Source organism: Rhizobium sp. 62_C5_N11_2 (assembly GCF_051811185.1).
In the GTDB taxonomy this organism is placed as follows: Bacteria; Pseudomonadota; Alphaproteobacteria; order Rhizobiales; family Rhizobiaceae; genus Rhizobium; species Rhizobium leguminosarum.
Window position 1 is genome coordinate 677,189 of record NZ_JBPWPW010000001.1, and the last position, 55,008, is coordinate 732,196.

A 55,008-nucleotide genomic window follows, 5' to 3' on the forward strand; every position below is an offset into this window, starting at 1 on the left:
AGACGACGTCCTCGCTCTCGTCGAGGAAGATCGATTCCACGAGTTCGAAGGAGATTTCGCCTGGACGGATATGCAGGTCGGCGAGCGATTCCAGCAGGCTGCCGTCATGCAGCCGCCGGGCCGAAACATTGACCGAGACCTTGGGCACGGCAATGCCGCGCGCGGTCCAGCGCATCTTGTCGTGCAGCGCCGTTTCCAGCACGATCCGGTCGAGCATCTGCACGACATTGATCTCGTCGGCGATGCGCAGGAACTTGTCGGGCGTCAGCAGTCCCTTGGACGGATGCTTCCAGCGCACCAGCGCCTCGACGCCGGTCAGTTCCATCGTCCGGGCGCAGAATTGCGGCTGATACCAGGCGGTGAATTCGCCATTGTCGATGCCGGCGAGGATCTCGTCGGCCGTGCGCTTGGTGTTGATGATATCGGCCTGGAGATTGTGATTGAAGAATTCGAAGCGGTTGCGGCCCATGCTCTTGGCGCGGTAGAGCGCGATGTCGGCATTGATCAGCACCTTGCGCGCATCGACATGGATGCCGTTGGCGAGCGCAATGCCGATCGACACGCCGCAGCGGCAGGAAAAGCCCTGGAAATCGATCGGCTGGCGCATCTCCTCGATGATCCGCGTCGAAAGCTGCGCCATCTCCTTGTCGCCGACGTCGAGGGCGAGGATGACGAACTCGTCGCCGCCGATGCGGGCGACGATATCGCTGCCGCGGACATTCTTGGCGAGCACCTTCGAGGCGTGCACCAGCATCGCATCGCCGGCGGCATGGCCAAGCGTGTCGTTGATGTCCTTGAAGCGGTCGAGATCGATGTGCAGGATCGAGAATTTCTGCCGCTGCTGCCGGCCGTCATGGGTGAGATTTTCGAGTGCGATGTCGAGCTTGCGGCGGTTGGCGAGTGCGGTCAGCGGGTCGTGCAGCGAATTGTGCTCGATCCTGTTCTTGACAAGTTCGAGCTCGATATTCTTGGCGACCGCCTCGTCCTTGGCGGCCTTCAGCCGGATCGTCATCAGCACGTCTTCGGTGGCATCGAAGGCGATGCCCATGATCTTCATCTCGCCGGTCCCCGTCTGGTGGACCTTGCCGACCGAGCGCACATAGCGCACCGAGCCGTCGTCGACGATCACCCGGCAGACGAGGGTGTGCGTATCGCCGTTGCGCTTGAAGTGACGCGCGCTTTCGAGCGCCAGGCTCCGGTCCTCGGGGTGGATGCGGCTAAGCCAGATCTCCTCGGTCATGAAGCCGTTGCGCGGCGCAAGCCCGTAGAGCTCGTGCATCCGCTCGTTCCAGATCGATCCGCCGAGGCCGGGCCGCGCCTCCCATATGCCGCACTGATAGGAGTTGAGCGCCAGGTCGAGCCGGCTGGAAAGCTCGGCGAGCTGCCCCTCGCGGCTTGAGAGCTCTTCAAGCGCCAGCTCCAGCTCGGCATTCTTGACCTCGCTCATATCCTTGGCCTTGCGCAGCGTGTCGGTGGTCACCGCATCGGCGGTCACGTCCCAGACGATGCCGATCGTCTTGCTGACGCCACCGGCATCCGTATAGAAGGCGCCGACCGAGCGCAGGTGGCGGATGCCACCGTCGCCAAGCAGGATGCGGTACTGCGCCGTGCAGGCAGCGCCGGCAATGCTGCAGCTGAAGAAATGCACTTCGGCGGTTTCACGATCCTCGGGCAGGATCGACGCCAGCCATTCGTCGAGCGGCCGGCTTCCTTCTGCCGCCGCTTTGCCGTGCAGAGCCGCGGCGCGGGCGTCCCAGAGCAGGCTGCTCGAATGATCCTCCAGCTCCCAGATGCCGATATTGGAGGATTCCAGCGCCAGATTGAGCCGCTGCGACAGTTCCAGCAATTTCGCCTCGCGCCTCTCCAGCGCGGTAATATTGCGATTGCGCTCGCCGAGCAAAAGGGTCGCGAAGAAGATCGGCACGATGATGATGAAGCCGGCGGCAAGGATGATCAGACGCAACTCGGTGCGGTTTTCGGGTATCGCGTTCCAGCCGCTGTTCGGGACCGCGGAAAGCTCCCACTTGCCGCCGGCAAAGCCGATCTTCTGGCGCATCGGATGCTTGTCATCGATATCGGACGAACCGAAGAACGGCGGCGGCAGAGCCGCATTGGTCGCGGCCGCCGCGCCGATATCGCGGATGGCGATCGAAAGATGGTCGAGATGCGGATAGCGTTCCCGGTTCTCGCGGTCGCGTGCCGGCATCAGCCCGGTCGCCTGGTAGAACATCGTCTGGTCGATGGCGACCTCGACTGCCCCCCAGAGCCGCCGCTCGCCGTTCTCCCTGACGAAAACCGGGAAGAAGATGGCAAAGGCGTCGCGGCTATCAATGCTGATCGGGCCGTAGAAGCGCGCCGACTGGTCGCCGGCCGCGCTGGTCATCACCTGGCGGAAGAAGAGAGTTTCGCGCACGTCGCGGCCGATCCGCTCATTGCCGGATTGCGGCGGGTGGATGTCGCGGACGATGAAATCAGGGGCGACGGCGATATGAATGAAGGACGGGTTCTGGATCAGCAGCCAGTTGATCTGGCGCTCCATCTCCTCTCCGTTCGCCGCGCTGAGGGAGATCAGGTTCGTAAGGTCGCGGACGACGCTGAGGTCCAAATTGATCTCGGCCATGACCCGGGCGCGGATCAGATTCGTCTCGTTTTCGGTGCGGATATGAAGTTCGCGCACATAAGACGCAGTATTGGCCCGGTCGAGGCCGAAGCCGACCATGATGACGACGAGGGCGACAAGCGACGAAACCAGAAACGAAACGCGAGTATTCTTCAACACGCGCCGCAACTGCTTGCTGTCGCTGAGCCTGGATAGCAAAATGAAACTCCCCTGTTGGCGAGCAACTGTAGGACGCGCGGGTTAATTTACGATTGCCCGCCGGCGATGCCGAAAAATCGTGTGAAGGGAAAAACCGCGGGTTAACGCGGTATCTTGATTATATTTAAAATCCTATTCATCAATTGGGCGGGAAAAGCCATTCTTACGGGCAATTTTCGCCATATTCAGGAGCTTATCTGTGGCCAGTCATGTTCTCGTGCAGCGTCTTAAAAGGATTGTCGCCATGCGTTTCGTCGTCGCCACGCTTTTGGCAACAGCAAGCTTCCTGTCACCGATGAGCGGTTTTGCCGAGAGCGCCGATGTCGAGGCGACGATCAAAAAGGTCGACACAACAAACCTCGTGCTGACGCTCGATGACGGCAAGACCTATCAGGCGCCTGAGGAATTCAATTTCGACGGCCTCGAAGCCGGCGTGAAGGTGATCGTCTTCTATACCGAGGTCGACGGCAAACGCGTCATCAACGATCTCGACATCGTCAAATAGGCAGTTCTCTGGAGACCGATCAGGTGAGGTAAGCGCCGATCGCTGCAACCTCCCTGGACCGCACAGGCCAAACAGCTCGTTCGCATCCCAATCCGACCTGTTGAGCGCATCGCTGACTGGCACTGCCTAGAGCCAGACGATCGTCCGCTCCGAGGTTTCGATCCGGATGATTCGATCCTGCGGGATCGCGCCTTCCGCAGCAGTGCTTTTCGGCAGGTCGGCGATTGTCTGGAAAAGCGTGCGGATGACGCCGCCATGGGTGACGCAAACCGTCGGGCGATCGACGGAGTTCAGCCACGAGCCGGTCCGCCAGGAGAGAATTTCATAGCTTTCCGCATCATCGCCGGGCGGAATGAAATCCCATTTCGAGGCGTTGCGTTCTGCCACCCGCTCGCGCTGCGTCGCCTTCAGCTCCTTGATCGTCGAGCCCTCCCAGTCGCCGAAGGAAATTTCCACCAGCCTCGGATCGGTGCGATAGGCAAGCGGTGGCAGGCCCATGGCGGTGCGCATGATCTCCATGGTCGCGCGTGTGCGTCCGAGCGGGCTGGCGACGAAATCGAATTGGTCGATCGTGTCGCCGAGAATCCCGGCAAGCGCGATGCCGTTCTGCCGGGCCTGTTCCAGGCCCGTGGCATTCATCGGGATATCCTTCTGACCCTGCAGGCGGCGCTCGGCATTCCAGGCGGTCTGGCCGTGTCTGATCACGTAGATAAGCACGGTCTCAGCTCCGCTCGAAATGCTCTAGTCCTTGATGACGGAAATGTCGGGCGCGTCGACCGCCTTCATGCCGATGACATGATAGCCGCTGTCGGCATGGTGCACTTCGCCGGTGACGGAGCGCGACAGGTCCGACAGGAGATAGAGGCCGACATCGCCGACTTCCTCGATGGTGACGGTACGGCGCAGCGGCGCGTTATATTCGTTCCACTTCAGAATGTAGCGGAAATCGCCAATGCCTGAGGCGGCAAGCGTCTTGATCGGTCCGGCCGAGACGGCGTTGACGCGGATGTTCTGCGGCCCGAGGTCGACGGCGAGATACTTGACGCTCGCTTCGAGCGCGGCCTTGGCCACACCCATGACGTTATAGTTCGGCATCACCTTTTCGGCACCGTAATAGGTCAGCGTCAGCATGGCGCCGCCATCCGTCATCAGCTTCTCGGCGCGGCGTGCGACCGAAGTGAAGGAATAGACGGAGATCTGCATCGTCTTGGCGAAGTTGTCGGCCGAGGTGTCGACGTAGCGGCCGGTCAGCTCGTCCTTGTCGGAAAAGCCGATCGCATGCACGAGGAAATCGATCTTGCCCCACAGCTTTTCGACGTTCCCGAAAACCTCGTCGATGGTGGCTTCGTCGGCGACGTCACAGTGGCCGACCAGCGTCGCGCCGATTTCGGCGGCGAGCGGCTCGACACGCTTCTTCAGCGCATCGCCCTGATAGGTGAACGCGACTTCCCCACCCTGCGCATGAATGGCCTTGGCAATACCCCACGCAATCGAACGATTGTTGGCGACACCCATGATGACGCCGCGTTTGCCTGCCATGAGGCCGGATGCTTGAGCCATATTTCGCTCCCTAGGATTCTGATCGATCCTGCCTATGGCATAGGCCGTTAATCGGTTCAAGCTTGGCCGGGATCATCAACTGTTAGGGATCGTAATAAAGGGTGCGAATGTCATAAAAATTTCATAGGAACAGGCCTTCGCGCATGCTCCGCATGAGATCGGTGATTTTATCGTCGGGTTTTTCCCACAAGATAATGCGCAATTCGACGACGAGATCGCCTCTGCCGCCCTCTTCGCGGGGCAATCCCTGGCCGGGAATTCTAATCATCTTGTCCGAGCCGGACCATGCCGGGATGGTCACGTTCAGCGGCCCGCTCGGTCCCTCGATGCGGGCTTCGGTGCCGAGCACGGCATTTTCGATACTGAGCGGCAGCACGGCGTGCAGATCGAAACCGTCGACCGTGAAGCGCGGATCTGGCGCGATGCGAATGTTGATGACGGCGTCGCCGCGCTGCAGGCCCGGCAGTTTGAAGCCCTGTCCCTTGAGCCTGATCTCGTGACCGTCGGTCGTACCTGCCGGCAATGCGAAGCCGATTTCGCGGCCCTCCGGCAACGATGCAGTGATCCAGCCGCTCTTCAACACGTCGTCGATCGTCACCGTCGCCGTCGTCACCTCATCCGGTGCCTTTTCGAGGCTCGTATCCTTGGCGCCGGTGAAACGGCGCACCAGTGATGTCAGGATGCTGAGCGGCAGCGACAGGTTGGCGGCGGCATTTGCCGCAGCTTCGCCGGCTTCCTCGTCGCCCTTGCTGTCGGCCTCGGCGGCATCGCCGTCCATACGCTTGCCGGCGTCGCCCTGGGCGTTTTGTGTCTGCTGATTTTGGGCCTGCTGGTATTGCGTCTGCTGGGCGCGACCCTGCGCTTGGCCACTGGCAGCTGCGCGGGCCTGGGCGCCGAAAATGCGATCCACCATCTCGTCGGCGGCCTCAGCGGAACCTGCCTGTTGCCTGGAGCCGTCGGCGGCAGCCTTCTGGGCGGCGCGCGCCAATTCTTCCATCACGCGCTCGGCATTGGCCTGCGCCGCCTTGGCGCGCACGGCCGCCTCGCGGGCGGCCTGGCGCTGCTGCATGATCGTCTGTTCGTGTTTCTTGGCTTCGGCCATCCGCAGGGCATTGTCGAACAGGCTGCGCTTGCGCGGATCCTTCAGCGTTTCATAGGCGCGGCCGATCTCGGCGAACCGGGCCGTCGCTGTCGGATCGTCCTGATTGTGATCGGGATGGGCTGATTTGGCCATGTTGCGCCAAGCCGCCTTGATCTCGTCTACTGCCGCGTCGCGCTTGACGCCCAGAATTTTATAAGGATCGCGCATGTCAAAACCGCCGGTGTTGCGATGCGGCAAGCCTCGTCCTTGCCCGGCATCCCCGTCCAATAAAACGTGTGTGGCGCCACCTGCCACAAAGGCAGGAAGAACCACTCTCAACGCCGATCCTGCGGCGGAGTTGCTAATCACTTGTTATTTCTGTGCAGACATGTGGGGTGTTTCGCGGCGAATGGTTAGCTCTTTGCTAAGCATTGGGCAGAAAGCGGCCGCGCGTTAACCTGTTGGCGACGGCGCCGCGCGTCTTTTCGAACGCGCAAAGGGACGCTGTAATATTTTGAACTACCGTAGAGCCTTTCCGGGTTAGATTGAAGCATTCTGTTGGCTCAAACGGAGTCGGATGATCGACCGGTCGGCGCGCGTCGTAGCCAAGCCCTACGGCCAAGCCGGCCGGTCGATCAGCCGGCCCGTTTCAGCCAACCCTCCCGCAGATTTGCCGGGCAAATCTGCAAGACTTTAGAATCGCCGGACGCACCTATTGCTTCGCATGGCGAAGCAGTGCGGCCGGTGGGCCGGGCATCTTTCCGCCAGGATCAAAGGCGATCGGCTCGGACGTACCAGGAGGTATGCCCTTCGCCAATCGCCTTTGCCCTGACGAAAACCTGCTCCGGCAGAATGCTTCAATCTAACCCGGAAAGGCTCTAGGAGGATCAGCTCTCCGGCTGGAAACTCAGAAGCTGCCAGTTGCCGCCACCGACGAGGCAGGTCTTGCCGTAGAATTTGGCGATGCCGACATAGGAATGCCGGGTCGTGCGGAACTGGCGGCAGACCTGGCCGGACTCGTTGTTCTCGACGATCGTATCGATGACGCCGGCACTGCCCGTCGATGCATTTGCCCAGGGAAGCGGCTGGCCCTCGAGCCTTTGCACATCGGCCGAGGTGACGGCATTGCGCACGGTCATTTCGTCGGAAAGCGTGTCGGTGCTCGGCGGCGTCTGCGGCACGGTGCCGGTTGCCACCGACCGGTCGACCTTGGCGTCACTCAAGAAATCCATACCGCCGCCGACGCAGCCGGAAAGCGATAACATCGCGGTGCTGATGACGAAGAACGCGCGGCTGCGTCGCCGCAGGCCCTTTGTATGGCGAGATGACTTTGTTATGACTTCCACCCTGCATCCTGTCCAGTTATCAAAAGCTGGGCGAGTTTTGAATAATCCGGGGCATTTGAACCAATATGTCGGCAAACGAGTTAACAAGCGGTGACTTTACCGAAAGTGGCGAACCCTTCAAGCTCTTTGCCGAATGGCTGAAAGAAGCCGAGGCGTCCGAGCCCAACGACCCGAATGCGGTGGCGCTGGCAACGGTCGATGAGGATGGTCTTCCCAATGTCCGCATGGTTCTCCTGAAGGGATTCGACGACAACGGTTTCGTCTTCTACACCAATTTCGAGAGCCAGAAAGGCCGCGAAATTCTTGGACAGAAAAAGGCTGCCATGTGCTTTCACTGGAAAAGCCTGCGCCGCCAAGTGAGGCTGCGCGGCCCCGTCGAGATCGTCACCGATGCCGAAGCGGACGACTATTTCAAGACACGCGCGCGCGGCAGCCGCATTGGCGCCTGGGCCTCCAAACAATCCCGTCCGCTCGAAAGCCGATTCGCGCTGGAAAAGGCGGTGGCCGAATATACCGCCCGCTATGCTATCGGCGAGATTCCGCGCCCCGCCCACTGGTCGGGGTTCCGCATCCGGCCGACCTCGATCGAATTCTGGAAGGACCAGAAATTCCGCCTGCATGACCGGGTCGAATTCCGCCGGCCATCACCGGAAGGCGAATGGGACAAGGTGCGGATGTATCCGTAACGGGCTTATCGGCCCATCAGCTTCAGCGGGATGCCGGAGGCAAGCGCCGAGACATAGCGTCGCTTCTGGTAGAAGCCGTTGAGCGAAATGCGTGGGAGATAGCCGGTCAGCTTCGCTGCCGGCCGCCCGGGTTGCGTGGTAACCGCGAGGGTAAAGCCGAGATTGCGAGCGATGCGCGCCTCGCGGGCGGTCGCAGCGTCCGGCGTGCCATAGGGATAGGCGATCGTCTCGGGACGGATACCGGTCACCGCTTCGAGGTAATCGGCCGAAGCCTGCATTTCTATTCGTGCTTCGGCTTCCGGCAGCCGGGCCAGCGCGCGGTGGCTGATCGTATGGGCGCCGAGCGTTGCGAGCGGATGTGCCGCCAGCCATTGCAATTCGCCGGGTCCCATCACCAGTTCGCGGACGATATCCGTCGGCTCGATGCCGTTTTCCCGCGCCAGCAGATCGATGGCGGCGACGGCGCCCGCCTCGTCGGAGCGATGGATATAAGCGGCGAAGCGGTCGAAGGCATGCCATTGCTGCTGCGGGCTGTCGAGCGTGAGCCGCTCCATGCCGCGGCCGAAATCGAAACGGATTTCCGTCACTTGGCGCAAGAGGATCGCCAGCGTCTCCCACCAGATGCTGTGGGAGCCCTCGGCAAAACCCTTGGCGACGAATACCGTGAACGGCGCTTGATGCCGCTCGAATACCGGCAGCGCATGCTCCAGATTGTTGCTGTATCCGTCGTCGAGCGTGAAGGCAGCAAACGGCGCTCCACCCTCGGGCTCCGCCAGCAGCGCCGGCACCTCGCCGAGCGGGACGAAACGATAACCCTCCCGCCGCAGCCGCCGCAGCGCCGCATCGAGAAAACGGGGGGTGATTTCGAGATGCGCATTCGGCTCGAAGGCCTCTGGCACGTGCGGGCGGACATGATGCAGCGTGAAGACGACGCCGCGCCCGCGCGCTTCCCGCATCAGCCCGGCCGAGGCGAGCAGCCAGGAAACCTCGAGCCCGGCGCCGATCGCTGCGCGTTTTGCCAGTCGCTTGAATTGTCCCGTCATGCGGCGCCCGTCCCTTGCCTTTGCTGGAAACTAGCAAGTGCGACTTAAGCCTTGCTGAATCCTTGTTCGGAACAGGTCTTTGATTTCCTGTTAACCAAGGCAATGAAAAGACTAGAAAAATGATAGGCGTTGCCTCAAAGTCGCGCCAAACTTGCGGCTTCTGTCACATTACGGCACAAATGCCGGTCTGACCGGGAGCCCGCATCAAGGGCTGCGCATCAGGGGCCAGCGTATGAGGGGCCAGCGTATGAGGGGCCAGCGTATGAGGGGCCAGGGTATGAGGGGAAAGTGCATGAGAAAGCTTTTGGCGGCTGTTTTGACCGTAACGCTTGCCGTTTCGGCGCCTCTTGCGGCCCTTGCCGGCAATGCTTCGCTGATCCTCGATGCCCGCACAGGCAAGGTTCTCGCCGCCGAAAACGCCGATACGCTGAACCATCCGGCCTCGCTGACGAAGATGATGACGCTCTATCTCACCTTTGAGGCGTTGAAACGCGGCAAGATCGCCTGGGACACCCCGATCAGGATTTCGAAATACGCCGCCGCACGGCCGCCGACCAAGCTTGGTGTCAAGGCGGGTGGCACGATCACCGTGCGCGAGGCGGTCTATGGCATGATCGTCAAATCCGCCAATGATGCCGCCTCCGCCATGGGCGAAAAGCTCGCCGGCTCGGAAAGCGGATTTGCCCGGGTGATGACGGCCAAAGCCCGCCAGCTCGGCATGAGCCGCACCGTCTTCGTCAACGCATCCGGCCTGCCGGACGGCCGCCAGGTTACGACGGCGCGTGACATGTCGACGCTCGCTGTCGCATTGATGAAGAATTATCCGAACGAATACCGGCTGTTTTCGACGGCAAGCTTCAATTTCCGCGGCCGAACCGTGCGCGGCCACAACAATCTCATGTACCGCTACCAGGGCATGGACGGCATCAAGACGGGGTATACCAACGCTTCCGGCTTCAACCTCGTCAGTGCCGTCAGGGACGGCAACCGCCGCGTGGTCGGCGTCGTGCTCGGCGGCCGCACCGCCCGCAGCCGCGACGACAAGATGGCTGGTTTGCTCGACCGTTATCTCGGCCGTGCCTCGTCTTCCGGCGGCGCAAAGCTGGTGGCGAGCGTCGGCGCGAAGGAAACTGTCGAAGTCGCGTCCGCCGCTGACGCGTCCGATGTTCCGGTGCCGCTCAACGCACCACGCCCGGCCGACGATCTCGGAGCCAAGAGCCTGGCCTATGCCGATGACGCCGTCGTGCCCCTGGATCGTCCCGTCGCGATGGACGAGATCCTGAACGCCGGCAAGACGCCAAAGACAACAGCAGAGAAGGCCAATGGCGACTGGCAGATCCAGATCTCGGCCGCCCCTAGCGCCGATGCGGCGCGCGCGCTTCTCGCCCAGGCGAAGTCGGAAGCCGGTGCGCCGCTCGTTTCTGCCTCGCCCTATACCGAGGCGGTCGGGCAGGGTGCCAACAAGATCTATCGCGCCCGCTTCGTCGGCTTCGCCAGCAAGGATGCCGCCGTCTCGGCCTGCGATGCGCTGAAGCAGCGCTCCTATGACTGCATGCTGCTGCCGGATCGCGGCTGATCGTCGCCCGGCACTCTGGGCAATCCCGTTCTGGACAATTGTTGGGAATCAGCGTCTCCTCCATAAACAAAAGGAGAACGTCCATGCTACGCCGTCTCGCCGATCAATTCGAAACCTCATCCGCGGCCTATGCCGCAGCCAATGGCATCGAGCGTGACCCCGACTGGTTTCTCTTGAAGCTGCAGGAAGAGGTGGGTGAGCTCACCCAGGCCTGGAACCGCCTGACCGGCCGCGGACGCCGCAGGGACCGGACGCCGGAAGAACTCGACCGCGATCTCGCCGACGAAACCGCCGACCTGCTCGGCCACATCCTGCTCTTTGCCCGCCGCAACGATATCGATCTTGCCGCCGCCATCGAGCGGAAGTGGCGGTTCCAGCCGGCGCTGACGTCGAAGAGCTGATGCATGTTGCCCCACGTTTACGTGCGGCCGTCAGTCTTCCCAAAGCTTAAGTCAGCCGACCTTATAGCGGTAGAATTTGCTGTCCACCGCCATCAGCGGGAAGGAGCGGGGCAGGGCGCTCTTGGCAATCTCGGTAAAGCCGTTCTTCTCGTAGAAGCGATGCGCGGCGACGAACTTGTCGGTCGTGCCGAGGAAGATATCGGTGAGGCCGGCATCCCTGGCATGGGCAAACAGCCGATCGAGAAGCCGCGCCGCCACGCCATGCTCGCGGCCGCGAACCTCGGCGGCGACGAACATCTTGCGCAGCGCCGCCTGGTTGTTGCCGATATCCTTGAGCCCGACCGTGCCGACGATGGCGCCATCCTTGACGGCGACCCAGAACTGCCCCTTGCCGGACTGATAGAAATCCGGGATGACCCTGAGATCCGGCTGCGCATCCACGGTGATATCGATGCCGAATTCTTCGCGCTGGATCGGCAGGATCACCGAAAGCACGGCATCGGCGTCATCGGCGGTGAAGGTTCTGATTTCGACGTCCGCCATGACGGGTCCTTTCGCCTCAGGTCTGCGTGCCGCCGACCGTCACCTGATCCATGCGCAGATGCGGCTGGCCGACGCCGACGGGAACCCACTGGCCGGCCTTGCCGCAATTGCCGATGCCGGTATCGAGCTTCATGTCATTGCCGATCATCGACACCCGCTTCATCGCATCCGGACCGTTGCCGATCAGCATCGCGCCCTTGATCGGCGCGCCGACCTTGCCGTTCTCGATCAGATAGGCCTCGGTGCAGCCGAAGACGAACTTGCCGGAGGTGATATCCACCTGGCCGCCGCCGAAGGAGACGGCATAAATGCCCTTCTTCACCGAGGCGATGATTTCCTCGGGCGTCTTGTCACCGCCGAGCATATAGGTGTTGGTCATGCGCGGCATCGGCACATGGGAATAGCCCTGGCGGCGGCCGTTGCCGGTGGGCGCCATGCCCATCAGCCGGGCATTCTGCCGATCCTGCATATAGCCGACGAGCTTGCCGTTTTCGATCAGCACGTTATAGGCAGACGGCGTGCCCTCGTCGTCGATGGTGATCGAGCCGCGGCGATTGTCGATCGTGCCGTCATCGACGACGGTGACGCCGGGAGCGGCGACCATCTGGCCGAGAAGGCCGGCAAAAGCCGACGTCTTCTTGCGGTTGAAATCGCCTTCCAGCCCGTGACCAACAGCCTCGTGCAGCATCACGCCCGGCCAGCCGGAGCCGAGCACCACGTCCATCGTGCCCGCCGGCGCATCGATCGCCTCGAGATTGACGAGCGCCTGGCGCAGAGCCTCGTCGGCGCCGTATTGCCAGCTGCCTTCGGCAATGAAATCGCCGAAGCCGATGCGCCCGCCGCTGCCATAGGAGCCGCTCTCCTGCCGATCGCCTTCGCCGACCATGACCGAGATGTTGATGCGCGTCATCGGTCTGATGTCGCGGACGCGGTGTCCGTCGGCACGCAGGATATCGACGACCTGCCAGCTTGCGGCGACCGAGGCCGTCACCTGCCGCACCTTGTCATCCTTGCCCCTGAGATAGGCGTCGATGTCCTGCAGGACCTTGACCTTCTCCTCGAAGCTCGGCTGCCCGATCGGGTTCTCGTCGCTGTAGAATTTCTTGTTGGTGCCCTGGGGCGCTGCCGCATAGGAGCCGGAATAGCCGCGCGTCACCGCGCCGACGGCATCGGCCGCCCGCTTCAACGCCGCCACCGAGAGATCGCCGGCATGGGCATAGCCGACCGCTTCGCCGGCAACGGCGCGCAGGCCGAAACCCTGTTCGGTGTTGAAGCTGCCGCCCTTCAGCCGGCCATTGTCGAAGGTCAGCGCTTCCGCCTGCGCATGCTCGATGAACAGTTCGCCATCATCGGCGCCGGACAGAGCCTCGGCCACGTGCTTGCGCATCGTGGCTTCATCGGCATCGAAAAGCGTCAGGAGATCGGTGGTCATGGTATGGCTCCAAGCATGCGTTCAGGAGTGCACTTACTCCCTAGATAGGGCTCCACATAATAAGGAGTGAAGCCCCGCCGTCGAATTATTCTTTTTTAAAGGGATGGGAGCGGCAAAACGCGCCCTCCGTCATCCTCGGCTTGTGTCGAGGATCTGCTGCATATCAGCCGGCTGCAGATGCTCGGGACAGGCCCGAGCATGACGGAGTATAGGTTGAGCTTCTGGAGCAAGGACGGCGATGGGCGACGGAATAGGAGCGTAGCTGCACTCTACGCTCGACGCCGTCGGAGCCCGCATCACGGCAGGGCGTCGAAGCCTTCGGCGAAGCCCTTGAGGTCGACGGGGATGCCGATGCCTTCTTCCGGCGTCTGGAAGACGATGAAGGTTGCCTGGGCGCCGCTGCGGAAGGTCTTGAGCAACTCGTCCTCGAGCACGACCTCGGCGTAGCAGCCATCGGCAAAGCAGCGGACGAAATAGGCGCGGCCGATATCCTTGCCGTCGACATTGAGCCCGAGGCCGTTCGGCAGCAGCACGCCGAGCGGCGCGAGCACGCGCAGGATCTTCGACTTGCGGTCGGCCGTCTTCAAGACGACGACGGAAAGCCCGACCTCAGGCCGATCCTCGGCGATGACGTTCTGCATCAGCGCGCATTGTTCGGTCGCAGCCCCGGCCGGCTTGTCGCAGACGACAGACCATGCGCCATGATTGGACTTTACCGTGCCGGGCGCCGGCGGCTGCGTCTGGCCGGGCGTCACCTGTTCGACATTCGGTTTGGCGGCGCTCGGCTGCTGCGGCGCCGGAGCAGGGGTCGGCGCCGGCGCGGCAGCGGGGGGCTTGGCCTGTGACGGCGTGGGTTGCTGCTGTGCGAAAACGGGCGTCGTCGCTGCGGCCGCGATGCTGGCAGTCAGGAGAAGCGACTGCGCGAGGGAACGGAAACCCATGGAAACCTCTGGATATCGAATCATTGCGGCTATTGTTGAAGCTGCCCACCAAAAATGAAAAGCCCCACCCCGTGAAAACCGGGGGACTGCGGCGGAAATTGGACCTTTGCGAAATAATGTGTCGCGCTCGGATTGGCCGGAAAGCCGATTTTTCATATGCTGATGAAAAACTTGGGATGTTTTGCCGTTCTGACCTGCCTATGCTTTGAGCAAAAATGCCGCATAGACAATTGCTCTGACCTGTTGCGGCAAATGCCAAACTGTGGTTTGAAGCGCTGAAGATGGCAAGGATTCTGCGTTCTATTTTGCAGGTCAAGCGCTCGAGGGAGATAATAAGGTGATGAAGAAGGCTTATGCAGCCCTGACCACGCTGGTCTGTCTGCTTTTTGCTTCCGGCACATATGCCGACCAGCCCATGCCGTGGCAGGCAACGCTGCAGCCGGCGGCAACGCCGATCATGCGGGAAATCCATTGGTTCGAACAGTATACCCTCTGGTTTATCGTTCCGATCACGCTTTTCGTTCTGGTCCTGCTCATCGTCGTCTGTTTCAAGTTCCGCGCCAGCGCGAACCCGGTTCCCTCGAAGACGAGCCACAACACGCTGATCGAGATTGCCTGGACCGTGGGGCCGGTCCTGGTGCTTCTTCTTCTCGCCATTCCTTCGTTCAACCTGCTGACGGCGCAGCTGACGCTGCCTGAAAACCCCGACGTCACGATCAAGGCGACCGCCACCCAGTGGCAGTGGAACTACGAATATGAAGGTTCGGGCGAAAGCCCGCTGGCTTTCGATTCCTACCTCCTGAAGGATCAGGACCGCGCAGCCGCCGGCAAGGAAGACAAGTCGATCTATCCCAGACTTCTCGCCGTCGATAACGAACTGGTCCTGCCGGTCAACAAGACGGTCCGCGTTCTCGTGACCTCTGCGCCGACCGACGTCATCCACGCTTTCGCCATGCCGTCCTTCGGCGTCAAGATCGATGCCGTGCCGGGCCGCCTGAACGAGACCTGGTTCAGGGCCGAGCGCGAAGGCCTGTTCTACGGCCAGTGTTCCGAGCTCTGCGGCAAGGACCATGCGTTCATGCCGATCGCCATCCGCGTCGTCTCCGAGGACAAGTACAAGCAGTGGCTGACCGCAGCCGCCAGCGACCTGCCCGGCGCCTACAAGACACTCATGGCTGCAACCGATGGTCCCGCAAAGACCGTCAACGTCGCCGAAGCACAGTAATTAAGGGGATCGGGACAATGGCTGGACCTTCCGCTCACGACGATCATTCTCATGATCACGCCCATCATGACCATGCGCATGACGATCACCATGATCACGCGCACAAGCCGAGCTTTGCCAATCGCTGGCTGTTCTCGACCAACCACAAGGACATCGGCACGCTCTATCTGATCTTCGCGATCATTGCCGGCATCATCGGCGGCGCGCTGTCGGTTGCCATGCGTATGGAGCTGCAGGAGCCGGGCATCCAGATCTTCCACGGCCTGGCCTCGATGGTCTACGGCTATGAGGGCGATGCCGCAATCGACGGCGCCAAGCAGATGTTCAACATGTTCACGACTGCGCACGCGCTGATCATGATCTTCTTCATGGTCATGCCGGCGATGATCGGCGGTTTTGCCAACTGGATGGTGCCGATCATGATCGGCGCGCCGGATATGGCTTTCCCGCGCCTGAACAACATCTCCTTCTGGCTGATCGTTCCGGCCTTCGCGCTGCTGCTGCTGTCGATGTTCGTCGAAGGCCCGGCAGGCGCTTATGGCACGGGTGGCGGCTGGACGATGTATCCGCCGCTGGCAACGAGCGGCACGCCGGGACCGGCGGTCGATCTTGCGATCTTCGCGCTCCACATTGCCGGCGCCTCGTCGATCCTTGGTGCGATCAACTTCATCACCACGATCCTCAACATGCGCGCTCCCGGCATGACGCTGCACAAGATGCCGCTGTTTGCCTGGTCCGTGCTCATCACAGCCTTCCTGCTGCTGCTGTCGCTGCCGGTTCTGGCAGGCGGCATCACCATGCTGCTCACCGACCGCAACTTCGGCACCTCCTTCTTCTCTCCGGAAGGCGGCGGCGACCCGATCCTTTACCAGCACCTGTTCTGGTTCTTCGGTCACCCCGAGGTCTACATCCTCATCCTGCCGGGCTTCGGCATGGTCAGCCACATCATCTCGACCTTCTCGAAGAAGCCGATCTTCGGCTATCTCGGCATGGCCTACGCCATGGTCGCGATCGGCGCCGTCGGCTTCGTCGTCTGGGCCCACCACATGTACACGGTCGGCCTGTCGCTCGACGCGCAGCGCTACTTCGTCTTCGCGACGATGGTCATCGCCGTTCCGACGGGCGTGAAGATCTTCTCCTGGATTGCGACGATGTGGGGCGGCTCGATCTCGTTCCGCACGCCGATGCTCTGGGCGATCGGCTTCATCTTCCTGTTCACGGTCGGCGGCGTCACCGGCGTCCAGCTTGCCAATGCCGGTCTCGACCGCTCGCTGCATGACACCTATTACGTCGTGGCCCACTTCCACTACGTTCTGTCGCTCGGCGCCGTCTTCGCGATCTTCGCCGGCTGGTACTACTGGTTCCCGAAGATGACCGGCTACATGTATAACGAGCTGGTCGGCAAGCTGCATTTCTGGATCATGTTCATCGGCGTCAACCTGGTGTTCTTCCCGCAGCACTTCCTTGGCCTCGCCGGCATGCCGCGCCGCTACATCGATTATCCGGATGCCTTTGCCGGCTGGAACTATGTTTCCTCGATCGGCTCCTACATCTCGGCCTTCGGTGTGCTGATCTTCCTCTATGGCGTCTTCGAAGCCTTCGCCAAGAAGCGCGTCGCCGGCGACAATCCGTGGGGTGAGGGTGCAACGACGCTCGAATGGCAGCTGCCTTCGCCGCCGCCCTATCACCAGTGGGAACAGCTTCCGCGCATCAAGTAATTTGCGCGGACATCAGGACGCCGCCTTCGATACGGCGTCCTGATGGTAAGACATTCAGGACGGAATGATGACGGTCATCGACAATCACGAGGTGCTTGCAAAGGACGGCGAATTGTCGGAAGCGAGTGCGCGCGATTATTTCGAATTGTTGAAGCCACGGGTCATGTCGCTCGTGGTCTTCACTGCCTTTGCCGGTCTCGTGCTGGCGCCGGGCCACATCCATCCTGTCCTCGGCCTGATCGCCATTCTCTGTATCGCCGTTGGGGCCGGCGCCTCCGGCGCGCTGAACATGTGGTATGACGCCGATATCGATGCGATCATGAGCCGCACCGCCAACCGCCCGATCCCGGCCGGCCGCATTGCGCCTTCCGAGGCTCTGGCCTTCGGCCTGGTGCTTTCGGGCTTCTCGGTGGTGATCCTCGGCCTGGCCGTCAACTGGCTCTCGGCCGGCATCCTCGCCTTCACCATCTTCTTCTATGCCGTCGTCTACACCATGTGGCTGAAGCGCTCGACGCCGCAGAACATCGTCATCGGCGGTGCCGCCGGCGCCTTCCCGCCGATGATCGGCTGGGCTTGCGTGACCAACAGCGTGACGATCGAGAGCACGGTTCTCTTCCTCATCATCTTCCTGTGGACACCGGCGCATTTCTGGGCGCTTGCCCTCTTCAAGATGCGCGACTACGAGGCCGTCGGCGTGCCGATGCTGCCGAACGTCGCCGGCGAACGGGTGACCAAGCATCAGATCGTCGCCTATGCGGTGCTGACCGCCGTCTGCGCGGTATTGCCGTCCTTCCTCGGTTTCGCGAGCCTGGGTTATGGCCTCGTCGCTGCCGCTCTCGGCGCGATCTTCATATACTGTTCCATCGCCGTCTGGCGCATGCCCGACGGCGATCTGAAGATGATCCCGGCGAAGAAGCTCTTCGGCTTCTCGATCTTCTATCTCTTCGCCGTGTTCTCCGCCTTGATGATCGACCGGCTGGCCTCGCTGCTGGTCTCGCATGCGGGAGGTTGGTTCTGATGGAATTGATCAAGCTCACGGAAGCGCAGCGCAAGTCGCGCCGCAACCGCAACGTCGCCCTCGGGCTGGTGCTCGCCGGCCTCGTTATTCTCTTCTACGCGATCACCATCGTGAAGATCGGCGGGGGGATGGCTGGATGAGCGAAAACGCCGGTACACCGAAGAAGCAGGGCCGCAACAACGGCGCCGTCGTGATGATGTGCCTGAGCTTCGTCTTCGGCATGGGGGCGATGAGCTATGCCGCCGTGCCGCTCTACCGCATCTTCTGCCAGGTGACCGGCTATAACGGCACGACGCAGCGCGTCGACCAGGTGTCGAGCGTCGTGCTTGATCGCACGATGCGCGTCACTTTCGACGCCAATGTCGCGCCCGGCCTGCAATGGGAATTCAAGCCGGTCGAGCGCGAGGTCAATCCGAAGATCGGCGAGACGATCCAGGTCAATTTCACCGCCGAGAATCGTTCGAACGAAACCCAGCGCGGCCAGGCGGTTTTCAACGTCACGCCGGGCGAAGCGGGTGTCTATTTCAACAAGGTGCAATGTTTCTGCTTTACGGAAACGGACCTGAAGCCGGGCGAGAAGCTCGACATGCCTGTCGTGTTCTACATCGATCCGGAAATCGTCAAGGCCGTGGAATCCAAGGATATCCACACGGTCACGCTGTCATATACGTTCTACCCGAAAGAGGGTCCGAAGCCGGTGGCTTCGAATGAGGGTGGAGCGGAGAAGATTGAAAAGAAACTTTGATCAAGGCTCGTTTCCGGCTATGCCGGGAACGGAGTGAAGGAAGACATCCGGGGATAGCTACATGGCCGATGCTCACCAGAAGAATCACGACTATCACATCATCGATCCGAGCCCGTGGCCGATTCTCGCCTCGCTCGGCGCCTTCATCATGGCGATCGGCGGCGTCTGCTACATGCGCTACCTGAACGGCGGTTCCTTCAAGGTTGCCGGCGCGGAACTCGCCAATCCCTGGCTCTTCTACGTCGGCTTCGCGCTGGTGCTCTACGTCATGTACGGCTGGTGGGCCGATACGGTGAAGGAAGCCCATGAGGGTTCCCATACCCGCGTCGTCTCGCTGCACCTGCGCTACGGCATGATCATGTTCATCGCTTCGGAAGTGATGTTCTTCGTCGCCTGGTTCTGGGCCTATTTCGACGCCAGCCTCTATCCGAACGAAGCGATCCAGGCCTCGCGCCTGCTCTATACCGGCGGCACCTGGCCGCCGAAGGGCATCGAGGTCCTCGATCCCTGGCACCTGCCGATCTACAACACCGTCATCCTGCTCCTGTCGGGCACGACGGTGACCTGGGCGCACCATGCGTTGCTGCACAACGACCGCAAGGGCCTGATCCAGGGCCTGACGCTGACGGTGCTGCTCGGCGTGTTGTTCTCCAGCGTCCAGGCCTATGAATATGCCCACGCGCCCTTCGCCTTCAAGAATTCGATCTACGGCGCGACCTTCTTCATGGCGACCGGCTTCCACGGTTTCCACGTCCTCGTCGGCACGATCTTCCTGGGTGTCTGCCTGATCCGTGCGCTGCGCGGCGACTTCACCCCGAAGCAGCATTTTGGCTTCGAGGCGGCAGCCTGGTACTGGCATTTCGTCGACGTCGTCTGGTTGTTCCTGTTCTTCTGCATCTACGTCTGGGGCGGCTGGGGCGCACCCCTCGCAGCCGGCTGACCGGAACCATAGTCAAGCAAAAGGCGGGCCTCGTGCCCGCCTTTTTTTGTTCACAAATCTCGCTCTCTACTCGGCGTCATCCTCGGCCTTGTGCCGAGGATCTGCTACATATCAACCGGGCGTAGATGCCCGGGACAAGCCCGAGCATGACGAAAGAGGAGTTGGCCGACTTCGTCCGCAGTCTAAGGCTGGCCCGTGCCCGCTTTTTTCGCCTCAGCGCGCTCCGGCGATCCGTTCGAAGGCCGATGGCCCGGGAATGCCGAGATCAAGCTGGTGGCGGATCGCCTCGGCACATTCGAGCGCCGTAAGCACTGACGTATCGACCTCCATGTCATAGATACCGGGACGATGAACCTCGTCCTGCCAGCGCTGCACCGGTTCGGGAACCGGTGTCTCCTCGCTGCCGCGCACGTAAAGGGTCTCGCGCCCTTCCTGTACGACCTCCCGCCGTTGCATGATCGTCTCGATCGGACAGCGCACGCCGACGAACAGCACGGAAAAGTCTTGCAGCCGCCGGGCGCAGTCGCCGAGAATGCCGAGCGGCTGCGAATAGCTGTCGTGATGACCGAGATCGGCCGCGACATTGAGTCCTAATCCGGCATGGATGGCGATCGATTCATAAAGCGCCGCATAGAGGAACGGCACCAGTTCCTCCAGCTCCCGCCGCTCGCCGCCGGGCCTGAGCCCAATACCGGGCAGGTAGCGCTTCGGTGTCATGGCATTGTAGCTGTCGACGCCGAGGTTGATCCAAGGTCCCTCGAATCCTTCCTGAATTGCGCGCGCAATACTGGATTTGCCGCTTCGCGGCGCGCCGTTCAGGATAATGATCTGTCCGCTATGGCTATCGTTGCTCATCAGTCTTCTTCTTTTGTTTGGCGCGAATCGCTGAGACGAAACCGCGCAGGCCTTTCCATTCGGGATGCGAATACTTTATGGGAGATGTAAGGCAGCATTGAAGAAGCCGCGACCGCGAATGCATCTGCGGGAAGGAATGCCATGAACGAGGACAGCGCCCATTTTCCCCCCGTCGATCCGGTGAAGACCGGCATCAAAGGCTGCTGCCCGCGTTGCGGCCAGGGCAAGCTGTTCGATGGCCTGCTCGGCTTAAAGCCGCGCTGCGCTTCTTGCGGCCTCGATTATTCCTTTGCCGATTCCGGTGACGGCCCCGCCGTCTTCGTCATCCTCATCGTCGGCTTCATCGTCATCGGCATGGTGTTGTGGCTGCAGGTGAATTACGGGCCGCCGATCTGGGTGCACATCCTGCTCTTTGCTCCGTTGACGATCGTCCTGTCGCTGCTGACGCTGCGCTGGTTCAAGGGCATCCTGATCGCCATGCAATACCGTCATAATGCCCGCGAAGGACGCCTGAGTGACTGAAATGGTGCATGTAACGCCGCGCCGGCGGCTGCCTGTCTTGACCGGTATCCTGGTGCTGATCGCCCTTGCCATCCTGATTTCGCTCGGCACCTGGCAGGTGGAGCGCCTGCACTGGAAGGAAGGCCTGCTCGCCGATATCGCTGCGCGGCAGGCAGCAAGCCCCGTGCCGCTTGCCGAGATCGAGGCGATGGCAGCTGCAGGCGGCGACATCGAATACCGCAAGGTCACCGCCACCGGCCGCTATATCAACAACAAGGAGCGGCACTTCTTCGCCACCTGGCGCGGTCAGACCGGCTATTACATCTATACCCCGCTGGAGCTCGCCGACGGGCGCATTCTCTTCGTCAATCGCGGCTTCGTTCCCTTTGACAACAAGGAGCCGGAAATGCGCATGCAGGGCCAACTGACGGATCAGCAGACCGTCACCGGCCTGGCGCGCGAAAAGCTTCCCGGCAAGCCCTCCTGGGTGGTGCCCGATAACGACGTCGCCAAGAACATCTTCTACTGGAAGGATCTCGACGTCATGGCCGAGAGCGTCGGGCTGGAGAAAGCGCGCGTCATTCCCTTCTTCGTCGACGCCGATTCCACCCCCAATCCGGCGGGCTTGCCGATCGGCGGCGTCACCCAGGTGGATCTGCCGAACGACCATCTGCAATATGCTTTCACCTGGTACGGGCTGGCCGCCGTGCTTATCGTCGTCGTGGCGATCTCCTGGTTCCGCAAGGGCGCCAAGACATCTCAGCAATAGTATCACTTCAATTCTCGACCATATTGGGCTAGAGGTCCCTAAATCTCTCAACCCGGAACTGACATGAATATTGCGGCGAAACCTCCTTTGACGATCAGGCTCTGCGGTCCGCGCGGCTTCTGCGCCGGCGTCGACCGCGCCATCCAGATCGTCGTGCTGGCGCTGAAATCCTATGGCGCGCCGGTCTATGTGCGCCACGAGATCGTCCACAATCGTTATGTCGTCGAGGGGCTGGAGGCCAAGGGCGCCGTCTTCGTCGAGGAGTTGGACGAAATCCCGGCCGAACATCGCGCCCAGCCGGTGGTCTTCTCCGCCCATGGCGTGCCGAAATCCGTGCCGGAGGATGCGGCAAGCCGTAACCTCTTCTATCTCGACGCCACCTGCCCGCTGGTCTCCAAGGTTCACAAGCAGGCGATGCGCCACAATCGCCTCGGCCGCCATGTCGTCCTCATCGGCCATGCCGGCCATCCCGAGGTGATCGGCACCATGGGGCAACTGCCGGAGGGTTCCGTTTCGTTGATCGAGACGATCGAAGATGCCGACGCCTACGTCCCTGTTGATCCCGATAATCTCGGCTATGTCACCCAGACAACGCTGTCGGTCGACGATACGGCCGGCGTCATCACCCGCCTGCACGAACGCTTCCCGAACCTGACGGCGCCGGCAGCGGACTCGATCTGTTATGCGACGACCAACCGCCAGGAAGTGGTCAAGCAGGCAGCCCCGGGCTGCGATCTCTTCATCATCGTCGGCGCGCCGAATTCATCCAATTCCAAGCGCCTCGTCGAAGTGGCGCTCAGGGCAGGGGCGAAGAAATCGATCCTCGTGCAGCGCGCCGCCGAGCTCGACTGGGACGAGATCGGCGCGATTTCGACGCTCGGCCTTTCCGCCGGCGCTTCCGCCCCCGAGGTCATCGTCAACGAGATCATCGAGGCTTTCCGCGCCCGCTTCGACGCTCGCGTCGAACTGGCCGAAACGGTGCAGGAAACCGAAAACTTCCTCGTCAACCGCGAACTGCGCAATATCGAGCTGACGGCGGCCGACATGGCTTTCGTCAACGGCTAGATCGGCCTTTCGGCCTAGCGTCCACTCCGGCAAATCCAATATCAACAAGGCATGAAGGGCGAGACCTCACTTGGCAGTCTATACCGATATCGCCGAAGACGATCTGAAGTGGTTCCTGACGGAATATGACGCAGGCACGTTGCTCTCCTACAAGGGCATCGCCGAAGGCGTCGAAAACTCCAACTTCCTGCTGCACACCTCCAAGGATCCGCTGATCCTGACGCTCTATGAAAAGCGCGTGGAAAAGAGCGATCTGCCTTTCTTCCTCGGCCTGATGCAGCATCTCGCCGCCCGCGGTCTGTCCTGCCCGCTGCCGCTGCCGCGCCGGGATGGCGCGCTGCTCGGCTCGCTCTCCGGCCGCCCGGCAGCACTCATCTCCTTCCTCGAAGGCATGTGGCTGAGAAAGCCGGAGGCCAGGCACTGCCGCGAAGTCGGCAAGGCACTGGCCGAGATGCATGTGGCCGGCGATGGTTTTGAGCTGAAGCGGGCGAATGCGCTGTCGATCGACGGCTGGCGGGGACTGTGGGAAAAATCCGAGCCGCGCGCCGGCGAGGTCGAGCCCGGCCTGCAGACCGAGATCCGCAGCGAACTCGACTTCCTCTCCACTGCCTGGCCGAGCGGCCTGCCGGCCGGCGTCATCCACGCCGACCTCTTCCCCGACAACGTCTTTTTCCTCGGCGACCAGCTCTCCGGCCTGATCGATTTCTATTTCGCCTGCAACGACCTGCTCGCCTATGACGTCTCGATCTGCCTGAATGCCTGGTGCTTCGAGAAGGACGGCGCCTACAACATTACCAAGGGCACGGCGATGCTCGAGGGTTACCAGAGCGTCCGGCCGTTGAGCGATGCGGAAATCGCTGCCCTGCCGGTGCTGTCGCGTGGGTCGGCGCTGCGGTTCTTCCTGACCCGGCTCTATGACTGGCTGACGACGCCGGAAGGCGCCATGGTCACCAAGAAGGACCCGCTCGAATATCTCCGCAAGCTGCGGTTCCACCGCCAGATCAAATCGCCCGCCGAATACGGATTGAGCCTATGAAACACGTCGATATCTTCACCGACGGCGCGTGCTCCGGCAATCCCGGCCCTGGCGGCTGGGGCGCGGTGCTGCGTTATGGCGATGTCGAAAAGGAGCTTTGCGGCGGCGAGGCGGATACGACCAACAATCGTATGGAACTGCTGGCGGCGATCTCGGCGCTATCGGCCTTGAAGAGCCCTTGCGAGGTCGATCTCTATACCGACAGCGCCTATGTCAAGGACGGCATCTCCAAGTGGATATTCGGCTGGAAGAAAAACGGCTGGAAGACCGCAGACAAGAAGCCGGTGAAGAATGCCGAGCTCTGGCAGGCGCTGGAGGCGGCCCGTGACCGCCACAAGGTGACGCTGCACTGGGTCAAGGGCCACGCCGGCCACCCGGAAAACGAACGCGCCGATGAACTTGCGCGCCGGGGCATGGAGCCGTTCAAGAAGGGCAAGGCGGTTTCGTTTTAAAGAAGGTGCACATGTCACTCAGCTTTAGGAGTCCGATCTATACCATTGCTATTTTCTGCCTTTTGATTGCGTTTGGCATGTATTGTGGTGCGAGCAGAGCTGTTGCGACCGAAAAACCGGTGCATAAACCCTTCGACGACCGGCCGATGTTGTGTGCCGCTTACTACGGCCATCTCGCTCAGGGATTCAAAGACAAGCGCGAGCCCAAGAAAGCGCAAGCGTATCAAGCCAAGTTTCGCATCTTATACGAGCGCGGCATCAAGAACATGATCGCTGGTGGGAGCACCAGAGATGAGGCACATACCATGACACAGAAATACGCAGATCTGCTTGGCGAACTGGCGCTCAAACAGGCTGCCGAGGTCCGTTCAATCGCTTCTATGTGTCAGCGCGAGTTTCCCGTCCCGACCATATGGAACTAGATGCGATTGAGTCCTGCAGCATGTTAGATCCGGGACGAGAGCCGACGACATAGCTTTCGAGAGGTGCACGTCGGCCAAATTAGTTCCGCGCCGAGCCGAAATTTTTGCAAGCTCCAGCAAAGCACCTCCCGCCAAAAATCTTGGTCGCCTTGAAAGCAGTCGAACTCGTAACCCGGTTCGGTAGCTTTCCAGCTCCTCAAGCCGCCTGCTGCTGCGGCGGCGCCGTCGCGGCGCCCTGGATCAGCCGGTGCAGATATTCGAGTTTTGCCACGACGGGTGAGGACAACACGAAGGGGTAGGAGTCCGGCTGCCCCATGCTGCGCTGGATGGCGTTGATCGCCAGGCTGAGCGGCACCCAGGCGCTGACCAGCTGTTCGGCGCTTCTTGCCCGGTAAGGGATGAAATCCACCTCGCCTGATATTTCCTCATGGCCGCGCGGATCGATGGCGATGCCGAAGGCACGCGCCGTTTCGAGCGTATCGACGATGTGGAGGTAATGCGCGAAGCATTCGGCGAAATCCTCCCAGGGGTGCGACGCCGCATAGGCGCTGATGAAATTGTCCGGCCATCCCAAGGGCGCACCGCCGGCATAATGGTTCTGGAGGGCTGTCGCATAGTCCTGCCGTTCGTCGCCGAAGACGGCGCGGAAATCGGCAAGGCCGCCCCGATCGCGCACCAGCTTGTTCCAGATGAAATGGCCGGCCTCGTGGCGGAAATGGCCAAGCAGCGTGCGATAGGGTTCGTTCATCGAGCTGCGCGCCTGTTCGCGCGTCGCATCGTCGGCCTCTGCGGCGCGGATGGTGATCAGGCCTTCCTCATGGCCGGTCATGGCCGGCACGATATAACCGTTGCTCTCTATCGAATCCTCGAGAAAATCGAAGACCAGGCCGCCTTGCGGGTCTTGCTCCCGATCGGGATGCGGCAGCTTCCAGCGCAGCAGCGAATAAAACAGATGACGTTGCGCCTGGCTGATGCGCCGCCAGCGATCGATTCCGTCCTGGGTATCGGTGTTCGGAACCAGCCGGTTATGGCGGCAGGCAACGCAGAATTCACTCTTGCCGTCACCGTCCACCAGCCAGTTGCAGATGTCGAGGCCGGCATTGGCGCAGAAGCGGACGTCGCGATCGGGATTGGAAACGAGCTGCCAGAGTGTCTCGTCGCGCGGCTCCAGCGCATGCATCGCCAGATCGCCGGGCAGGAAGCCGAGGCGATGGTTGCAGCGCACGCATCGCCGGTTGTCGAAGTGGACGACCTGATCGCAATTGTCGCAGGCAAAAAGTTTCATCGTATCTATCTCTGCAGAGCATGAGGGTGACGGATTAAAAATGCCTGCCGCGCGAGGGCGCAGCAGGCATGGTGATAAAGGATGAGCGTCTACTGCGCATTCCTTAAATCGGAAGCACAGCGTCCTTTGCGCGTCTTAGTGCTGTCGCTCAGAGCCGATCGACGGCGCCCTTGAGCTTGTCCTTGACCTTGCCGGTTGCGACTTGTCCCTTGCCCTTGGCTTCCTGGACGGCGCCCTTGGCTTGCATCTCGCGATCGTCCGTCGCCTTGCCGACGGCCTGCTTGGTCTTGCCGGCAATTTCGTTTGCCTTACCGGAAATCTTGTCGCTGGTGCTACCCATAAGTGATGTCTCCTTGGTCGGCATGGGCCTTTTGTCCATGCTTGCCGAAATGAAACGTCACTCTTGGCTATTCGTTCCCGCTGCCGTCAGGCCAGCCTTTCAGGCATGGCCGGCTTCGGCCGACAGCATCGCAGCGGTCACGCCCATGCCGGCGAGCGCCCGCTCGTATTTGTCGTCGAGGCTGCGGTCGAAGATCAGTTCCTCATTGGCCGGGCAGGTGAGCCAGCCATTGTTGACGACCTCGCTTTCGAGCTGGCCGGCCGACCAGGAGGAATAGCCGAGCAGCATCGTCGCCCGCGTCGGCCCATTGCCCTTGGAGATGGCGCGCACGATATCGAGCGTCGCTGTCAGGCAGATGTCGTCGCTGACGGGAATGCTGGAGTCGCTGGAATAATCGTCCGAATGCAGCACGAAACCACGGCCGCTTTCCACCGGGCCGCCGGTCTGGATCGGAAAGTCGCGCGCCCGCTTCGGCAGCACGATCGAATCTTCCTGCTTGATCATGTCGAGATGCAGCAGCACATCGGTGAAGGTGAGGCTCTGTGGCCGGTTGATGACGAAGCCCATGGCCCCGGCATCCGAATGCGCGCAGATGTAGATGACGGTGCGCGCAAAATTGCGGTCTTCCATGCCCGGCATGGCGATGAGGAACTGGCCATCGAAGAAGCCACGTTCCCGTCTGTTCTTCAGCGTCAATAAGGACATCGTTCCTCCTGCTGCTAGACCGCACCAAGGCCTCGACAAAAGAAACATGGGCCAATGTCACACATCAATCAACTGAAAATGAAGATTTATATCGCCGCGGCTTCTGGCGGCGAAACAGCACATTCGGTAAACCTTTGTTCCATGATGATTATTTCCTCAGGCCCGCGCAGGCTTTTAATCGCGGTTGTGTCGGTGGTCGCAGCCCTTGTGCCGTTTTATTCCGCCCATGCGGAAATGAGCGCCTGGGCGGACAACGAGGGCGGCCGCATGCGCCTCGTGGCGCTCGCGCCCGATGCCGGCGGCAAAATCCGCGCCGCCCTTCAGATCGAGCCGAAACCCGGCTGGATCACCTATTGGAAAGAGCCCGGCGGCAATGGCATTCCGCCCCAGATCACCATCGCGGCGGGCAGTGGCGTCACGCTCGATGCCATCGCCTATCCCGTTCCGAAGCATTTTTTCAACGGCACGGTCGAGGATATCGCCTATGACACGCCGGTGACGCTGCCGCTGTCACTGACGGCGGCCGGCAAAGGCCCGGTTACGATCGACGCTGCCGCCTTCATCGGTATCTGCAAGGATATCTGCATTCCCTTCCAGGCGAATTTTCAACTGAAGCTTGGCCCCGCCATCCAGTCGCACCCGCAAGAGGAGGCGATCCTTCAGGCCGCCGATGCGAAGCTGCCGAAGCCGCCGTCGCAGGATTTCGGCGTGACGGCGCATGCGATCTCGCCCGATAGGAAGACGCTGTCTTTGACACTCGCTCTGCCGGGCGGAGGGTTGGGCGAGGGCAAGGGCGCCCCGGATATCATCGTCACCGGCCCGAGCGGCCACGCCTTCACCAAGCAGATCGGCGGCAAGCGCGACGGCGCCACTTTCAAGGTCGACGTCGCTATCGGCAAACTGCCTGAGAATTACGACATATCCGGCAAGCGCTGGGGCGTACTGGTCATCGACGGCGAAAGGGCGATGGAGACCACTCTTGCCTTTCAATGACCGGGTCTTATAGTCGCCGCAGATCCCCTGCGGCGCCTGCCGCCAAGCAGAACCCCCAAAGCCGGAAACCCCCAAGCCAGAACCAAGGAGAAGACCATGACCATCGCGATCGGCGACAAGCTTCCTGCCGCCACCTTCAAGGAAAAGACGGCTGACGGCCCGGTTGAAATCACCACCGATCAGCTCTTCGCCGGCAAACGCGTCGTGCTCTTTGCCGTGCCGGGCGCCTTTACGCCCACCTGCTCGCTGAACCACCTGCCGGGTTATCTCGAAAACCGCGACACCATCCTTGGCAAGGGCGTCGACGATATCGCCGTTGTATCAGTCAACGACTGGCACGTGATGGGCGCCTGGGCGCAATCATCCGGCGGCATGGGCAAGATCCACTTCCTCGCCGATTGGGATGCCGGCTTCACCAAGGCCGTCGGCCTCGACGCCGACCTCTCCGCCGGCGGCCTCGGCCTGCGCTCCAAGCGCTATTCGATGCTGGTGGAAGACGGCGTGGTGAAGGCCCTCAACGTCGAGGAAAGCCCCGGCCAGGCAACGGTCTCGGGTGCTGCCGCGATGCTGGAACAGCTCTGAGCGTTCATCGCTGACGTTATGAAGGGGCGGCCGTTCGGTCGCCCCTTTTCAGTTGTGTCGGTGCTCAACGATGGGCCAGGTTATGCCAGGGCGTGCAAAACGGTCTTAGAACCGACCGGCGCGCAAAAATCGACATGCTTCCCTTCGCCTTTCCGAACTATCAATCGTCGAGAAACTCGCTCAGTGCAGCATTGAACGCCGATGCCGACTCCAGGTTGACGATATGCCGCCCAGGCAAGGACAGATGACGGCCCTGCCGCACACGAACGGCGATGCACTCCAAATCGGACGGCGGACAGACCGGGTCTTCTTCACCGGAGACGGCAAGCAAGGGGTTGGCGATCCGTGCGATGTCTACCTGCAAATCGGTGTTGGCCAGCGCCGCGCAGCAGCCGATATAGCCATCAACCGTTGTCGCGGTGAAACGGTCGAGAATGTCGCGCACCATGCCGGGTTGGCTGGCGTTGAACGCCGGGCTGAACCAGCGTTCTGCGGCGGCAGCGGTGAGCCCGCCAAGGCCGTATTCCCGCACGGCCGCCATGCGCGCGCCCCAGCTTTCGGCGGTGCCGATCTTGGCGGACGTCGCACACAAAAGAATTTTGTCCAGACGTTGTCCGGCATGAATGCCCAGCCACTGTCCGGTCAGGCCGCCGATCGACAGACCGCAGAAATGCGTCCGCTCTATCTCCAGCGCATCGAGCAGCGCAAGGACATCATTGCCGAGGTCTGACAGCGCATAGGGCGGCGGCGGTGCCGACGACAGGCCGTGGCCGCAGCGGTCATAACGCAGCACGCGGTAATGCTGGGACAATGCGGCCGCCTGCGCATCCCACATGTGCAGGTCGGTTCCGAGCGAATTGCAGAACATGAGCCACGGTTTGCCGGCCGCACTCCTGTCGCCGTCGATGCGATAGTGCAGGCGGTGGCTTGCGAGATCGAGATAGGGCATGGCTTGAGGACTCTCGGTTTTTGAAAATGGCTGGAGGCAATGTCCCGACGATCCGGCCGAACCCTCCTATCCCGATGACGAAGGTCGCCGCAGTCGCGACGCGAAGGCACCGACGGCCACATCGGGATGGCCGTCGGCGGAAGCATGACGCTGACCTGCGAGTGTGTTCTGTCCGCCCGCCGTCAACGTACCGACCCTCATGCTGCGGCGAGCAGAACGGCGTCGACGCGGCGGGCGTTGCTGATCGCGAAGACCAGCATGGCGAGCGCCGAGACGGCCGCGGGGATCGCGAAGATCAGGAAGTTCTGCTGCAGCGGCAGCTGTTGGGCCAGAAGCACACCGCCGAGGGTCGGACCGACAATGGCGCCGATACGGCCCACACCGGAAGCCCAGCCCAGCCCCGTCGACCGGACGGAGAGGTTATAGAGCTGCGCGACGCTCGCATAGAGCAGGATCTGCGTGCCGATGGTGGTGGCGCCGGCGATGAAGATCGTCAGGAACAGCAGCCCAGCCGGCAGGTTGAAACCAATCAGCGCGATCGACAGGGCGGCAGCCACGAAGAAGCCGACGACAACCTTCGGCAGGCCGAACCGGTCGCCCAGCCAACCGCCGGCGATGGCCCCGACCATGCCGCCAAAATTGAGCGAGAACAGGCTCACGAGGCTGGCTCTTTCGGCATAGCCGGCTTCCTGCAGCACTTTCGGCAGCCACGACGACAGCAGATAAACAAGCAGCAGGCAGCAGAAGAACGCCACCCAGAGCATCAGCGTGCGCAACGTGCGCTGGTGGCGGAACAGTTCGGCGACCGATGCGGACGCACCCTTGGTTTCAGTGAAGACCAGCATGTCGTCGTTGCCAAGGCGGGCAGACGGATCGATCTTCGCATAGATCCGTCTGGCTTTCTCCTGTTGCCCCTGGCGGATCAGAAAGCCAAGGGATTCGGGCAACTTCCAGAGCACCAGCGGCAGCATCAGCAACGGCAGGGCGGCGATGAAGAACATGGGCTTCCAGCCATATTGCGGGATCATGCCGATGCCGAGCCCGGCGGCAACCATGCCGCCGACCGAGTAGCCGGAGAACATCAGCGCGACGATGGTGCTGCGGAGGCGCTTGGGGGCATATTCGTTCATAAGCGCCACCGCGTTGGGCATCAGTCCGCCGCAGCCGAGACCGGCAATGAAGCGAAAGACTTTGAACTGGTCGGGCGAACTGGCGAAACCGGTCAGAAGGGTGGAAGCAGTGAACAGCACGAAGCTGATCGCAATGCCCTTCTTGCGCCCGATCCTGTCGGCCAGGGAGCCAAAAGCCAGGGCGCCGAACATCATCCCGAACAGCGCCCAGGCCTGCAGCGCGCCGGCCTGCGGTTTGGTCAGGCCCCATTCCGCAATCAGCGTCGGCAGCACGGTGCCGGCGACGAAGACGTCATAACCGTCGACGATCAGCAGCAGCGCGCAGAGCGCCACCACCGACCACTGAAACCTTCCGAATGGATTGTTGTCTATCGCTTCATTCACATCGATAGTGCGCATCATGGCTCCTCCCTGAGTTTCTACGCAGTCAGTATTGAGATGTCAGCCGGTATCGCCGCCGGCCACCGGCAGCACGCTGCCGGTGATGTAGGACGCTTCATCCGAGGCGAGGAACAGGATTGGCGCTGCCTGTTCCTCGATGGTCCCGTACCGCTTCATGAAACTGGATTGTTTCACCTGGCCGACGACGTCGGTCATCCAGGCCTTCTCGGCGTCCGTATCGCCCGCGACATTGCGCGGAATCCGACGCGGCGGCGCTTCCGTGCCGCCTGGTGCGGTGGCGACCACGCGGATGTTGCGCTCCGCCAGTTCCATGGCAAGCGACTGGGTGATGGCGTTCACGCCGCCCTTGGCTGCCGAATAAGGCACACGATGGATGCCGCGCGTTGCATTCGAGGATACGTTGACGATGGTGCCGCCGCCGCGCGCGAACAGATGCGGCAGGACGGCGTGGCAGCAATAGAGTGTCGGCATCAGCGAGCGGCGGATCTCCGCGTCGATCTGCTGCGATCCGAATTCCGCAAAGGGGCGCATCCGGATGGCGCCGCCGACATTGTTGATCAGGATGTCGATGCCACCGAAGCGTTGCTCGGCGAAGCGCATCGCCGAAGCCGCGCCTTCATAGGTCTCCAGATCGGCATTGAAGGCGGCGGTTTCGGCGTCTCTGGCTTCGGCTGCAATCTCCGTCACGAAATCGGCGCGGTCGACGAACAGCACCTTGCCACCCTCTGCCGCGGCGCGGATGGCCACGGCGCGGCCGATGCCCTGCGCGGCGCCGGTGACGACCAGCACCTTGCCGTCAAACCGACCGGCGAAGCGCGGCGCGCTCATGCAGCCTCCTTCGCCGCCGCATTGGGCGTGAACTTTTCGTATTGGAAGCTGTTGGGCTTCACGCCGTTGTCGTCGAAATGCTTGCGCACCGCATCGACCATTGGCGGGGGGCCGCAGAGATAGACGTCGACATCGCCGCCATGAAGCAGCTCGGCCGGCATATGTTGCGTAACCCATCCCTTACGCGGATGGCTCGAGGCCTCCTCGGCCACCACCGTGGTGAAGCTGAAGTTGGGCAGGCGCGTGGCATAGGCCGCGAACTCGTCGACGAGAACCAGATCGAGATCGCGCGTCACGCCATAGATCAGATGGATTTTCTGTTCCGATCCAGCGCGGGCAAGAACCTCCAGCATCGAGAGGAACGGTGCAAGGCCGGTGCCTCCGGCTAAAAACAAAAGCGGCCTGCGCACATCCCGCAGATAAAAGCTGCCGAGCGGGCCAGTCAGATTGAGCCTGTCGCCGGCCTGTGCGTCGGCGAGCCAGCCGCTCATCAACCCACCCGGGATCTTCTTGATCAGGAAGCCGATGCGTTGCTCGCCGGGCGCCGTGCTGAACGAATAGGAACGGCTCTGGCCGCTGGCCGGCACATCGATGTTGACATACTGGCCGGGCAGGAACGAGGGAGACGCCCCAGTGTCCACGTCCAGTTCCAATACGATCGCCGCATCGTTGTGCGGCGTCACCTTCGCCACAGTGGCGGCGAATTTCTGCTGCCCGGTTTTGCAGGCCGTCGATGTCGTCGGCACAGCGATGACGCAGTCCGACGTCGGCTTCATCTGGCAGGTCAGCACGAGGCCGCGCTCCGCCTCGTCGGCCGTCAGCGCATCATCGATATAGTCGTCGCCGAGATCGTAGAAGCCGCTTTCGGCGCGACATTTGCAGGTCCCGCACACGCCGTCGGAGCAATCCATCGGCAGGTTGATCTTGTTGCGGAAGGCGGCATCGAGAACCTTCTCGCCGTCCTTGCATTCGACGAACCGGGTGACCCCGTCCTCGAAGTTCAATGCGATCCTGTAGCTGGCCATGGAGCCCTCCTCATCAATCCCCTGCCGGCCGGCGACGCCTGTCAAACGTGATAGACGTCAATAACCTGGCGGATGTAGTCGTTCTTCAACACGATCTTCTTGCGCGCGATCAGCAGTGCGTCGTCGTCCTTGCGCAGCGTGGCGAACATGGTGCCGAAGAAGTGGTCGGTTACCTTGTAGCGGTGGTTCAACGTGTGGAAGTTGTAGCGCACGTCGACTTCGTCGCCCCGATGCGCCAGCACTTCGACATTGGTGACATTGTGGCTCGTGCGCGGTTCCGGCGTGGAAGCGCCGGAGCGCTCGGTCTTGATGCGGAATACCCGGTCTTCCAGGCCGTCGCGGTTCGGATAATAGATCAGCGAAATCTGCGACTGCGGGTCTTCGGTAATCCGGTCGTCGTCATCCCAGGCCGGCATCCAGTAGGTCACGTCGGGTGCATAGCAGGTCAGCCATTCGTCCCACTCGCGATCGTCCAGGAGCCGCGCTTCCCGATAGAAGAACGCGCAGATGGCGTCATAGGAAATGCTCATGCGACAACTCCGTTCTTTTCAGCGGACAGCGCCTGGCGCATCACCTTGGCCCAGTATTCGTGCTGGCGGACGAACAGGCCTTCGTCCTCGCTGCGCTCGCCGGACAGCAGCGGCTCGATGCCCATCTGCTTGGCGTTTTCGTCCGGACCATCGATCCACAGCGGCGCGCCCCGCGACAGGTCGTTCCAGAGCGCCGCGGTGCCGGCATAGCCGGCCTGGCAGGCGCGGAATTCCTCCAGGTCGTCAGCAGTGCCCATGCCGGACACGTTGAAGAAATCCTCATATTGGCGGATACGGAGCTGGCGATCAGCCTCGCTTTCGCCCTTCGGCGCAAAGCAGAAGATGTTGATTTCGGTCTTGTCGACACTGATCGGGCGGGTCACGCGGATCTGCGTGCTGAACTGGTCCATCAGGAATACATTCGGGTAAAGGCAGAGGTTGCGGGTCTGGTTGACGATGAAATTCGCCTTCTCGGCACCGACGCGCGCCGCGATCTCGTCTCGCTGGTCGTAGACCGGACGCACCTCGGGGTTCATGGTGTTGGTCCACAGCAGGATGTGACCGTTCTCGAAACCATAGACACCCGCGACGGAACGGCTCCAGCTGTTGGCGTCGACCGCCTTCGTGCCCTCTTCCTTGCGCCGCCCCATCGTCGCGGCATAGTTCCAGTGGACGGAGCTGACGTGATAACCGTCGCAGCCGTTTTCCATCTGCAGCTTCCAGTTTCCGTCGTAGATGTAGGACGAATTGCCCCGCAGCACTTCAAGCCCGTTCGGCGCCTGGTCGACGATCTGGTCGATGATAACCTTCGTCTCGCCGAGATAGTCCTCGAGCGTCGCGACCGCATCATTCAGGCTGCCGAACAGAAAGCCTCGATAGTTCTCGAACCGGGGAACGCGCTTGAGGTCGTGCGAACCGTTCTGCGCGAACTGAGGCGGATACTGGGTGGTTTTCTCGTCCTTGACCTTGAGCAGCTTGCCGGTGTTGGAAAAGGTCCAGCCGTGGAAGGGGCAGGTGAAGCTGCCCTTGTTGCCGTGCTTGCGGCGGCACAGCATCGCGCCGCGGTGGGCGCAGGCGTTGATGACCGCGTGCAGTTCGCCGTTCTTGTCGCGGGTGATGACGACCGGCTGCCGGCCGATATAGGTCGTGTAATAATCGTTGTTCTCTGGGATTTGACTCTCATGGGCCAGATAAACCCAGTTGCCTTCGAAGATATGCTTTATCTCCAGCTCGAAGAGGTCTTCGTCGGTGAAGATGTCCCGGCGGCAACGGAATAGACCGGCTTCCTTGTCGTCCTGCACGGCAGTGGCGAGCAGATGATCGAGTTCTCTTGCTTTGTCGATGATCGCAGACATGGCTTCTCTCCCGCAAAGTGCGCGGTAACCGGCGCAACCCTTGCAACAGTGTCGATGGTGACGATGATATGCGGGCTGGCGGCCATTCAGCCGCCGCCCTTGCCGTTTACGCGGCGGCGCGTTTGCGCTGTTCGTTGATCTGGTTGTCGATGCCATCGACCAGAGCGGTCAGATGGATGTCGAACGTGATCTCGGCGAACGGGCCGCTCAGACCATTGGCCTTGATGCTGGCTTCGTCGCTGCGCTCGATCACGGCCGGAACCAGGCCGTCTCGCGTCGCATAGGCAAAATCGTCATTGACCAGCGGATCGCCTTCAATGTTGATCTGGGTCGTCAGCTTGCGATGGCCGTCGGCGCTGATGAAGAGGTGGATATGCGCCGGGCGCTGGCCATGGCGGCCGAGGGCGGAAAGCAACTGTTCCGTCGGGCTGCCCGGTGGCACGCCATATCCGTGCGGCACGATGCTCTGGAATTTGTAACAGCCCTTTTCGTCAGTCACGATCGTGCGGCGCATGTTGAACGGCGCCTGCTTGCCGGTCGGGTCGAAGTGCGAATAGAACCCGCGGGTGTCACAATGCCAGACTTCGACAGTCGCACCCGGCTGCGGCTTGCCGTCAGAACCATAGACGGTGCCGTGCATGATCAGTGTGTGACCATTGGCGTCGGTGCCGTCATCGAGACGGGCAAAGCCATGACTGACCGGTGCGCCGGCCACATAGAGCGGCCCCTCGATCGTGCGCGGCGTCGGGTTTTCGATGCCGAGCGCCTCATCGATCGCGTCGAGGCGTTCGTCGAGGAAATGATCGAGACCGAGACCGGGCGAGATCAGGCCGGCCTGGCCGGCGGCGCCGATCTCATTGAGCCAGGCAATGCCGGTCCAGTATTCGTCGGGGGTGATGTCGAGATCATCGATCGCCTTGAACAGGTCGGACATGATCCGATGGACGATGAGTTTGACGCGCGGATTGCCGCCGTCCTTGTCGAGGCCGCTCAGGACGCTCAGAAAATCCTGAATGTCGGGCCTGCCGAAAATCTTCACGCTCATTTTTTCCTCCTCTTGCATTGTTCAGAAAGTCGATGCGGCTCCCGTTCCCGCGCCGAACACGGCGCTAGGTATCGTCCTCGCGGATCGCCGAGGGATGCCGCAGCAGCGGCGTTACTTCGATGTCCATGAACTTGAACAATGGCAGCCCCGACAGGATCTCGTGCAACTCCGTATTGTCCTTCACGTCGAAGATGCTGTAGTTCGCGTATTCACCGGCGATGCGCCAGATATGCCGCCATTTGCGGCTGCGCTGCAGTTCGTGCGAATAGGCCTTTTCCCGAGCGATGATCTCCGCCGCCTCCGCCGAGGGGAGATCATGGGGAATATTCACATCCATCCTCACATGGAAAAGCATGGTCGCCTCCCTTATCCGGCAATGCTGATCGTCTTGCGCATCCTGCCTCGAACAAAGAACGCCACACGATCCTCGTCCAGTTCGATCCCCAGTCCCGGTCCCTGGGGAACGGTCAGTTCGAAATCGCTGTAATCCAAGGGCGTGGCGAGGATCTCTTCCGTCAGCAGCAGCGGACCAAAGAACTCCGTGCCCCATTGCAGATCCTTCACGCCGGCCATCAACTGCGCGGCAGCGATCGTGCCGATCGGCCCTTCGAGCATAGTGCCGCCATAGACACCGATGCCGGCCGTCTCGGCGATGGCGATGACCTTGGCGGCGGCGAACAGGCCGCCCGCCTGCTCGATCTTGATCGAGAATACGTCGGCTGCGTGCGCCGTCACCGCTTCGAGGGCGCTTTCGGGACCGACAAGCACTTCATCGGCCATCATCGCGATCGGTGACACTCGCGTCAGCCGGGCAAGCGGCGCGACGCCGCACACCGGCTGCTCCACCAATACGCAACCCGCATCGCCGAGTGCCGCAATCGCATTGCGCGCCTCGCGCTCCCGCCATGCCATGTTCACGTCGACACGAACCGAGGCCATGTCCGGCAGCGCCTTGCGTATGGCAGCCACGTGGCGGATATCCTCCTTGATCGACTTGACGCCGATCTTCAGTTTGAAGTCCTTGTGGCGACGTCGGTCGAGCAGCGCCTGCGCCTCATCGATGTCCTTTGCGGTATCTCCGGATGCGAGCGTCCAGGCAACCGGCAGTTTCTCACGACGTCGGCCGCCGAGCAGTTCCGACATCGGCACGCCGAGCCGGCGGGCCTGGCCATCCAGCAACGCGGATTCGACGGCGCATTTGGCAAAGTGATTGCCCTTTACCGCCTTCCGGACGAGATCCATCGTCGCCTGTACGCGCGTCGGATCGCAGCCGAGGAGCAGGGGCGCGATATATTCGTCGATGGTGAGTTTCATGCCTTCCGGGCTCTCCGGTCCGTAGGCAAGTCCGCCAATGGTCGTGCCTTCACCGAGGCCTTCGATCCCATCGGAGCAGCGAACGCGCACGATCGTCATGCTCTGGCGGTTCATGGTGACCATCGAGAGCGTGTGCGGCCGGATGGTCGGCAGATCGAGTATAGTAGCCTCGATGGAAACGATCCGAATTTCCGCACGCACTGCGCTTCCTCCCTTTATTTGCAGGAAGGTTAGCCCTCGTTTAAGGTAAGGTCCAAGACCATATTAGTCGAAATCTATACCTAGGAGGTATAATAGGAATGGAGCTGCGCCAACTCCGCTACTTCGTGGCGGTCGCCACCGAGCGCAATTTCTCGCGCGCGGCGGAAATTCTCCACATCGCGCAGCCACCGCTCAGCCGGCAAATCCAGCAGCTGGAGGAGGAACTGGGCGTCAACCTGATCGACAGGTCCAAGCGGCCGTTGAGCTTGACGGAGGCGGGACGGTTCTTCTTCGATCAGGCCTCGCAGATCATGGCCCGGCTCGAGCATATCCGTGATCAGACCCAGAGAATAGGAAAGGCCCAGCGCGAACGGTTCGTCATCGGCTGCGTCGGCTCCACCCTCTATGGAGGTATGCCGGACCTCGTCAGGCGCATGCGGCAGCGCTGGCCTGATCTCGATATCGAGATCCGGGAAATGATGTCGACGGAACAGGTGACGGCGCTCAAGGAGCGACGCATCGATCTGGGTTTCGGCCGGGTGCGCTTCAACGACAGGGAAGTCGAACGGCTGACGCTCCGAGAGGAGCGGCTTGTCGTCGCCTTCCCGAAGAGCCATGCCAAATCCACCGCCAAGGAGCCCATAGGGCTTTGCGAGCTGGAGGGGGAATCCCTGATCATCTATCCCTCGACGCCCCGGCCAAGCTTTGCGGACGAGACGCTGAACCTGCTCGGCGAGATCAACGTCAATCCCGGGCATGTCGAGGAGGTTCGCGAAATCCAGACGGCGCTGGGCATGGTCGCAGCCGGCGCCGGCCTGTGCATCATTCCCGCGGCCTCGCAGCGCCAGCGACCGGACGATGTCTGCTATCGCATGATTGCCGACGAGAGGGCGACCTCACCCATCATCATGAGCTACCGGCGCAACGAAGCCGGCGGCCGGATCGAATTGATAAAGCAGATTATCCGCGAAATGTATGCCGACAATCCCCCCTGGCTCCAGCTCTCCAATGTCCGTCTGGACGCGCTCGAGAGTTGAGGCAGGCCTGCGCTTCGGCCTACTGCCATCCACTCACTTCCGGGTGCAGCACTTCGACCCCCAGGGAGGCGCGCCCGACTGGCATGCCGGACCGAACGATCTGTTGGCAGAAGGCGGCAAACAGTTCCTTGACGCCGTTATGAGGCGCGTCATTTGCCAGCCAGCGTGCGATATCTTCCATCCTCTCCGGCCTCGCTTCGCAAGGTTAAGTTCGGATTTCGAACCAGCCCGCCGTGGCACGAATAATGTTCCAGAGTTTGACTGGAAGCGTGATCTCCGAAACCGTGAGTGGGCTGAGCGCAATGTCGATTTCATGACTTCTTTGGTTCTGGGCGAGTTCAACCCATTCCGGATTCATCACCAGCCCCTGGCCGACGGCGACGAGCGACAGGCCAAATTCGAGGGCCTTTTCGGCCTCATCGGGTTTTCTGATTTGGCCGGCGGCGACGACGGGTATGCGGCCCTCGACGTGCTCGGCAATGAGCTCAGCGATGGAACGGCCGCCGGCATCGTGGATAGGTTTGGCATGAAGCACGCTCGAGAGCGACACGTGCATGTAGTCCACACCGGCCACGACGAGGCGATCAATCAGTTCGCAGGTGTCACCGAGCCGAAGGCCGCCTTCATCAGATTCCTCAGGCGAGATCCGGTAGCCCAACAAGAAGGGCCGCTTCGCGTGCGTATCGACGATCCGCTTGACCTCTTGAGCGACGGCGAGCGGAAAGCGCATGCGGTTCTCCAGCGAACCGCCCCATTCGTCCTCTCGCTGGTTAGATAGCGGTGAGAAGAAATTCTGAATCAGGAACCCGTGCGCCCCATGCAACTCGATGCCGTCGAAGCCTGCCTCGATTGCGCGGCGTGTGGCCTCGCCGAAAGCAGCCACGACAGCCAGGATTTCATCGTGAGTCAGCGCGCGCGCTGTCATGTTGCCATTGTTGAACGCACCCGCAGCAGCCTTGACGGCGCTCGCGCTGACGATCTCGCCCCCTGGAACCAGTTCGGGCACGGCTTTGTTGCCGGCATGGAAGATCTGGAGGATCGCCGGCGCGCCGCCACTCTTGGCCGCCCCTGCCAGGCGGCGCAGGCTCGGCGTGAAGCTATCGTCGCAAGAGGCAAACTCGCCCGTGAAGCCGACGCCGTTCGGCATGACGTGGGTGCAACCGGTAATCACCAGGCCGACGTCCTTTGCTCTGCGACGGTAATACGCGACCTCTTCGTCAGAGACCGTTCCGTCCTCATTGCCCGACCATGTCGTCATGGGGGCCATGACAATCCGGTTGCGAAGGGTGATCCCCTTGGCGAAAGCGAACGCGTCGAAGAGTTTCGGTTGTGTCTTGCTCATGATCTCGTCGTCCTCGCGCTGCTCTATGAGCCAATAAATAATGGAGGACAGGCATTCCGATTAGCCGCTATAATCTGCATGAACTTAGAAATGGGGTTTATGAATGAGAAAAGGTGATTTCAGCGAGCTGGCGGCATTCATCACCGTCGTGGAGGAGGGAAGTTTCACGCGCGCGGCCGCAAAGCTTGGCCTCTCTCAGTCCGCACTCAGCTATGCTGTTCGAATGCTCGAGCGACGTCTGGATGTGCGGTTGATTTCACGGACGACCCGCAGCCTTTCGACGACAGAGGCGGGAGAACGGCTGTTTCACAGCCTGCGTCCCGCATTTGATCACATCGACAGCGAGATTGCCGCGCTCACCGCCCTTCGCGATAAGCCTGCAGGCACGATTCGCATCACCACCTTTCGCCATGCCGCCCGAATGGTGCTCTGGCCCGCATTGCTGAAACTCGCGCCCGAGTATCCGGACATCATCGTTGAGATCAATGTCGACGAAGGGCTCACGGACATTGTCGCTGGCCGATTTGACGCGGGCATAAGGCTCGGCGAACAGGTCGAGAAGGACATGGTCTCGGTGCGGGTGAGCCCCGAGGTTCGAATGGCGGTTGTCGGATCGCCCTCTTATTTTGCCAACCGTAAGCGCCCGGAAACGCCACGTGACCTGAACAGTCACGCTTGCGTAAGCTATCGGCAGAGCAGGGGAGGCGGTCTCTATGCCTGGGAATTCGAGCGCGACGGCATCGAGCTGGAGGCGCGCGTCAGCGGAACGCTTATTCTTAATGACAATGAGATGCTCGAAAACGCGGCCCTTGATGGACTGGGGCTTGTTTATGTCTTCGAAAGTCAGGTTTCTCACCATGTGGCCGAGGGACGTTTGATCCGAGTTCTGGAAGACTGGTGTCCGCAATTCCCGGGCTATCACCTCTACTATCCAAGCCGGCGGCAACACACCCCGGCCTTCTCCCTCCTGGTCGAGGCACTCCGTTACCGGGGACCGTAACGGCATTCATCAATCCCATTTCTACCCCATGCAGAAAATGGGGCCTAATCGCTGGTGCTGCGCTGCTTATCTCACCTCACGAGGACGGGCGCAAAATCACTGTGCCGGCGAGGTGATCGAGATCGCCACGGCTCGTCCCTCCTTCGATGAAAAGACGGCTCTGCCGCTAAAGTTCAGGAGACGACCTATGGACAAAAACAAGCCAAATGCGGGTTCCAATGCCAACGAACATCCGGGCGTTGCTCGCCGCGACTTCTTGATCAACTCGGCGCTCGCCGGGGCAATGTTGACCGTCGCATCGCCGGCCTGGGCCGCTTCGTCGGATCAGCCCCAGGTAACCAAAAGCACTCCCCAGGCAGGACAAGCCCAGATGAAAACCCGGAAGCTCGGAACACTGGAAGTCTCGGAAATGGGAGCTGGATGCATGAGCATCAGCGCCAATTATGGACCGGCCGCCTCGACTGCCCAAGGCATCGACACCATCCGCGCCGCCCACGAAAAGGGCGTTACATTTTTTGATACCGCCGAAGTCTATGGGCCGTATACGAGCGAAGAGCTTGTCGGAGAAGCGTTGGCACCGATACGCGATCAGGTGAAAATCGCCACCAAGTTCGGCTTTGCAATTGACGGCACTGCTGGGCTGAACAGTCGTCCGGAACGGATCAAGCAGGTGGCGGAGGCTTCGCTCAAACGCCTGAAGACCGATCGCATCGATCTCTTCTATCAGCATCGCGTCGACCCCAATGTACCGATCGAAGATGTGGCTGGTGCTATCAAGGAGTTGATCCAGGAAGGCAAGGTTCTGCACTTCGGTCTCTCGGAGCCGAGCGCCGGGACAATTCGCCGGGCACATGCCATCCAGCCTGTGACGGCGGTCCAGACCGAATACTCCGTGATGGAAAGGAGCCCGGAACGCAATGGCGTTCTCGCAGCATGTGAGGAGCTTGGCATCGGCTTCGTCCCGTGGGGTCCCATGGGAATGGGTTATCTCACAGGCAAAATCGACGCGAGCACACGGTTCGACCCGAAGACCGATCTGCGCTCGACATTCGACCGCTTCAGCCCTGAAAACCTGGCAGCCAATATGCCGTTCGTCGCGTTGTTGAAGCAACTCGCCGAAAAGAAAGGGGCAACACCCTCTCAGATTGCCCTGGCGTGGCTGCTGGCGCAGAAGCCGTTCATCGTTCCCATCCCAGGCACGCGCAATATCGATCATCTGAATGAGAACCTGGGTGCGCTTCGGGTCGAGTTGACACCTGACGACCTCCGCGAGTTCGGGACTGCCCTCGCGGCGCTGACCGTGCATGGCGGACGCATGAACGAAATGCAAATGGGTCTGGTTGACCAAACAACCTAAAGCGCGTCGCGATCTTTCCGACCTCCAGGCGCCGCGCGTTTTTCAGACGCGCGACGCTGCAGCACTTTGAATTGCTGCAGCAATTTGGCGGATTAAGAAGCCCGCTTTCTAAGCCCATGCAAATACCGCCGCCTAATCTGATCGGCTTCGCCGGACTACGGTGTCGTCGATTGTCCGTGTCAAATCCCGCTCCGGTAAACCAAGGGAATCCTCTATGGCTGACGCCAGATCCAAAAAATCCAATCAACCATTCGCCGCAATCCAACGTCTTGTCGTGACCGTGGCCGCTATCGTCTTCAGCGTCTTCGGCCCATTCAGCTCTTCGGCAATGGCGCAGGCAACCGGAAACCGAGCAACCTTCCCAAAGAATTTCGATGAGTATGTCCACTATGCGACCTACGACCGTGGCTCTTCCAGGGAGGAGGCGTTTGCAACGCGCGAAACTCTGGAGATCGCGAAGTCCGGCCGACCGCTGCCGCCCGGCACGCAATTGGTCCTGGGCATCTGGGCTGACTACAAACTCACCGGCTATTTCGTCATGGAGAAAGGTGTGGACTGGGGTCTCAGCGTCCCGGAGGAGCAGCGCACCGGAGACTGGCATTTTCAGCAGTTCGATACCAACATGCAGGTCAGTCGGACCGCGTTCGCCGAGCGATGCCAATCGTGCCACGGGTCTCAGGCAGATAACGACTTCATGTTCACGACCGACAGAATGCGGGCTTACGTCCCTTGAAGCCGCTGTTTCTCTTGCGGTTGATCCTCGATGTCTTGGCGGCCGGCTTGTTGCTGGCCGCTCTGGCTTACAACTGGCTCGGCAATGCGGCACATGAGATAATCGGCATGGGGATGTTCCTGCTGCTGATCAGCCACAACATTTTCAACCGCCGTTGGTACGGCATGATCACGAAGGGCTGGCGCGAACCGCGCGGTATCGTCACCAGGGTGATCAATCTCTCGCTGCTGATCACCATGCTGACCTTGCTGGCAACCAGCATAATCATCTCACAGACTGTCTTTGGCTTCCTGTCTTTGACCGGCACCTTCACCTTGCGCCAGATCCACGCGTCGGCGGCATATCTGGCGCTGCTCATGGCTTCCATTCACCTGGGTCTGCACTGGTCGATGATCATCGGCGTGGTGAGCAGCAGGTTCGGCATGACGGCCGAGGGCAGACTGCGGACGCTTGTTTTGCGTGTGGTCGCCATCACCATCGCCGTCTATGGCGTTCAGGGCTTGCTCACGATCGATGTCGGATCGAAATTGTTCATGCAAATGAGCTTCGACTTTTGGGATTTCCAGACTGCGGCGTCGGCCTTTTTCCTGCATCACATGGCGATCATTGGGCTTTTCGTGTTTCTCGCCCACTATGGCCTGAAGCTGATCAGGGGCCGAAAGCGCCGGACGCGTACTCTCGGCCATAAAGCAGTTAAACGCGGGTCTATTTAGAAACCCGCTTTCTAGCTTCATGCAAATTATGCATTCTAATCAAATAGACCGAGCGCATCTATCTTCCTGTCTGTCGAAACAGGGAGTTAAGCGTGAGCAAAGTTTGGTTCATCACAGGCGTGAGCAGCGGCATCGGCGCCGGGGTCGCCAGAGCGGCATTGAAGGCTGGCGACAAGGTCGTTGCCACCTCCAGAAATCTCGACAAGGCCCGTGATGCCTTGCGCGACGTTGCTGGTGACGATCTTGCGTTCATCAAGTTGGACGTGACCAGCGAAGTACAGGTCAATGCTGCTGCAGAAGACGCCGCCGCGCGGTTCGGACGCATCGACGTCGCGGTGAACAATGCTGGCTATTGCCTGCTCGGCAACTTCGAAGAGCAGAGCCTTCCCCAGATCGAAGCCCAGTTTGCCACTAATTTCTATGGCGTTGTGCATGTCGTGCGCGCCGTGCTTCCGGTCATGCGCAAGCAGCGGTCGGGTCACATCATCAACATCGGCGCCGCAGCCGGCGTCATCGGCCTGAAACACTGCGGTGCCTATTCCGCCACCAAGTTCGCGATCGAGGGTCTGGCGTTTTCCGTCGGGATCGAGGTCGAGCCATTCGGCGTCAAGTTCACGACCGTCGAACCTGGAGCCTTCCGCACGGATCTGCTGGACAGCCAGAATGTTCGTTACGTTCCCAGAAGCGGCATCGAAGACTATGCCGGCGATGCAACATCCGAGGTCACCTGGTCGAGCTTCCATGGCGTGCAACCTGGCGATCCCGACAAGCTCGGCACGGCCGTTGTCACCGTCGCCGCCATGGAAAATCCGCCGAAGATATTCGTCGCCGGAACGGATGCGATCGCCATGATCGCGCCCGGCATAGAAAGCCGTCTCAGCGACATGCGAACCCATGACGAACTGTCCAGATCGACGGACGGATCACTCTGATCATCCTCAACTCAAAAACCAAAGGACCCGACACAATGAAGAAGATCGCTTTCGGAGTGGCTGCCGCCATCGCCTTGACCCTCACCACGACCGCCTTTGCCCAGGATTCGCAGGCCCCCGGCTACATGATTGCGAATTATACGATCAAGGATCAGGCCGGCTACAACAAATACATGGAAGAGGCCGGTCCGCTCGCTCCGAAATTCGGCGGCAAGATCATCGTGTTCAATCTGAATGCGACGGCGGTGGAAGGCGAACCGAAAAAGGTCATGGCCATCGCCGAGTTCCCAAGCGTGGCTGACGCGCAGCGCTTCTACAATTCTCCGCAGTACACGGCCGCGCGGAAATTTCGCGTCGCGTCGACCGAAGGCTCGGTGATCATCACCGAAGGCTTCGTTCCTCCCAAGCAGTGAACGCGGACGGTGGCAGAGGGTGCCGACACCCCTATCCGGTGCCCTCTGCCTCGATTGTCCCGATAACGCAACGTCTCAAGCAAACAGGAGCCTGATATGGCCAAGCAAACTGATACGATCGTTTCACAGGAAGGTGCTTTCAACAGCCGCCGCCAACTTCTGAAAGCCAGTGCGGCGCTCGCGACGCTGCCTCTCATGGCAGCGGCCGCGACCAGCGCACAGGCCGCAGATACCAAGGCGGCCATGGCTGCGACAGCGCCGGATGCAAACTCCGAAGCGTTCATCAACGGCATGGCCGACCTGATGGCGCATTCGACGCGCACACCGGTTCTGCGGTGGCCGAACGAATACGGCATGGACTATGAGGAAATCTTCTTCCCGGCGATGGACGGCATCACGATCGAGGGCTGGTTCATTCCAGCCGCCGGCTCCGACAAGTTGCTCATCATGAACCACCCGATGCCCTGCAATCGCTACGGCTATCCGGGGCATCTGGCGCCCTGGCAGGACTTTGGCGGCTTCGAGGTGAACTTCCTGCCGGAATACAAGATCCTGCATGACGCAGGTTACAACATCATCACCTATGACATGCGCAACCATGGCCGCAGCGGCACCGGAAGCGGTGGCATCAATGCCCATGGTACCCTGGAATATCGTGACGTGATCGGATCGCTGCGTTACGCCAAATCGCGGCCCGACACCAAGGACATGAAGACGGCCCTCTACAGCCGTTGCCTGGGCGCCAACTCTACCATCGTCGGCATGCACAAGCACCCGGAAGAGTTCACCCACATCAAGGCGATGATTGCATTGCAGCCGGTAACGCCTGCCGTCTTTGTCCAGACAGCGATGGAAAATCAAAAAATCGCCAACGGTGTCGAGCTGTTTGATGCCGCCTACTTCAAGCGGACCGGCTATCATCTCTCCGACGTCTGGCCGATGGAATATGCCAAGTCGGTGACGGTTCCGACATTGGTCGCGCAGGTCCGCGACGACTTCTTGACCAAGCCGTCTAATGTTCAGGAGATCTACGACACGATTTCCTCAAAGGATAAGAAGCTTTTCTGGATAGAAGGCACGGACCAGCGTTTCCAAGGCTACAATTATTTCGCGAAGAACCCGCAACTGGTGCTGGACTGGTTCGCCACTCACATCAACGTCGCCTAAACGCAGACGTCTTCACCTTTAAACAGGATCCCGTCTTTGGGGACGGGATGGTTCAATCCTCCTTCACAAGGAGGATTGAACACCAGTGGGGTTTAATTGGGCGCGGGACGTCAGCATGTCCGTTCTCCCGGCGCATTCATAAATCTCATTTCTAAGTTCATGCCGATAATACCATCTAATCGTGCCTCGCTAGGCGATCTATCCTCCGGTTCATCAGGAAGAGGAGTGAGATATGAGCAAGGTTTGGTTTATCACGGGTGCAGGCAGCGGTATCGGTGCTGCCAGTGCCAAAGCGGCCCTGAGGGCAGGCGACCGCGTCGTCGCGACCGGCCGCAACCTCGACAAGGTACGCAATGCCCTGAGCGACGTCGCAGGCGACCGCCTTCTATTCGTCCAGCTGGACGTCGCCAATGAGGAACAGGCCAGAACTGCGGTAGACGAAGCTGTGAAGGCGTTCGGTCGCATCGACGTTCTGCTCAACAATGCGGGCTACAGCCTGCTCGGCAACTTCGAAGAGTTGAGCACCGCCGAAATCGAAGGGCTGATGTCGACCAATTTCTACGGGGTCATGTATGCGATGCGCGCGGTTCTTCCGGTCATGCGCAAGCAGCGGTCGGGCCGGATCATCAATATCAGTTCGCTTGCCGGGATCGTCGGCTTCAAGCACTGCGGGGCATACAGCGCCTCGAAATTCGCGGTCGAAGGCCTCTCGCAGGCGGTTGCTCAGGAAGTCGAACAATTCGGCATCAAGATCACCGCCGTCGCACCTGGCTTCTTCCGGACAGATCTGCTCGACGCCCAGAATGCGAAGTACGCCGCCAGCACCATCGAGGACTACGCCGCCGAAGGCAGCGCTGAAGACATGTGGTCAGGCTACAACGGCAAACAGGGTGGTGATCCCGCAAAGCTGGCCGACGTCCTTGTCAAGTTCGTCGGCATGGAAAATCCGCCAAAGCAATTTCTGGCTGGAAGCGATGCTCTTGCGGCCTACCAGCCGACCCTCGAAGGACAGCTCGACGCGCTGCGCGCATACGAGCAATTGTCCAAGTCGACAGATGGTTCCTTCTGAGGATAAGAGTGGGGTGGCCGTGGCAAAGAACCATGACGACACTCCGAAAAGACGCGGCGCTATCGTGAGTTGGTCTCGTGGGTCCCGCTTTTCATGCCCCGCCGATTTCCCCAGAGCGCCGCATGAAATTCACCGCCGCCGTTTCGACAAGCCGAAACTCATCGTCGATCGATCGCAACCATCCAGCTTGAAACAGTGCTTGAAGGAGAACAGGAATGGCAATGGAACGCAACAAAATGGCAATGCGCCGGTTTGTCGAGTTTATAAATACAGCTAGCGAACAACTCGCCGCGGAGTTGATTGCTCCGGAGGCGATTTTCCATGTCCCTGGGCGGCAAGAGCCTCTGCGCGGCCCGGATGGTTACCTCGAGATCATTGGAATGATGCGAGGCGGCTTTCCCGACATCCAATGGACTTTGGAAGAAATCATCGCTGAAGACGATAAGATAGCCGCACGCTTCACAATGCGCGGCACGCACCACGGTCCGTTCCTTGGCGTTGAGCCGACAGGTAAGTCGATCACGGTCCAGGCCGTGAACTTTTACCGCCTCGCTGATGGAAAATTTGTCGAAGAGCGTGGTCAACCCGACTTGCTGAGCTTGTTGCAACAAATCGGCGCGGTTGCGGGTTAGTGCGGGGCTGAAGCTCTGAGCGCTCATTCCGGACAGATGAAGGGCGGCCATTCGGTCGCCCTTTTCGCTTGTGTGATCGGCTCGCTCTCGGGTCGCCGGTTGCAGCACGATTGCGACGCGCTTTAGTCCTTCATCGGCTCGCCGAGCGTATGCATCAGGCGGTTCGCCCAGCCGAAGATGGCCGATGAGAGGACGAGATCGAGAGCCTCCAACTCGTCGAGCCCGACATCTGCCAGCGACTGCGCGTCGGCCACGACCGCCTCGGGCGGTGTGGTAGACAGTCGGGCTGAAAAGTCGAAGATTGCCTGGAGGTGCTCGTCGAGCGTCGCCTCGAGACCATCGGCGAATACGGCTTCGATGACATCAGTGCGTTTTGTCAGATTGTTGAATCGGGATGCATGGACGGCGGCGCAGTAGACGCAGCGGTTGACGACGGAGGCGGCGACCGCGCCCAATTCGCGCTCGCTCCCCGCCAGTCCGTCCTTGCCGTACATGATCAGGTTGAACAGCGGCGAGCGGACCGCGAGCGTCTCGGGATCATGCGCCAGGGTCAGCACATAGGGCGAGATGCCCTTGTTCGATGGCGTCGTCTGCATCGCTGCATGCTGCTCGTCGGTGGCGGTCGCGAAATCGACCGGAATGACATAGGGCTGCCAGCGCGGCACCGTGGTGGTGAAGGTGTGGACGACCTCGCTCATCGCATTTCTCCCAGCAGCTTCAGGCCGGCGAGAACCCGCACCTGGTAATTGACGAAAGCCGCAAGCTCCGCGAGCCGGACGATGTCAGCGTCGGTGACGCCGACCTGACGCAATGCCTCGACATGGGCGCGCGTGGCATCGCGCGGCGCGAGCGTCAGCCGGTCGGCATGACGAACGATCTCCGCAGTCCGCGGGTCCGTCACCTTCGTGTCCGGCTCGGCGAGCAAGGCTGTCGCCGCTTCGCCGGCGCGGGCAACGAGCGTGTCGTAGTGGCTTGCGAGCGCCGGGCTGCGGTTGTGGCGCGCCATGCGGGCGGCAAGCGCGGCCCTCAGGCCGTGCGACAGTCCGCCGGGATCGCGGGGCAGAAGCACGGCGTCGTGGGCCGCTTCACTGAGGCGCAGGATTTCCGCGCGTTTCCCCATGGCTTCCGCGAGGGCTGAACCCGGGCTCACAGAGGCAAGAGTTTCGATGAGTGTCAAAACAAGCTCCTCAAGACGTCAAAGGACATAAGCCCTAGGTAGGCCTGACGCCTCATTATGTCAAACTGGAATGATAACGAGCATTCGATGTGAATTTTTTATCTACTGCCAGTCGTCAAATGAGAATTGTCATGCTTTACTGACATGAAGGAGAGTGTTTGATGTCCATTATGCATTCTAACTCTTTCGATATAAGGCAACTTGAAGCCTTCGCAGCGGTGATGTCCGCCGGCAGCGTGACCGGGGCGGCAAGGCTGCTGGGACGATCGCAGCCGGCGGTCACGCGGCTGATTCAGGATCTGGAAGCCGATATCGGCTATGCGCTGCTGCATCGAAGCGGCCCGCGCATCAGCCCGACCGCGCGCGGTCTGCAATTTCATGCCGAAGTGGAACGCCATCTTGCCAGCCTTGCCCATATCCGCGAGCGGGCGAACGCCATCGGTCTCGATGAACCGCCGTCGCTGACGATCGCGGCCACGCCTTCACTTGCGGCCGGCGTTCTGCCCCAGGCGATCGCAGCCGTCGCGCCGGACCTCATACCGCGTCATCTCCATGTGCAGGCGCTGGCGGCAGAGAACGTCGTGCAGGCGGTGCTCGCCCGCTCGGCGGACTTCGGCATATCAAGCCTGCCGCTGGAACATCCCGGCCTCGACGTGCACTGGATTGCCGAAGCGCCCTGTGTCGTTGCGCTCGCCGCCAACGACCCACTCGCCAGCAATGACGTGGTGCGTCTTTCCGATCTCGCCGAGCGCCGCATCATCACGCTCGCCAATCCCTATCGCCTTCGGCACCGCATCGACGAGGCTTTGGAACGGGCAGGCGTCGCGCTGCAACAGATGATCGACGTCAACGCCTCGCTGACGGCCCTCACCATGGTTCGGGCCGGACTGGGAGCGGCCATCGTCGAGCCGGCAACCGTCTGCGGCGTTCCGCTCGAGGGGATCGTGATGCGCGTCCTTGACCACACCATCCCCTTCCTGTTCGGCGCCATCTCGCCGGCCGCGATGCCGCTGACCCCGACGGTCGCCGCCGTCATCGATGCGGCGCGCGCGGTGGCCCTGGCGATGCCCGGGTGCCGGCTGCATGACGCAGGCGGCGTTGAAGCCTTGGCCGACACCGTCTATGGCGGTAGCCCGATGACCGAGGAGGTGCCGTCATGAGCGACCTCTCGGCGTTTCCGAACAGTCTCGAAGCGCTCGAGGCACGCCTGCGGCAGGACCTCGCCTGGCTGGAGCTGCCGGCCAAGTCCTGGGTTCCGCCCCGCGTCGTCGATGGCCAAGGGGTGGTCGACGTCGTGATCATCGGTGCGGGCATGGCCGGGCTCGTCGCCTCCGCCATGCTGAAGCGGCTCGGCGTCGCCAACCACGTCGTTCTCGACAAGGCGCCTGCCGGAAGCGAGGGGCCATGGGTCACCTTCGCCAGGATGCGAACCCTACGCTCTCCCAAGCAACTGACCGGGCCGGCGATGGGCCTGCCGGCGCTGACCTTCCGCGCCTATTACGAGGCGCTGCACGGCCGCGATGCCTGGGTCGCGCTCGACAGGGCGCCGCGTCAGACATGGATGGATTACCTGGTCTGGTACCGGCGTGTGCTTGACCTGCCGGTGCGCAATGGGGTCGCCGTCGAGGCCATTCGTCCGCGCGCCGACGGCCTGCTCGATGTCGTCTGCCGTCACGATGGCCGGACCGAAACGAAGATCGCGCGCCATGTGGTGCTGGCGACGGGCCGCGACGGCCTGGGCGGCCCCTTCGTGCCGCCGATCGCCGATGACGTCGATCGCAAGTTCTGGGCTCACACCGCCGACGAAATCGATTTCGCCGCATTGCGCGGCAAACGGGTTGGCGTCGTCGGCGCCGGGGCCTCGGCGATGGACAACGCCGCCACCGCGCTCGAGGCAGGCGCCGCCCGGCTTGACCTGTTCGTGCGCAGGGCCGACCTGCCACGGATCAACAAATTCACCGGCATCGGCAGCCAGGGCGTGGTGCACGGCTTCGCCGGTCTGCCGGATGACTGGAAGTGGCGGTTTCTCGACTACGCCATGCGCTCGCAGACGCCGCCGCCGCGTCCGAGCGTCTTGCGTGTCAGCGCATTCCCGCAGGCCCATCTCCATCTCGCAAGCCCGATCAACCGGCTGCAACGGGAAGGCGATCATATCGTCGTGACGACGCCGAAAGGCAGCTATCCCGTCGATTTCCTGATCTTCGGCACCGGCTTCAAGGTCGACCTGACGAACCGGCCGGAACTTGGCCCCGTCGCATCGCATATCCGTCTGTGGCGCGACCGCTTTCCCGTGCCCGCCGACATGCGAAACGACGAGCTTGAAACCTCGCCGGACCTCGGCGACGCGTTCGAGTTCCTCGAGGTTGAGCCGGGCGCCTGCCCGGCGCTGGCCCGCATCCACTGCTTCAATTTCCCCGCCACGCTCAGCCACGGCAAGCTCACGGGCGACATTCCCGCAATCAGCGAAGGCGCCGACCGGCTTGCCCGCGGCATCGTCAGGGCGTTGTTCGTCGCCGACCGCGAGCGTCATTTCGCCGATCTCCAGGCGTTCGACACGCCCGAATTGCTCGGAGACGAGTGGGCCGACGACGAGACCACGACGCTTTCCGACCTCTCTGTCGAAAGGACACCGACCCGAAATGCTTGAGCTCAAAGATCTAAAGCTGTCCTACGGCAACACCCAGGTCCTGAACGGTGTCGATCTCTCGGTGAACCGCGGCGACGTGGTGTCGATCATCGGCCCCAGCGGCACCGGCAAGACAACATTGCTGAAGTGCATCAACTATCTGGCCAAGCCGGCCTCCGGCACGATCGCCTTCGATCAGGTCAGGATGGACTACCGGAAGCCGGACAGCACCGCGGTCCAGGCGATCCGGCTGCGGACGGCGATGGTCTTCCAGCAGTTCAACGTCTTCAAGAACATGACCGTCATTCAGAACGTGATGGATCCGCTCGTCGTCGTGCAGCGCAAGTCGAAGGACGAGGCGCGTTCGATCGCTTTGCAGGAGCTTGAGCGGGTGGGCCTTTCGAACAAGATCGACAGCTACCCGTCCCAGCTTTCCGGCGGCCAGCTGCAGCGAACCGGCATTGCGCGTGCGCTGGCCGTCAAGCCTGATGTCATGCTCTTCGACGAACCGACGTCGTCGCTCGACCCCGAACTCGTCGGCGAGGTTTTGAAGGTGATCAGGGACGTCACGTCATCAGGCATCACCTCGCTCCTCGTCACCCACGAGATGCAGTTCGCAAAGAACATCTCGAACCGCATCGTCTTCATGGATCGGGGCGTCGTCGCCGCTCAAGGCAGCCCTGCCGAGATCTTCGACACGCCCTCCAACCCGCGCCTTGCCCAGTTCCTGAATTCCGAACACTCCATCCAGTAAAGAAAGGATGCCTGACATGTCTTCCATCAAGTCGACTTCCCGCCGCACCTTCGGCCTCGCTGTCGCCGGCGTTGCCTTTGCCCTCGCAACCGCGGGCCTATCCCATGCCGAGGACGTGCGCACCATCAAGATCGCCACGGCTGCCGAATCCAAGCCGCTCTCGTGGGGTGCCATCGGCGTCGAGCCGCAGGGTTACGAACCCGATGTCCTGAAGGCGATCAACGCCAAGCTGCCCCAGTACAAATTCGTGATGGAGGGTGCTGCCGACATCGCTCAGGAGACCGGCCTTGCGACCGGCAAGTACGACATCGCGACCGGCGGCTACTACCGGGCGCCCGCTCGCGAAAAGCAGTTCCTCATTCCCGAGAGCCCGATCGGCGCCAGCCTGATCAAGATCTACAGCCGCAAGGATAGCGGCATCAACGAGATGAAGGATCTGGTCGGCAAGAAGATCGTGCCGGTGACGGCCGGCGGCGGCATCTACAAATTCGCCACCGCCTGGCAGGAAAAGAATCCCGACTTCAAGATCGAGATCACCGCCTCCAGCGCCGGCATTCCCTATCCGGATCGCCTGAAAGAGGTCGAGAACGGCAAATACGACGCGCTGGTTTTGCCGTCGAACCTTGGCGAGCAGACGGTCATCGACCAGCAGAAGCTCAACGTCAAGGCAAGCGAGCCGGTCGCGATCAACAACACATTCGTGCTGATCCATCGCTCCGAGGAGAACAAGGCGCTCTCCGCAGACATCGACAAGGCTCTGAAGGAGCTCAAGGCCGACGGCACGCTCGCCAAACTCTCGCAGAAATGGTTCGGCGAGGACATTACCACCTACATGAAGTAACGCCCAAGGCAGGGCCGACGATCAAGGCTGAATTTGAAACAAGGAGTGTTCCCAAGTGGACCTTTCCATCATGATCCCCGAGCTGCTCAAGGCATTGCCGCTGACGCTTGCGATCACGTTCACGGCCATGATCGCCGGCTTCCTGCTGGCCCTGATTGCGACGACGTTCCGGGTACGCAGGATACCGGTTCTCAGCCAGCTGGCCGACCTCTACGTGTCCTATGCCCGGAGCGTCCCCGTCGTGCTGCAACTGTTCGTCGCCTTCTACGGACTGCCGCTGGTCGTCGCTCTGTTCGAGGTCGAGGACTTCGTGTCCCCGAATGTCGCGGCGATCGTCGGCCTCAGCCTCTACCATGGAGGCTATCTTTCCGAGGTTCTGCGGCCAGCCTACCTCGCCGTAGAACGCGGTCAGCACGACGCCGCCGACAGTCTCGGATACACCTTCCTTCAGAAGATCCTTCGTGTCGTCGGACCCCAGGCGGTGCACATCGCCCTGCCAGGCTACGGCAACTCGATCATCTACCTCATCCACAACGTCGCACTCGTGATGTACATCGGCGCCGCGGATGTCATGGCGACCGCCCATCTCGTCATGGAGCGCGACTACAATCAGTACCAGTTCGAGACCTACCTTGTGCTGGCGGTGATCTATTCGCTGCTATGCCTCGTGGCATGGATGGTCGTGCGCTTTTTCGAAACGCGAAACGCAAAGTTTGCGCCCAATACCGCACCGGCCAAGGCCACCATGATGGCAAGCGTCTGATCGAATAGGAGGTCATCACATGTTCGATTCCGAAGTCCTTCTGCCCGATCTCTGGGACATCCTGGGCGCGGTCCCGGTGACGCTCGCCATGGCGCTTGGCATCTTTGTCTTTTCTACGATCGTCGGCAGCCTTTTTGCGATGGTGGAATACCGGCGGGTCCCGCTGCTTCGGGAACTGGTCGTCGCCTACAAGGTCGTCTTCAAGGGCGTTCCGATGGTGATCGTGATCTTCCTTGCCTATTACGGCTTGCCGCCGACGCTGCAGTTCCTGACCTCGCTCGTCGGCATCGATTACAACGGCCACTCGACGCCGAACTGGATCACGCTCATCGTCGCCCTGACCGCCTGCGTCGCAGCCTTCCAGGCGGAAGTCGTGAAGGGCGCCCTCAACTCCTTCGACAACGGTCAGGCCGATGCGGCCTACTCCCTGGGCTACAAGCGCAGCCAGGTGTTCCGCCGGGTGATGCTGCCGCAGGTCATCGTCGCGGCCATCCCCGATCTTGCCAACTCTATCATGGTGATCATGAAGGCACTGTCGCTGGGATTTGCCATCGAGGTCGTCGACATCTTCGCGCAGTCACAGCTGACCGCGGCGCTGAACTTCTACTATCTCGAAGCCTTCCTGATCGCCGTCGTCATCTACATGGTGATCGCCTATCTCGTCACATATGCCGCCGACCGGATGGAACGGGCGCTGAGGGTATGGGCCTAGGGTAGTTTGCCCTTCCTCGAGCACGATGCAGGGGTCAGGATACACTCGTTTCGGCCTATAGCGGCCAGAGGCTTGGGCTTTGGTTGAAGGGCGGCATAGGCCGATCTCCGCCAAATGTCAGAGACCGCCCCGAATGCGGAGATCGGACGCGTCGCAACAATGTCGCCTTCATCGCGAGTTTCGCGAATGGAAAGTATTATGGGACACAGTTACATTTCGTCACTTTAGGAATGATGGACCGAGGGTTTCATGGGCATCCCATTCCTCGTTCAGCGCCTGGAGCGTCTCTGTTGGAAATCCCTGCTGCCGATCCTTTTGAAACGAAGGTTCAAGCAAGAAGCGACCAACTTTCCACAGTTCCGCCATGAGCAGCCCGAG

61 protein-coding genes (2 of these 61 only partly in view) are annotated in these 55,008 nt (G+C 61.2%); 34 read left to right on the forward strand and 27 right to left on the reverse strand.

The genetic code is table 11. The annotated features are described in order from the left end of the window. Positions 1–2,818, reverse strand: partial view of a bifunctional diguanylate cyclase/phosphodiesterase gene (locus AB8B31_RS03310; RefSeq protein ID WP_018245077.1) — the 5' portion only. It extends 362 nt beyond the left edge of the window; 2,818 of the gene's 3,180 nt are visible here — the first part of the coding sequence; it begins with the start codon at positions 2,816–2,818; the stop codon falls past the left edge of the window. A gap of 244 nt (positions 2,819–3,062) precedes the next feature. On the opposite strand from AB8B31_RS03310, the gene AB8B31_RS03315 reads away from it, so the two are divergent. Beyond that, on the forward strand, positions 3,063–3,323 hold the full coding sequence (locus AB8B31_RS03315; protein WP_018449305.1) for a DUF1344 domain-containing protein: 261 nt from the start codon (positions 3,063–3,065) through the stop codon (positions 3,321–3,323). Between the two features lie 126 nt (positions 3,324–3,449). Here AB8B31_RS03315 and AB8B31_RS03320 read toward each other — a convergent pair whose 3' ends face one another. The 4 genes from AB8B31_RS03320 to AB8B31_RS03335 all read right to left on the reverse strand — a co-directional run bounded on the left by AB8B31_RS03320 (position 3,450) and on the right by AB8B31_RS03335 (position 7,310). Beyond that, on the reverse strand, positions 3,450–4,040 hold the full coding sequence (locus tag AB8B31_RS03320; RefSeq protein ID WP_018245079.1) for a histidine phosphatase family protein: 591 nt from the start codon (positions 4,038–4,040) through the stop codon (positions 3,450–3,452). A gap of 24 nt (positions 4,041–4,064) precedes the next feature. After that, the gene (gene fabI, locus AB8B31_RS03325) at positions 4,065–4,883 is read right to left on the reverse strand and encodes an enoyl-ACP reductase FabI (RefSeq protein WP_018245080.1); all 819 of its coding nucleotides are present in this window, start codon (positions 4,881–4,883) and stop codon (positions 4,065–4,067) included. A 121-nt stretch (positions 4,884–5,004) separates the two neighbouring features. Continuing rightward, a complete protein-coding gene (locus tag AB8B31_RS03330; RefSeq protein ID WP_018245081.1) occupies positions 5,005–6,222 on the reverse strand; it encodes a J domain-containing protein in 1,218 nt (405 codons plus the stop codon). 629 nt (positions 6,223–6,851) lie between these two features. Next, positions 6,852–7,310 carry an RT0821/Lpp0805 family surface protein gene (locus AB8B31_RS03335; RefSeq protein ID WP_018245082.1) on the reverse strand — a complete coding sequence of 153 codons (459 nt, stop codon included), beginning with the start codon at positions 7,308–7,310 and terminating at the stop codon, positions 6,852–6,854. 65 nt (positions 7,311–7,375) lie between these two features. On the opposite strand from AB8B31_RS03335, the gene pdxH reads away from it, so the two are divergent. Continuing rightward, a complete protein-coding gene (pdxH, locus tag AB8B31_RS03340; RefSeq protein WP_018245083.1) occupies positions 7,376–7,996 on the forward strand; it encodes a pyridoxamine 5'-phosphate oxidase in 621 nt (206 codons plus the stop codon). 5 nt (positions 7,997–8,001) lie between these two features. Here pdxH and AB8B31_RS03345 read toward each other — a convergent pair whose 3' ends face one another. After that, positions 8,002–9,039: a polysaccharide deacetylase family protein gene (locus AB8B31_RS03345; protein ID WP_018245084.1), complete on the reverse strand. Its 1,038-nt coding sequence runs from the start codon at positions 9,037–9,039 to the stop codon at positions 8,002–8,004. A gap of 292 nt (positions 9,040–9,331) precedes the next feature. Here AB8B31_RS03345 and AB8B31_RS03350 point away from each other — a divergent pair, with 292 nt between their 5' ends. Next, positions 9,332–10,615: a D-alanyl-D-alanine carboxypeptidase family protein gene (locus AB8B31_RS03350; protein ID WP_018449301.1), complete on the forward strand. Its 1,284-nt coding sequence runs from the start codon at positions 9,332–9,334 to the stop codon at positions 10,613–10,615. Positions 10,616–10,698: 83 nt separating this feature from the next. Next, positions 10,699–11,016 (forward strand): MazG nucleotide pyrophosphohydrolase domain-containing protein, encoded by a 318-nt coding sequence (locus tag AB8B31_RS03355; RefSeq protein WP_018245086.1) that lies wholly within the window; start codon positions 10,699–10,701, stop codon positions 11,014–11,016. Between the two features lie 51 nt (positions 11,017–11,067). Here AB8B31_RS03355 and AB8B31_RS03360 read toward each other — a convergent pair whose 3' ends face one another. The 3 genes from AB8B31_RS03360 to AB8B31_RS03370 form a co-directional block, all read right to left on the reverse strand. Continuing rightward, positions 11,068–11,559 (reverse strand): GNAT family N-acetyltransferase, encoded by a 492-nt coding sequence (locus AB8B31_RS03360; protein WP_018245087.1) that lies wholly within the window; start codon positions 11,557–11,559, stop codon positions 11,068–11,070. A 16-nt stretch (positions 11,560–11,575) separates the two neighbouring features. Further along, positions 11,576–12,991, reverse strand: coding sequence for a metalloprotease TldD (tldD, locus tag AB8B31_RS03365; RefSeq protein ID WP_018245088.1), 1,416 nt, complete (start codon positions 12,989–12,991; stop codon positions 11,576–11,578). Between the two features lie 296 nt (positions 12,992–13,287). Continuing rightward, positions 13,288–13,956 (reverse strand): invasion associated locus B family protein, encoded by a 669-nt coding sequence (locus tag AB8B31_RS03370; protein ID WP_018245089.1) that lies wholly within the window; start codon positions 13,954–13,956, stop codon positions 13,288–13,290. Between the two features lie 316 nt (positions 13,957–14,272). On the opposite strand from AB8B31_RS03370, the gene coxB reads away from it, so the two are divergent. From coxB to AB8B31_RS03400, 6 genes are all read left to right on the forward strand, one after another. After that, the gene (coxB, locus tag AB8B31_RS03375) at positions 14,273–15,157 is read left to right on the forward strand and encodes a cytochrome c oxidase subunit II (RefSeq protein WP_018449294.1); all 885 of its coding nucleotides are present in this window, start codon (positions 14,273–14,275) and stop codon (positions 15,155–15,157) included. A 17-nt stretch (positions 15,158–15,174) separates the two neighbouring features. After that, a complete protein-coding gene (gene ctaD, locus AB8B31_RS03380) occupies positions 15,175–16,875 on the forward strand; it encodes a cytochrome c oxidase subunit I (protein ID WP_018245091.1) in 1,701 nt (566 codons plus the stop codon). 67 nt (positions 16,876–16,942) lie between these two features. Further along, positions 16,943–17,893 carry a heme o synthase gene (locus AB8B31_RS03385; protein WP_018449292.1) on the forward strand — a complete coding sequence of 317 codons (951 nt, stop codon included), beginning with the start codon at positions 16,943–16,945 and terminating at the stop codon, positions 17,891–17,893. After that, entirely contained in the window at positions 17,893–18,033 is a 141-nt protein-coding gene (locus tag AB8B31_RS03390; RefSeq protein ID WP_018245093.1) for a hypothetical protein, read from the forward strand. The genes AB8B31_RS03385 and AB8B31_RS03390 overlap by 1 nt, the downstream gene beginning before the upstream one ends. Beyond that, a complete protein-coding gene (locus tag AB8B31_RS03395; RefSeq protein WP_018245094.1) occupies positions 18,030–18,638 on the forward strand; it encodes a cytochrome c oxidase assembly protein in 609 nt (202 codons plus the stop codon). The genes AB8B31_RS03390 and AB8B31_RS03395 overlap by 4 nt, the downstream gene beginning before the upstream one ends. A gap of 61 nt (positions 18,639–18,699) precedes the next feature. Next, positions 18,700–19,578: a cytochrome c oxidase subunit 3 gene (locus tag AB8B31_RS03400; protein ID WP_439007351.1), complete on the forward strand. Its 879-nt coding sequence runs from the start codon at positions 18,700–18,702 to the stop codon at positions 19,576–19,578. A 213-nt stretch (positions 19,579–19,791) separates the two neighbouring features. Here AB8B31_RS03400 and AB8B31_RS03405 read toward each other — a convergent pair whose 3' ends face one another. Further along, on the reverse strand, positions 19,792–20,433 hold the full coding sequence (locus AB8B31_RS03405; RefSeq protein ID WP_018245096.1) for a chloramphenicol phosphotransferase CPT family protein: 642 nt from the start codon (positions 20,431–20,433) through the stop codon (positions 19,792–19,794). A gap of 141 nt (positions 20,434–20,574) precedes the next feature. Between AB8B31_RS03405 and AB8B31_RS03410 the strand changes: the two genes are divergently transcribed. The 6 genes from AB8B31_RS03410 (at position 20,575) to AB8B31_RS03435 (ending at position 24,678) form a co-directional block, all read left to right on the forward strand. Beyond that, positions 20,575–20,955 (forward strand): DUF983 domain-containing protein, encoded by a 381-nt coding sequence (locus AB8B31_RS03410; RefSeq protein WP_018245097.1) that lies wholly within the window; start codon positions 20,575–20,577, stop codon positions 20,953–20,955. Position 20,956: 1 nt separating this feature from the next. Then, positions 20,957–21,703 carry an SURF1 family protein gene (locus AB8B31_RS03415; RefSeq protein ID WP_204339580.1) on the forward strand — a complete coding sequence of 249 codons (747 nt, stop codon included), beginning with the start codon at positions 20,957–20,959 and terminating at the stop codon, positions 21,701–21,703. Between the two features lie 63 nt (positions 21,704–21,766). After that, a complete protein-coding gene (ispH, locus tag AB8B31_RS03420) occupies positions 21,767–22,768 on the forward strand; it encodes a 4-hydroxy-3-methylbut-2-enyl diphosphate reductase (RefSeq protein ID WP_011650764.1) in 1,002 nt (333 codons plus the stop codon). 70 nt (positions 22,769–22,838) lie between these two features. Beyond that, positions 22,839–23,804, forward strand: coding sequence for a homoserine kinase (locus AB8B31_RS03425; RefSeq protein ID WP_018245099.1), 966 nt, complete (start codon positions 22,839–22,841; stop codon positions 23,802–23,804). Beyond that, positions 23,801–24,256 (forward strand): ribonuclease HI, encoded by a 456-nt coding sequence (gene rnhA, locus AB8B31_RS03430; protein ID WP_003545999.1) that lies wholly within the window; start codon positions 23,801–23,803, stop codon positions 24,254–24,256. Before AB8B31_RS03425 ends, rnhA begins: the two co-directional genes overlap by 4 nt. A gap of 11 nt (positions 24,257–24,267) precedes the next feature. Beyond that, positions 24,268–24,678 (forward strand): hypothetical protein, encoded by a 411-nt coding sequence (locus AB8B31_RS03435; RefSeq protein WP_018245100.1) that lies wholly within the window; start codon positions 24,268–24,270, stop codon positions 24,676–24,678. A 196-nt stretch (positions 24,679–24,874) separates the two neighbouring features. On the opposite strand, the gene AB8B31_RS03440 is transcribed toward AB8B31_RS03435, so the two are convergent. The 3 genes from AB8B31_RS03440 to AB8B31_RS03450 all read right to left on the reverse strand — a co-directional run bounded on the left by AB8B31_RS03440 (position 24,875) and on the right by AB8B31_RS03450 (position 27,008). Continuing rightward, positions 24,875–25,963 (reverse strand): zinc-binding metallopeptidase family protein, encoded by a 1,089-nt coding sequence (locus tag AB8B31_RS03440; protein ID WP_018245101.1) that lies wholly within the window; start codon positions 25,961–25,963, stop codon positions 24,875–24,877. 148 nt (positions 25,964–26,111) lie between these two features. Then, positions 26,112–26,303, reverse strand: coding sequence for a CsbD family protein (locus AB8B31_RS03445; RefSeq protein ID WP_003546001.1), 192 nt, complete (start codon positions 26,301–26,303; stop codon positions 26,112–26,114). Positions 26,304–26,402: 99 nt separating this feature from the next. Further along, on the reverse strand, positions 26,403–27,008 hold the full coding sequence (locus AB8B31_RS03450) for a YqgE/AlgH family protein (protein ID WP_018245102.1): 606 nt from the start codon (positions 27,006–27,008) through the stop codon (positions 26,403–26,405). A 141-nt stretch (positions 27,009–27,149) separates the two neighbouring features. On the opposite strand from AB8B31_RS03450, the gene AB8B31_RS03455 reads away from it, so the two are divergent. Both AB8B31_RS03455 and AB8B31_RS03460 read left to right on the forward strand, forming a co-directional pair. Beyond that, entirely contained in the window at positions 27,150–28,001 is an 852-nt protein-coding gene (locus tag AB8B31_RS03455) for a protein-disulfide reductase DsbD domain-containing protein (protein ID WP_026188643.1), read from the forward strand. A gap of 96 nt (positions 28,002–28,097) precedes the next feature. Further along, positions 28,098–28,583 carry a peroxiredoxin gene (locus AB8B31_RS03460; RefSeq protein ID WP_003557102.1) on the forward strand — a complete coding sequence of 162 codons (486 nt, stop codon included), beginning with the start codon at positions 28,098–28,100 and terminating at the stop codon, positions 28,581–28,583. Between the two features lie 160 nt (positions 28,584–28,743). Here the strand turns inward: AB8B31_RS03460 and pcaD are convergent, their stop codons facing one another. From pcaD to AB8B31_RS03505, 9 genes are all read right to left on the reverse strand, one after another. Continuing rightward, a complete protein-coding gene (pcaD, locus tag AB8B31_RS03465; RefSeq protein WP_018245104.1) occupies positions 28,744–29,532 on the reverse strand; it encodes a 3-oxoadipate enol-lactonase in 789 nt (262 codons plus the stop codon). Positions 29,533–29,729: 197 nt separating this feature from the next. Beyond that, on the reverse strand, positions 29,730–31,064 hold the full coding sequence (locus AB8B31_RS03470) for an MFS transporter (RefSeq protein WP_018245105.1): 1,335 nt from the start codon (positions 31,062–31,064) through the stop codon (positions 29,730–29,732). 39 nt (positions 31,065–31,103) lie between these two features. After that, the gene (benD, locus tag AB8B31_RS03475; RefSeq protein WP_018245106.1) at positions 31,104–31,892 is read right to left on the reverse strand and encodes a benzoate diol dehydrogenase BenD; all 789 of its coding nucleotides are present in this window, start codon (positions 31,890–31,892) and stop codon (positions 31,104–31,106) included. After that, positions 31,889–32,917, reverse strand: coding sequence for a benzoate 1,2-dioxygenase electron transfer component BenC (gene benC / locus AB8B31_RS03480; protein ID WP_018245107.1), 1,029 nt, complete (start codon positions 32,915–32,917; stop codon positions 31,889–31,891). The genes benD and benC overlap by 4 nt, the downstream gene beginning before the upstream one ends. A 41-nt stretch (positions 32,918–32,958) precedes the next feature. Beyond that, a complete protein-coding gene (gene benB, locus AB8B31_RS03485) occupies positions 32,959–33,447 on the reverse strand; it encodes a benzoate 1,2-dioxygenase small subunit (RefSeq protein WP_018245108.1) in 489 nt (162 codons plus the stop codon). Next, positions 33,444–34,802, reverse strand: a complete 1,359-nt coding sequence (locus tag AB8B31_RS03490) for a Rieske 2Fe-2S domain-containing protein (RefSeq protein ID WP_018245109.1) — start codon at positions 34,800–34,802, stop codon at positions 33,444–33,446. The genes benB and AB8B31_RS03490 overlap by 4 nt, the downstream gene beginning before the upstream one ends. Before the next feature lie 106 nt (positions 34,803–34,908). Next, the gene (catA, locus tag AB8B31_RS03495; RefSeq protein ID WP_018245110.1) at positions 34,909–35,847 is read right to left on the reverse strand and encodes a catechol 1,2-dioxygenase; all 939 of its coding nucleotides are present in this window, start codon (positions 35,845–35,847) and stop codon (positions 34,909–34,911) included. A gap of 64 nt (positions 35,848–35,911) precedes the next feature. Next, positions 35,912–36,202, reverse strand: coding sequence for a muconolactone Delta-isomerase (catC, locus tag AB8B31_RS03500; protein ID WP_018245111.1), 291 nt, complete (start codon positions 36,200–36,202; stop codon positions 35,912–35,914). Positions 36,203–36,213: 11 nt separating this feature from the next. Beyond that, complete coding sequence (locus AB8B31_RS03505; RefSeq protein ID WP_018245112.1) at positions 36,214–37,362, reverse strand: muconate/chloromuconate family cycloisomerase; 1,149 nt, start codon at positions 37,360–37,362, stop codon at positions 36,214–36,216. 98 nt (positions 37,363–37,460) lie between these two features. On the opposite strand from AB8B31_RS03505, the gene AB8B31_RS03510 reads away from it, so the two are divergent. Then, positions 37,461–38,399: a LysR family transcriptional regulator gene (locus tag AB8B31_RS03510; RefSeq protein ID WP_018245113.1), complete on the forward strand. Its 939-nt coding sequence runs from the start codon at positions 37,461–37,463 to the stop codon at positions 38,397–38,399. Between the two features lie 19 nt (positions 38,400–38,418). Here AB8B31_RS03510 and AB8B31_RS03515 read toward each other — a convergent pair whose 3' ends face one another. Further along, the gene (locus AB8B31_RS03515) at positions 38,419–38,580 is read right to left on the reverse strand and encodes a hypothetical protein (protein ID WP_018245114.1); all 162 of its coding nucleotides are present in this window, start codon (positions 38,578–38,580) and stop codon (positions 38,419–38,421) included. Between the two features lie 24 nt (positions 38,581–38,604). Further along, positions 38,605–39,741 (reverse strand): NADH-dependent flavin oxidoreductase, encoded by a 1,137-nt coding sequence (locus AB8B31_RS03520; protein ID WP_018245115.1) that lies wholly within the window; start codon positions 39,739–39,741, stop codon positions 38,605–38,607. Between the two features lie 103 nt (positions 39,742–39,844). On the opposite strand from AB8B31_RS03520, the gene AB8B31_RS03525 reads away from it, so the two are divergent. From AB8B31_RS03525 to AB8B31_RS03565, 9 genes are all read left to right on the forward strand, one after another. Further along, complete coding sequence (locus AB8B31_RS03525; RefSeq protein WP_439007352.1) at positions 39,845–40,741, forward strand: LysR substrate-binding domain-containing protein; 897 nt, start codon at positions 39,845–39,847, stop codon at positions 40,739–40,741. Between the two features lie 187 nt (positions 40,742–40,928). Then, on the forward strand, positions 40,929–42,098 hold the full coding sequence (locus AB8B31_RS03530; protein ID WP_018245117.1) for an aldo/keto reductase: 1,170 nt from the start codon (positions 40,929–40,931) through the stop codon (positions 42,096–42,098). A 214-nt stretch (positions 42,099–42,312) separates the two neighbouring features. Continuing rightward, entirely contained in the window at positions 42,313–42,831 is a 519-nt protein-coding gene (locus tag AB8B31_RS03535; RefSeq protein WP_018245118.1) for a cytochrome P460 family protein, read from the forward strand. After that, positions 42,828–43,544, forward strand: coding sequence for a DUF4405 domain-containing protein (locus AB8B31_RS03540; protein ID WP_018245119.1), 717 nt, complete (start codon positions 42,828–42,830; stop codon positions 43,542–43,544). Before AB8B31_RS03535 ends, AB8B31_RS03540 begins: the two co-directional genes overlap by 4 nt. Positions 43,545–43,636: 92 nt before the next feature. After that, positions 43,637–44,476, forward strand: a complete 840-nt coding sequence (locus tag AB8B31_RS03545) for an SDR family NAD(P)-dependent oxidoreductase (RefSeq protein ID WP_018245120.1) — start codon at positions 43,637–43,639, stop codon at positions 44,474–44,476. A gap of 56 nt (positions 44,477–44,532) precedes the next feature. Beyond that, a complete protein-coding gene (locus AB8B31_RS03550) occupies positions 44,533–44,889 on the forward strand; it encodes a DUF1330 domain-containing protein (RefSeq protein WP_245275442.1) in 357 nt (118 codons plus the stop codon). Between the two features lie 96 nt (positions 44,890–44,985). Further along, positions 44,986–46,056, forward strand: coding sequence for an alpha/beta hydrolase family protein (locus tag AB8B31_RS03555; protein WP_018245122.1), 1,071 nt, complete (start codon positions 44,986–44,988; stop codon positions 46,054–46,056). Between the two features lie 232 nt (positions 46,057–46,288). Then, positions 46,289–47,125, forward strand: a complete 837-nt coding sequence (locus AB8B31_RS03560) for an SDR family NAD(P)-dependent oxidoreductase (RefSeq protein ID WP_018245123.1) — start codon at positions 46,289–46,291, stop codon at positions 47,123–47,125. Between the two features lie 215 nt (positions 47,126–47,340). After that, positions 47,341–47,757: an ester cyclase gene (locus AB8B31_RS03565; RefSeq protein WP_018245124.1), complete on the forward strand. Its 417-nt coding sequence runs from the start codon at positions 47,341–47,343 to the stop codon at positions 47,755–47,757. Positions 47,758–47,879: 122 nt separating this feature from the next. Here the strand turns inward: AB8B31_RS03565 and AB8B31_RS03570 are convergent, their stop codons facing one another. Both AB8B31_RS03570 and AB8B31_RS03575 read right to left on the reverse strand, forming a co-directional pair. Next, the gene (locus AB8B31_RS03570) at positions 47,880–48,455 is read right to left on the reverse strand and encodes a peroxidase-related enzyme (protein WP_018245125.1); all 576 of its coding nucleotides are present in this window, start codon (positions 48,453–48,455) and stop codon (positions 47,880–47,882) included. Then, complete coding sequence (locus AB8B31_RS03575; protein WP_018245126.1) at positions 48,452–48,934, reverse strand: CMD domain-containing protein; 483 nt, start codon at positions 48,932–48,934, stop codon at positions 48,452–48,454. The genes AB8B31_RS03570 and AB8B31_RS03575 overlap by 4 nt, the downstream gene beginning before the upstream one ends. A gap of 161 nt (positions 48,935–49,095) precedes the next feature. On the opposite strand from AB8B31_RS03575, the gene AB8B31_RS03580 reads away from it, so the two are divergent. Genes AB8B31_RS03580 through AB8B31_RS03605 form a run of 6 tightly spaced genes read left to right on the forward strand, consistent with a single transcriptional unit; the run spans position 49,096 to position 54,630 of the window. Continuing rightward, on the forward strand, positions 49,096–50,094 hold the full coding sequence (locus tag AB8B31_RS03580) for a LysR family transcriptional regulator (protein ID WP_018245127.1): 999 nt from the start codon (positions 49,096–49,098) through the stop codon (positions 50,092–50,094). Next, positions 50,091–51,581 (forward strand): NAD(P)-binding domain-containing protein, encoded by a 1,491-nt coding sequence (locus tag AB8B31_RS03585; protein WP_018245128.1) that lies wholly within the window; start codon positions 50,091–50,093, stop codon positions 51,579–51,581. Before AB8B31_RS03580 ends, AB8B31_RS03585 begins: the two co-directional genes overlap by 4 nt. Continuing rightward, positions 51,574–52,314 (forward strand): amino acid ABC transporter ATP-binding protein, encoded by a 741-nt coding sequence (locus tag AB8B31_RS03590; protein ID WP_011650774.1) that lies wholly within the window; start codon positions 51,574–51,576, stop codon positions 52,312–52,314. The genes AB8B31_RS03585 and AB8B31_RS03590 overlap by 8 nt, the downstream gene beginning before the upstream one ends. Before the next feature lie 16 nt (positions 52,315–52,330). Continuing rightward, a complete protein-coding gene (locus tag AB8B31_RS03595) occupies positions 52,331–53,155 on the forward strand; it encodes an amino acid ABC transporter substrate-binding protein (protein ID WP_018245129.1) in 825 nt (274 codons plus the stop codon). Between the two features lie 55 nt (positions 53,156–53,210). Further along, positions 53,211–53,918: an amino acid ABC transporter permease gene (locus AB8B31_RS03600; protein WP_018245130.1), complete on the forward strand. Its 708-nt coding sequence runs from the start codon at positions 53,211–53,213 to the stop codon at positions 53,916–53,918. Positions 53,919–53,937: 19 nt separating this feature from the next. Next, positions 53,938–54,630 carry an amino acid ABC transporter permease gene (locus AB8B31_RS03605; RefSeq protein WP_018245131.1) on the forward strand — a complete coding sequence of 231 codons (693 nt, stop codon included), beginning with the start codon at positions 53,938–53,940 and terminating at the stop codon, positions 54,628–54,630. A gap of 219 nt (positions 54,631–54,849) precedes the next feature. Here AB8B31_RS03605 and AB8B31_RS03610 read toward each other — a convergent pair whose 3' ends face one another. Further along, positions 54,850–55,008: the final stretch of a hypothetical protein gene (locus AB8B31_RS03610; protein ID WP_018245132.1), read on the reverse strand. It continues 363 nt past the right edge of the window; 159 of the gene's 522 nt are visible here — the last part of the coding sequence; its start codon lies off the right edge, out of view; the stop codon is at positions 54,850–54,852.

Coding starts and splice junctions, on each gene's coding strand:
- AB8B31_RS03315 (WP_018449305.1), top strand. CDS start 3,063: ATGCGTTTCGTCGTCGCCACGCTTTTGGCAACAGCAAGCTTCCTGTCA.
- fabI (WP_018245080.1), bottom strand. CDS start 4,883: ATGGCTCAAGCATCCGGCCTCATGGCAGGCAAACGCGGCGTCATCATG.
- pdxH (WP_018245083.1), top strand. CDS start 7,376: ATGTCGGCAAACGAGTTAACAAGCGGTGACTTTACCGAAAGTGGCGAA.
- AB8B31_RS03345 (WP_018245084.1), bottom strand. CDS start 9,039: ATGACGGGACAATTCAAGCGACTGGCAAAACGCGCAGCGATCGGCGCC.
- AB8B31_RS03350 (WP_018449301.1), top strand. CDS start 9,332: ATGAGAAAGCTTTTGGCGGCTGTTTTGACCGTAACGCTTGCCGTTTCG.
- AB8B31_RS03355 (WP_018245086.1), top strand. CDS start 10,699: ATGCTACGCCGTCTCGCCGATCAATTCGAAACCTCATCCGCGGCCTAT.
- AB8B31_RS03360 (WP_018245087.1), bottom strand. CDS start 11,559: ATGGCGGACGTCGAAATCAGAACCTTCACCGCCGATGACGCCGATGCC.
- tldD (WP_018245088.1), bottom strand. CDS start 12,991: ATGACCACCGATCTCCTGACGCTTTTCGATGCCGATGAAGCCACGATG.
- AB8B31_RS03370 (WP_018245089.1), bottom strand. CDS start 13,956: ATGATTCGATATCCAGAGGTTTCCATGGGTTTCCGTTCCCTCGCGCAG.
- coxB (WP_018449294.1), top strand. CDS start 14,273: ATGAAGAAGGCTTATGCAGCCCTGACCACGCTGGTCTGTCTGCTTTTT.
- ctaD (WP_018245091.1), top strand. CDS start 15,175: ATGGCTGGACCTTCCGCTCACGACGATCATTCTCATGATCACGCCCAT.
- AB8B31_RS03385 (WP_018449292.1), top strand. CDS start 16,943: ATGACGGTCATCGACAATCACGAGGTGCTTGCAAAGGACGGCGAATTG.
- AB8B31_RS03390 (WP_018245093.1), top strand. CDS start 17,893: ATGGAATTGATCAAGCTCACGGAAGCGCAGCGCAAGTCGCGCCGCAAC.
- AB8B31_RS03395 (WP_018245094.1), top strand. CDS start 18,030: ATGAGCGAAAACGCCGGTACACCGAAGAAGCAGGGCCGCAACAACGGC.
- AB8B31_RS03400 (WP_439007351.1), top strand. CDS start 18,700: ATGGCCGATGCTCACCAGAAGAATCACGACTATCACATCATCGATCCG.
- AB8B31_RS03405 (WP_018245096.1), bottom strand. CDS start 20,433: ATGAGCAACGATAGCCATAGCGGACAGATCATTATCCTGAACGGCGCG.
- AB8B31_RS03410 (WP_018245097.1), top strand. CDS start 20,575: ATGAACGAGGACAGCGCCCATTTTCCCCCCGTCGATCCGGTGAAGACC.
- AB8B31_RS03415 (WP_204339580.1), top strand. CDS start 20,957: ATGGTGCATGTAACGCCGCGCCGGCGGCTGCCTGTCTTGACCGGTATC.
- ispH (WP_011650764.1), top strand. CDS start 21,767: ATGAATATTGCGGCGAAACCTCCTTTGACGATCAGGCTCTGCGGTCCG.
- rnhA (WP_003545999.1), top strand. CDS start 23,801: ATGAAACACGTCGATATCTTCACCGACGGCGCGTGCTCCGGCAATCCC.
- AB8B31_RS03435 (WP_018245100.1), top strand. CDS start 24,268: ATGTCACTCAGCTTTAGGAGTCCGATCTATACCATTGCTATTTTCTGC.
- AB8B31_RS03440 (WP_018245101.1), bottom strand. CDS start 25,963: ATGAAACTTTTTGCCTGCGACAATTGCGATCAGGTCGTCCACTTCGAC.
- AB8B31_RS03445 (WP_003546001.1), bottom strand. CDS start 26,303: ATGGGTAGCACCAGCGACAAGATTTCCGGTAAGGCAAACGAAATTGCC.
- AB8B31_RS03450 (WP_018245102.1), bottom strand. CDS start 27,008: ATGTCCTTATTGACGCTGAAGAACAGACGGGAACGTGGCTTCTTCGAT.
- AB8B31_RS03455 (WP_026188643.1), top strand. CDS start 27,150: ATGATGATTATTTCCTCAGGCCCGCGCAGGCTTTTAATCGCGGTTGTG.
- AB8B31_RS03460 (WP_003557102.1), top strand. CDS start 28,098: ATGACCATCGCGATCGGCGACAAGCTTCCTGCCGCCACCTTCAAGGAA.
- pcaD (WP_018245104.1), bottom strand. CDS start 29,532: ATGCCCTATCTCGATCTCGCAAGCCACCGCCTGCACTATCGCATCGAC.
- AB8B31_RS03470 (WP_018245105.1), bottom strand. CDS start 31,064: ATGATGCGCACTATCGATGTGAATGAAGCGATAGACAACAATCCATTC.
- benD (WP_018245106.1), bottom strand. CDS start 31,892: ATGAGCGCGCCGCGCTTCGCCGGTCGGTTTGACGGCAAGGTGCTGGTC.
- benC (WP_018245107.1), bottom strand. CDS start 32,917: ATGGCCAGCTACAGGATCGCATTGAACTTCGAGGACGGGGTCACCCGG.
- benB (WP_018245108.1), bottom strand. CDS start 33,447: ATGAGCATTTCCTATGACGCCATCTGCGCGTTCTTCTATCGGGAAGCG.
- AB8B31_RS03490 (WP_018245109.1), bottom strand. CDS start 34,802: ATGTCTGCGATCATCGACAAAGCAAGAGAACTCGATCATCTGCTCGCC.
- catA (WP_018245110.1), bottom strand. CDS start 35,847: ATGAGCGTGAAGATTTTCGGCAGGCCCGACATTCAGGATTTTCTGAGC.
- catC (WP_018245111.1), bottom strand. CDS start 36,202: ATGCTTTTCCATGTGAGGATGGATGTGAATATTCCCCATGATCTCCCC.
- AB8B31_RS03510 (WP_018245113.1), top strand. CDS start 37,461: ATGGAGCTGCGCCAACTCCGCTACTTCGTGGCGGTCGCCACCGAGCGC.
- AB8B31_RS03515 (WP_018245114.1), bottom strand. CDS start 38,580: ATGGAAGATATCGCACGCTGGCTGGCAAATGACGCGCCTCATAACGGC.
- AB8B31_RS03520 (WP_018245115.1), bottom strand. CDS start 39,741: ATGAGCAAGACACAACCGAAACTCTTCGACGCGTTCGCTTTCGCCAAG.
- AB8B31_RS03525 (WP_439007352.1), top strand. CDS start 39,845: ATGAGAAAAGGTGATTTCAGCGAGCTGGCGGCATTCATCACCGTCGTG.
- AB8B31_RS03530 (WP_018245117.1), top strand. CDS start 40,929: ATGGACAAAAACAAGCCAAATGCGGGTTCCAATGCCAACGAACATCCG.
- AB8B31_RS03535 (WP_018245118.1), top strand. CDS start 42,313: ATGGCTGACGCCAGATCCAAAAAATCCAATCAACCATTCGCCGCAATC.
- AB8B31_RS03555 (WP_018245122.1), top strand. CDS start 44,986: ATGGCCAAGCAAACTGATACGATCGTTTCACAGGAAGGTGCTTTCAAC.
- AB8B31_RS03560 (WP_018245123.1), top strand. CDS start 46,289: ATGAGCAAGGTTTGGTTTATCACGGGTGCAGGCAGCGGTATCGGTGCT.
- AB8B31_RS03565 (WP_018245124.1), top strand. CDS start 47,341: ATGGCAATGGAACGCAACAAAATGGCAATGCGCCGGTTTGTCGAGTTT.
- AB8B31_RS03570 (WP_018245125.1), bottom strand. CDS start 48,455: ATGAGCGAGGTCGTCCACACCTTCACCACCACGGTGCCGCGCTGGCAG.
- AB8B31_RS03580 (WP_018245127.1), top strand. CDS start 49,096: ATGTCCATTATGCATTCTAACTCTTTCGATATAAGGCAACTTGAAGCC.
- AB8B31_RS03585 (WP_018245128.1), top strand. CDS start 50,091: ATGAGCGACCTCTCGGCGTTTCCGAACAGTCTCGAAGCGCTCGAGGCA.
- AB8B31_RS03590 (WP_011650774.1), top strand. CDS start 51,574: ATGCTTGAGCTCAAAGATCTAAAGCTGTCCTACGGCAACACCCAGGTC.
- AB8B31_RS03595 (WP_018245129.1), top strand. CDS start 52,331: ATGTCTTCCATCAAGTCGACTTCCCGCCGCACCTTCGGCCTCGCTGTC.
- AB8B31_RS03605 (WP_018245131.1), top strand. CDS start 53,938: ATGTTCGATTCCGAAGTCCTTCTGCCCGATCTCTGGGACATCCTGGGC.